Origin of the sequence: Paracerasibacillus soli, from assembly GCF_042432965.1 — a bacterium.
GTDB lineage: Bacteria > Bacillota > Bacilli > Bacillales > Amphibacillaceae > Paracerasibacillus > Paracerasibacillus soli.
Genome location: NZ_JBHLWL010000010.1, coordinates 57,672 through 115,342, shown reverse-complemented (window position 1 = coordinate 115,342; position 57,671 = coordinate 57,672). Strand labels below are relative to the sequence as shown.

Sequence of the window (57,671 nt, the reverse complement as noted above, 5' to 3'; positions counted from 1 at the left end):
TTAATTCGCTCAAAAAGTAAATTACAGAGTCTAATGTAAGCTGTGAATCCGTTTGCGCAACTGTTTCAAGATGTGACTCTTGTAATGATTCGTTCGTCATCACTTGTGAAGCTGTTGGCGCTGGCAACGTGTATGTTTGTTGATGCTTTATTGTTGGTTTATTTGCCTGCATGGCACGTTTCTTTTCTTTTCGTTGTCTTTTTGCCAGTTCAATAGCATCTACATATTTTTTGCGTATTTCGGCATTCCACCGAAATCCACAAGCTGCTGATGTGCGGTTTAAATGATCACCAACTTCTTCAAAAGCATTTAATTGCGTACTACCTTCTCTAATATGTCGTAGGACAGTTTCAGCTAATAGCAGGTCGTCCTCATGTGACCAAGCATCTTGTCTAACTTTGGCCATGTTACTTCATCTCCTTTTTCAATGCAGTTCCATAATATGTGTTCACTAGATTCAATCGTAAAAAGATGATTAAAAATGAGTAGATACAGTATGGTTTGTATTCTACTTGTTATTTGCGTAATTCATGGAATTTATGTTTATTATTCCTCCGATAGACTAAGAAATTCCAAGCGTTACTTTTTTATCAAGTTTTAATCGTTTAAATCTAGTTTTACCGTTTGAAAAAGGAAATATACGTTAGTCGTGCATTTTTCTGCTACGATTCATATTTTCGTATACTTGTTTCATAGCCTGCTCGAATTTACCTGTTGTTTTTGGTATATAATATTTGCGATCCTTCAATGTGTCAGGTAAATATTGTTGTTGTACCCAACCATTTTTGTATTCGTGTGGATATTTGTAATCGACACCGTGCCCTAAAGATGATGCCCCTTTATAATGTGCATCTTTTAAATGCGGTGGAATTTCACCACTCCGTCCTTGACGAATATCTAATAATGCCTCATCTAATGCTTTATAAGCACTATTTGATTTCGGTGATAGACATAATTCAATAATGGCCACAGCAAGTGGTATTCTTGCTTCAGGAAATCCTAACCGTTCCGCAGCTTGAACAGCATTAAGTACACGTGGACCTGCCTGCGGATTAGCTAATCCGATATCTTCATATGCAGTAACAATCATTCTACGTGCAATACTATCTAAATCTCCAGCTTCAATAAGTCTACCTAAATAATGTAATGCAGCATTTACATCACTACCACGTATGGACTTTTGAAACGCTGAAAGCACATTGTAATGGGCATCACCGCCATTATCATGGGAAAAGCTTTTCTTTTGCATACACTCTTCAGCTGCAAGTAAATCAATGACTACATTATTTTCTTCGTCCGGTGCAGTCGAAAATACGGCTAGTTCCAAGCCATTTAATGCAGAACGTAAATCACCATTTGCGGCTTTCGCAAAGTGATTGATAGCATCTTCATCAATCCGAATTTGATACGTACCTAATCCAAATTCCTCATCTTTAATCGCTCGATGTAATACAATCTTTATATCTTCTGTTGTTACAGGGAATAATTCAAAAAGGTGACATCTACTGCGAATGGCAGGGTTTATAGCGTGATATGGATTACTAGTTGTACATCCAATTAATGTAACTAAGTTACTCTCGAGATGTGGTAATAAAAAATCTTGTTTTGCTTTATCTAACCGATGAACTTCATCTAAAATTAATACGACATGTCCAGTAAATTTTGCTTCTTCTACAACAATTTCCATATCTTTTTTACGATCAACTACAGCATTTAACATTTTTACAGGTAATTGTAAGCTTTTTGCTAAAGCTAATGCAAGCGAAGTTTTTCCAGTACCGGGAGGACCAAATAATATCATGGAGGCTAAACGTTTCGCTTCAACCATTCGATATAAGATTTTCCCCTTTGATACAAGGTGTTGCTGACCGACAATATCATGAATATGTGATGGTCTCATTCGAAAAGCCAGTGGTTTTTGGTTCATTATTTTCTTCCTTTATAATATAATAATAGTTTTACAGGGTTTCATTCATTTATTAAAATGGAGTACTATACTGTTCATGATATAATAAGATGGAATATCTTTTCAAATAATCAACAATGAAATAATTGTTATGATAAAAATGATATAGAAATAATATCGGCCATTTAGAGGGAGGTACCAAATGAAAATTACAACAAAAGGACGGTATGGCCTAACGATTATGATTGCATTGGCGAAAAAGTTCGGTCAAGGTCCAACACCTTTGAAGTCAATTGCAAAAGAACATCAATTATCGGAATTGTATTTAGAGCAACTTGCAACTCCTTTACGCAACTCTGGCTTAATCAAAAGTGTACGTGGTGCTTACGGTGGATACATGTTAGCAAAAGAGCCAAAACTAATTACTGCTGGTGATGTGATACGTGTTTTGGAAGGTCCTATTACACTAGTTGAAGGAATTGAAGATGAAGAACCTGCCCAACAAGCGCTGTGGTTGAGAATTCGTGATGCAATAAAAGATGTGCTTGATCAAACAACCTTAAAAGATCTTGTTGAGCATGAACTAGATCAACCAAAGGATGCTTATATGTTCTTTATTTAAGATTGTTTTTAAAAGATTGTGTTCAATACAATAAAACCAAACTGTCTCGTAACGTGCTAGGTTGTTTTCCGCTACGGACCGTTGCTTTCCGCGGGCAGCGCTTCAACTTCCGACGTACAGGAAGTACTAGTGCAGGTGTTGCAACAGGACGTTGCGAAATTAACCTGCCTTGCCCCAACACTGGGGTATGCCGACGTTGACCGCAAAGGCCGTATTTAGTCGGCCCTCCTTAAATTTTTTCCTGTGGGATTTTCAGCTGTTGCTTTTCCCGCAGGACAAGGAAATCTACGATAGCAAAACATCGCACGATAAAATGCGGTCTTTGCATTTTTGAGGAGTCAACGGTCCTCCACTCCAAACAACCGCCATGATTATGCTAGTTAATCTTTGTAAGTCTTTTAAGAAACATACTTCAAAGGGAAAATACTTGTGCACAATTGTTTTGCATGCATTGGTAGGGAATTTACCCTTTATTAAATAATGTCACTTAGCGAAGTATTCTGCCGAAGCGGGGAATCAGCACTATCTTCAGTAAATATAAGTAAATTAACAGGCACGTTGCATGACGTTTGGTTATAGAACATCTCTAATCCGTAGCGATGCAGCGAGCTAATTAAGTTAAAGGCAAGTTTTCACTATTGAACAGTTTGGGTCAAATATAAAGTTTATAATGCGATAAACAATGTGAAAAAATATTTTAAAAGCATTTAACGCTTAGAGTAATTCTTATAATGGAAGGAAGAGTTTACATGGAACCGATCTATTTAGATCATGCAGCTACAACACCTGTACATCGTGATGTGGTCGCAGCTATGTATCCAATGTATGAAAATCTTTATGGGAATCCATCAAGCATTCATTCATTTGGACGGAAAGCAAGACAACTAATCGATGAAGCCAGACATGTGATGGCAAAAAGTATTCAAGCAGATGAAAAGGAAATTATATTCACGAGCAGTGGTACAGAAGCAGATAATATGGCGTTCATCGGAACCGCGCTAGCAAATAAAGAAAAAGGAAATCATATTATTACTTCTGTTCAAGAACATCATGCTGTTCTGCATGCTGCTGAATATTTAGAGGAAAATGGTTTTAATGTCACTTACTTACCTGTCGATCATACAGGGCGAATTTCTTTAGAAGCATTACAAGCGGCGTTAACAGATGATACAATATTAGTGTCAATTATGTTTGCTAATAATGAAACAGGCGTTATCCAGCCGATTAAAGAAATAGGTAACATATTGAATAGTCATCAAGCAATCTTTCATACAGATGCAGTGCAAGCCTATGGGTTACTCCCAATAGATGTAACGTCATTGGGGATTGACTTACTAAGCGTATCTGCGCATAAAATTAATGGGCCAAAAGGGATTGGTTTCTTATATGTAAATAAACGAGTTCATGTGCAACCTCTAGCATTTGGTGGCGAGCAAGAGCGAAAACGTCGCCCAGGAACAGAAAATGTTGTAAGTATGATAGGCTTTCAAAAAGCGGTAGAAATAATGTTAGACCAGAGAGAGAAAAGAAACCAAACATATGCACATTATAAAGAATTGTTTATTAATCGGTTACGTGCATTAGAAGTACCATTTAAAATAAATGGAGCTGAATCGCAAACCTTAAATTCGATTGTAAATATTAGTTTTCCTGGTACAAATGTAGAAGCGTTATTAACAAATTTTGATTTGAACGGCATAGCAGCATCTAGTGGAAGTGCGTGTACGGCCGGTTCTGTAGAGCCGTCACATGTTTTAGCGGCAATGTTTGGTCAAGATGAAGCATGTACCAATTCAGTTCGTTTTAGCTTTGGATTAAATAATACGGAAGAAAATATTGTTGATGCTGCCAATCGGGTGGCAAAAATTGTAAATAGGATAGTAAAATAGAGAGGATGGTGATAACGGATGACAAAAGATAATCGTAATGTTCGTGTAGTTGTTGGTATGAGTGGTGGAGTTGATTCATCCGTTGCCGCTTTATTATTAAAAGAACAAGGATATGATGTTGTCGGTATCTTTATGAAAAACTGGGATGATACGGATGAGTTTGGCGTGTGTACTGCAACAGAAGACTTTGAGGATGTTGTACGTGTATGTAATCAATTGGACATCCCTTATTATGCAGTGAATTTTGAAAAACAATATTGGGATAAAGTGTTTACGTATTTCCTAGATGAATACAAAGCAGGAAGAACACCAAATCCTGATGTAATGTGTAATAAAGAAATAAAATTTAAAGCTTTTTTGAACCATGCACTATCCCTTGGTGCGGACTATTTAGCAACTGGTCACTATGCACAGGTGCGCAACAATGATGGACAGTATGAAATGCTTCGTGGTGTGGATGAGAATAAAGATCAAACATATTTTTTGAATCAATTAACACCAGATATTTTAGAAAAAGTCATGTTTCCTTTGGGGCATTTACAGAAATCTGAAGTAAGAGAAATAGCCCAAAAAAATAACTTAGCAACAGCTAGTAAAAAAGACAGTACTGGTATTTGTTTTATTGGCGAAAGAAACTTTAAAACATTTTTGGGTCAATATCTTCCAGCGCAGCCAGGAGAAATGCAAACATTCGAGGGAGAAGTAGTCGGTAAGCATGATGGGTTGATGTATTACACGTTAGGTCAAAGGCAAGGATTAGGGATAGGTGGTCCTGGAGAGCCTTGGTTTGTGGTTGGTAAAAATTTAAAAGAAAATATTTTGTATGTTGCACAAGGTTATCATCATGAACTATTGTACTCGGATTCCCTCGTAGCAACAGATGTAAACTGGTTTATCCCATTCAAAGGAAAAGAGCCGCTTACATGTACGGCTAAATTCCGTTATCGTCAAAAAGATAGCCAAGTAACGGTATCTCTATTAGATGGAAATCGTGTAAAAGTTGATTTTGGCGAGAAACAACGTGCAATAACACCTGGACAAGCAGTCGTGTTTTATGATGGGGAGGTTTGTATTGGTGGTGGTACGATAGATCAAGTCCTTAAAGATGGACAAGTCTTAACGTATGTTGGTTAAAAATAATAAGTGTTTTTGTTTTTAGTTATTGCATAATTGCTGCGTAAGCTTCACTGTCCATGGTTCTTTGCTTATATTTATAGTTGGACAAAAGTAAAAAAACATAAGGTAATCTTAATTAGTGGAGGTGGAATACTTTGGATTTCCATGAAAAGGATGTATATGATAGACCTTCAGTAGTAGTCTGCTTTGTGCTAAGGTCTTGTAACTATGGAAAGTAAAGTATTCTACTGAAACAGATTTATTGTTAGATATGGAGTGTATACGAAGAAAAATCAGACTGCACAATTGGATTCCACTGTGCAAAATATTATTCATTAATGAAAGTAAAGCAGGGGAGATTCGATGAATCATTCAATAGAGAAATATGAAGAGGCATTTAAAAAACTCGAAGAAATAATAGAAGAAAATCCGGCAGACCCAATTGGTTATGTAAATATGGCAAATTTATTAACTCAAATGCGTGAATATGATAAAGCAATGCATTTTTTCGATAGGGCATTAGTATTAGACAATCAAGTAGCGACTGCTTATTATGGATTAGGAAATTTATTCTATGAGCAAACCATGTATGAACAGGCGCAAAAATATTTTTTGAAAGCAATTCAACTCGGTTTAGAGGAATCAGATGCTTATTTTATGCTTGGCATGTCTTTTCAAAACCAGGGACATCATAAATTTGCATTACCATATTTTTTACGCGCTACAGAATTAAATAGTTCAGATGAGCAACTGCTATTTCAATACGGGTTGTCTCTCGCTCAAGTGGGAAACTTGGACATGGCCAAGTCGACTTTGCAAGAAGTATTAAACATGAGCAAAGAACATAGTGATGCACGTTATAATTTAGGAGTCATTGCACTTTTTGAAGACAATCTACAAGAGGCTTTACACTTTTTTGAAACAGCATTGGAATATCAATCTGATCATGTATTAGCTGCAAATGGCATAAAGCGAGTACAAGATAAACTGCAACAGAATCAGGGTTAAGTCTATATATGGTGTGTGTTCAAAAGAATGCTGGCTTATGAATTGGTGCAATTTGATGTGAAGATAATATGATATTTGAACAACCTTTAAAGGGGTATTGAAAATGGAGCATGTAGAAGCGGTAGAACAATTATATATGAAAGGTGAACCTTTATACACAATTTTTTTTAATGAAACGGAACATTTTTCAATTGTGAAAATCCGAATCACCGAAACAAATACGGATTTTAAAGAAAAGGAAATTGTTGTAAAAGGTTATTTTTCAAAGTTACAGGAAGGAACTGCTTACGTTTTTTATGGTCAGTTTGAAAATCATACAAAATTTGGTAGGCAATTTCATGTACATGCATATAAAACGTTTATTCCGGATACAAAGGAAGGTCTTACCGCTTATCTATCCAGTGATTTATTTTACGGTATTGGAAAAAAGACGGCTAGTAAAATTGTGCAAGAATTAGGTGAAAGTGCAATTACACAAATCCTCCAAAATCCAGCTGTTTTAGATAAAATTCAAGGATTAAGTAAAGATACTGCACAACGTTTAGCACAAAAGTTAAAGGAAAATCAAGGTTTTGAACAAGTAGTTGTCTATTTATCTCAGTACAATATCGGTATGAAGCTCGCACAAAAAATCTATCAACAATACAAAGAGTTAACAATAAAAAAACTTCAAGAAGATCCATATCAACTTGTATTTGATATCGAAGGATTTGGTTTTGTTACAGCTGACCGCATCGCAACACAAAATGGCATAGATATGGCGCACCCAAGCCGAATTGGGGCTGGCTGTGTCTATGTACTACAAAATAGTGTGCAAGATGGACATGTTTATTTACCTGTTGAAGATTGTGTTAGGCTCGTACTAGAACTACTCTATCACCCGCAACATCCTTTAACAGCGGACGATATTCAGATTCAAATCAACGAATTGAACAAGAAAAAGAATCTTATTTTAATAGAGAATAAAGTCTATTTACCGTCACTATATTATGCAGAAGATGGCATAGCCTCTCATATGAAGCGGATCTTATCCCATCCAGTAGAAAATGAAGTGAATATGGCTGATTTAATGAAGATTATTGGTGAAATTGAAGAAGAAGAGACATTAAGCTATGGTAAGGAACAATTTGAAGCGATTAATCAAGCGCTTCATGCAAAAATGATGATTTTAACAGGTGGACCTGGTACAGGTAAAACAACTGTAATCAAAGGGATAGTTAAAGCGTATGCTGCAATTTATCAAGTATCGACTGATCCATCCACATATGAGAAAAAAACAGATTTCCCGTTTGTACTCACAGCTCCAACCGGTAGAGCGGCAAAAAGAATGAAAGAATCAACAGGTTTACCCGCTATTACAATTCACCGTTTGCTTGGTTGGGACGGCAATGAAGGTTTTGACAAGAATGAAAATGAACCATTACAAGGTAAACTCTTAATAGTAGATGAATTTTCTATGGTCGACACGTGGCTCGCCAATCATCTTTTTAAAGCAATACCGAATGATATGCAAGTTTTATTAGTAGGTGATGAAGATCAATTGCCTTCCGTTGGACCAGGACAAGTACTAACTGATTTCCTCCATAGCGAGATTATTCCGTATGTTGCCTTGCAAGATGTGTATCGACAAAAAGAAGGGTCGCATATTATTCAATTGGCACACATGATTAAGAATCATGATATAACAGTCGGAGCGTTGAATAACGATGCGGATTTTAGTTTTATACCTTGCCCAGAGGATCAGGTGATTAGAGCTATTACACAAATAGTAGATAAGGCACAAATGAAAGGTATTGACATGAAAGATGTACAAGTTCTAGCTCCAATGTATCGATCACATGCAGGTATTACGGCAATAAATCAGGCGTTACAACAACTCTTAAATCCGCGGGATCGACAAAAACGGGAAGTAAAAGCGTATGATGTAGCATATCGTGTTGGAGATAAAGTGATTCAACTTGTTAACCAGCCCGAAGACGGAGTGTTTAACGGAGATATTGGGGAAGTAGTTGCTATTTTTAAGGAAAATGAAAATACAGAGCAAGTGGAACAGCTCGTCGTTGCATTTGATGAAAGGGAAGTAGTATATGAGCGTAGTGATTACGTTAATATTATGCATGCGTATGCTATTTCCATCCATAAGGCACAGGGAAGTGAGTTTCCAATTGTCATTTTGCCAGTTGTGTCTTCCTACCACCGCATGTTGCGAAAGAATCTAATTTATACTGCAATTACGAGAGCGAAACAATCATTAATTTTAATTGGAGAAAAACGTGCCTTTTTAAAAGGGGTAGAAACGTTAGATACAAACAAAAGATATACTTCTTTGCAAAAGCAATTATTAGATCGAATAAAAATAGAGTCAAAGGTTGAAGAAACTTTAGAAGATGATGATCTATCCCCCTATGATTTTATGTAAATAGCAAGGTATTTTGAATCAATTTCATAATAGCTCTCTTCAAAAAACTTATGCATAAGTTTTTTCTGTGAACCCGCAGCTGGCATACACATCGCCTTCTGCGGTGGCGATGAGCCTTTTCCAAACCGCTGCCTTCCAAAATCCCACCTAGGGCTTTCCTTCCTCGGAACGCTCACAGAAAAATTCATTCATTCGTATAAAATAAAATAAAAAGGGCAAAGCTAAATTATATCCTAAGAAAAAAGTAGGGGAGATTTTATGTGGATGCAATGCCCAAATTGTCAAAGTAAAGATATAGGTAAAATTGGTTCCACGCAATTTTATTGTTGGAATTGTTTTATCGAAATAACGATGATGAATGAGATACTTAATGTTCATCAAATAGAAGCTGATGGATCATTAAGTTCTTTAGACGATTTATTTACAGAAGAGGAAAGAAAAATAAATTGAAGGTCATACAACAGTACATACATATGCAACGGAGCTGGGCCCTTCATGATACATAAAAATAAAGCTTTAAACTTTTTATATTGGATATTAACCGGTATCTTTGTCTTTTTATTTATTTTTTTACTTGTGAAACTCTTTCCTTTTTATAAATCGTTTTTTTCATTTTTGTGGCAACTATTTGCTCCTTTTTTAATCTCCTGTTTGCTTGCATATTTACTTTATCCGATTGTGCTTAAAATTCATCAACATCGTATACCGAAAAGCATTGCAATTTTGTTCATATACATATTCTTTTTTGGTGGTATTGGTTTCTCTATATATTGGTTTTATCCACTATTTATTGAACAGTTACGAGATTTTAATGAGCATTTACCACAGTTGCTGCAATTGTACGAATCGGTTATCTATCAAATTTATGAATCAACCTCTTTTTTACCAGAGGCAGTCCATGACAAGTTGGACCAAGTTATTACAAAAATAGAAACAGATATTGAAAGCTTCATCGGGAAAATAATCGGCGGTATCACTAAAATATTTGACACAATCGTTTTATTAACAGTCATACCTGTACTAGTTTTCTACTTTCTAAATGATTATGAGAAGATTAAAAGTTATGTTAAAAGCTTATTACCAGAAAGATATCAAGCGCAATGTAGTGATATGATACATGCGATTGACAAAAGTTTAGGTGGCTATATTAGAGGGCAGTTCATCATTTGCTTTTTTGTAGGCTTCACTACTTATATTGCATTTCAGTTTTTGGGGATAAAGTATCCCTTGTTATTAGCTATTATCATGGGCTTAACGAATATTATTCCGTATTTCGGTCCAATTATCGGAGCAATTCCAGTACTAGCGATTACAATTACGATATCAACAAAACTTGTCATTTACGCGTTAATTGCAATTTTTATCATTCAATTAATAGAAGGAAATTTATTGTCACCATATATTGTTGGGAAAAGCACAGCAATTCATCCAATCATTATTATATTTGTGCTGCTTTTAGGTGGTCAAATAAGTGGGGTTTTAGGAATGATTTTTGCCGTACCAATCTTAACAATTATAAAAGTAATGACAAACCACGTTATGACGATAAGTCGAAAAAATTGACAGATTTCCTAATCTTTTTTATGATAGTTCATAACTAGTGAACATGAATAATACTAATACGTTGAAGGTAAGGAGTACATGACAGTCTCACCACAGAGAGGGATTTTCTTGGCTGAAAAAAATCCTGGATGTAGAATCATGGAAAGCTATACTGGAGTGCGATTCATACTCGCCGGTGCACACCGTTAACATGTGTAGAGTGATGAACAATGTTTGTTCATAATGAGGGTGGTACCGCGAATAATCTCGTCCCTGCTAAAGTGAAGCAGTGAGGGGATTTTTTTTATTCAGTTTAAAATGATGGAGGAAGAGAAAATGAAACAATTAACATCAGCACAAGTAAGAAAAATGTTTCTAGATTTTTTTACAGAAAAGGGACATCAAATAGAACCAAGTGCATCACTTGTTCCGGTCGATGATCCATCTTTGTTATGGATAAATAGTGGAGTTGCAACATTAAAGAAATACTTTGATGGACGTGTGATTCCAGAAAATCCGCGAATTGTAAATGCACAAAAATCGATTCGAACAAATGATATTGAAAATGTTGGTTATACAGCACGACATCATACATTTTTTGAAATGTTGGGGAACTTTTCTATTGGTGATTACTTTAAAAAAGAAGCAATTACGTGGGCATGGGAGTTTTTAACAAGTCCAAAATGGATTGGATTTGATCCGCAATTGTTGTCTGTAACAGTACATCCAGAAGATGATGAAGCTTACGATATATGGTTAAATGATATTAAAATACCGAAAGAGCGTATTATTCGTCTAGAAGAAAACTTTTGGGATATTGGGGAAGGCCCGAGTGGACCAAACACAGAAATATTTTATGACCGTGGAGAATCATTTGGTAATGATTTAAATGATCCAGAGTTATATCCTGGTGGTGAAAATGATCGTTATTTGGAAATATGGAATCTCGTATTTTCGCAATTTAACCATAATCCAGATGATACGTATACACCATTACCTAAGAAAAACATTGATACCGGTATGGGATTAGAAAGAATGGTTTCTGTATTACAACAAGTACCTAATAATTTCGAAACAGATTTATTTATGCCGATTATAAAACAAGTAGAAAATATGACTAACGTAAAATATGGTGTAAGTGAAGAATATGATACAGCATTCAAAGTTATCGCAGACCATATTCGAACAGTAGCTTTTGCGATTGGTGACGGTGCGCTACCTTCAAACGAAGGTCGTGGCTATGTTTTAAGAAGGTTACTAAGAAGAGCTGTACGTTTTGCTAAAGTAATTGGAATTAACGAACCATTCATGTACCAATTAGTTGAAGTTGTTGGCAACATTATGAATGACTACTATCCTGAAGTGAAAGAACAACAAAATTTAATCGAAAATGTAATTAAAAATGAAGAAGAGCGGTTTCACGAAACTTTACATGATGGTCTAGAAATTCTTGAAAATATAATTGAGAAAGAAAAGAAAAAGGGAAGTAGCGTATTTCCCGGTACTGAAGTGTTTAAACTTTATGATACGTATGGTTTCCCAAAAGAGCTAACCGTAGAATATGTGGCTGAACACGGTTTTACAATTGATGAAGAAGCATTTCAAGCAGAGATGCAAAAACAGCGGGAACGGGCAAGAAAAGCAAGACAAAAAGTAGACTCAATGCATGTACAAGATGATTTGCTATCGCTATTTGATGTTGAAAGTGCATTTGTTGGTTATGAAAATGTACAAACCGTGTCTAAAGTAGAAGTAATCATTCATCATAAAGAAACAGTAAACAAAGCTCAAGAAGGGGAAGAAGCTTTAGTTGTCTTAAATGAAACACCATTTTATGCTGAAAGTGGTGGACAAGTAGCGGATAAAGGATTCTTGTTAGGTGATGGAGTAAAAGTTCTTGTAAAGGATGTAAAAAAATCACCAAAAGGGCAACATATTCACCATGTAGAGATTCAAAGCGGTACGTTAGAAGTAGGAAAAGAAGTAAAAGCGATCATTATTGAGGATGATCGTAATGACATTATGAAGAATCATACAGCGACACACCTATTGCATCGCGCATTAAAAGATGTGCTAGGTTCACATGTTAATCAAGCTGGTTCTCTCGTTGATAAGGAGCGTTTACGTTTTGACTTTTCTCACTTTGGTCCAGTTACCCCGGATGAATTGGAAAAAATTGAACATATTGTAAACGAAAAAATCTGGGCTTCCATTCCTGTTAAAATTGAACAGAAAGCGATAGAAGAAGCAAAATCAATGGGTGCAATGGCGTTGTTTGGTGAAAAATACGGTGATATTGTTCGTGTCGTGGAAATTGGTGATTATAGTCTTGAATTATGTGGCGGTTGTCATGTTAGAAATTCAGCTGAAATAGGTTTATTTAAGATTATATCAGAATCTGGTATAGGTGCTGGAACGAGAAGAATTGAAGCAGTTACAAGTAAACGAGCATATGAATATTTAAATGGACAAATGATATTATTAAACGAAGCGGCAGGATTACTGAAATCAAAAGTAGATCAAGTTCCGAACCGTATCCAATCCCTGTTTGCAGATATGAAAGCACTGGAAAAGGAAAATGACTCATTACTTGCAAAGGTAGCGAATATGGAAGCATCTGAAATTTTGGCGAAAGTAGAAAAAGTAGCTGAGGTTCCGCTACTAGCCGAAAAGGTTAACGTAAAAGACATGAATCAATTACGAACAATGATTGACGATTTAAAACAAAAACTTGGTACATGTGTCATTGTATTAGCAGCTGAAAATAATGGAAAAGTACAGTTAGGTGTTGGAATCTCTAAGGACTTAAATGCCCGTGGTTTGCATGCGGGTCATTTGATTAAAGAAGTTGCTCGTATTTGTGGTGGCGGCGGAGGTGGTCGACCAGACATGGCCCAAGCCGGTGGAAGTCAACCTGAAAAGATAGCAGAAGCATTATCTTATACTAAAAAATATATAGAAGATAATATAAAGTAGTAGTTTCAAAACGTCAAAAATGATACTATAAGTTAATAAGAGCAAAAATGGAATGGGGTGTCAATATGAGTTCAATAGATAAAACAATGAAATTTAATTTTTCTGATGAACCATTTGATAAAGACATGAAGGAAATTCTTTTGACTGTCCATGAAGCACTTAAGGAGAAGGGATATAATCCTATTAATCAAATTGTTGGTTATTTGTTATCAGGTGACCCTGCGTATATACCAAGGTACAATGATGCGCGTAACCTCATTAGGAAAGTAGAAAGAGACGAAGTAATTGAAGTACTCGTCAAATATTATATCGAACAACAAGAAAAGGATTAATATGAAAATTATCGGATTAGATGTTGGCTCAAAAACGATTGGCGTGGCCGTAAGTGATGAATTAGGTTGGACTGCTCAAGGATTAACGATTATTAGATGGAATGAAAATGACATCCATTCAGCGGATCAGGAATTAAAAGAAATCATAAAAGAGCATGACATTGGGAAAGCTGTAATTGGACTACCCAAAAACATGAATGGAACAATTGGTGAACGTGGAGAAGCGTCTAAACGATATGCTGAACATGTGGAAAAAACCCATAATATCTCGACAGTGTTGTGGGACGAGCGATTAACTACGGTAGCTGCTGAACGTGTTTTATTAGAAGCGGATATGAGTAGGAAAAAACGTAAAAAAGTAATCGATAAGGTAGCTGCAATGATGATCTTACAAGGTTATCTTGATCAAAAATAGGAGTGACGATATGGCACTAGAAGAAAAAGAACGAATTATTATCCCAGATGAAAATGGTGAAGAACATTTATTTGAAGTGCTATTTACATTCGACGTAGATGAAACAAAACAATCATATATCGCTGTTGTTCCTATTGAACAACAGGATGACGAAGAAGTTGAAGTGTATGCATTTCGATATGAAGAAAAATCTGGAGATGATAATGATTTAGCACTTTTCCAAATTGAATCTGATGAAGAATGGGAAATTGTAGAAGAAATGCTTCATACACTAGCTGATGAAGAAGAAAACAAATAAGGCTGTAATAAAACTAAAAAACAAAGATATGATCTTACACATTTTATAGTTTACTAAAAAGCAGGTGTCTAAAAAGGCATCGGCTTTTTCTTTAAACTGTGGACATTTTGGTTACTAACAAATAATAAAATATATCCTATATGTACGGTTTATTTATATCACGCAGTGAAATCCTTCTCTAGGTATAGCATAACCTAAAATTTTTTAGTATAATATACCGGACGAGAGGAGCAAGAAGATGTCAAAAAGAAAAAGTAAATCAACGTATCGGAACAATTTGAAGGCAAGAAGTGAAGAAGCGAGAACCGTACGTAAAATTGTCTTGATTATTATCTTATCAATTTTATTAATATTTATTATCGGTGGTTATTCAGGATATACATATATTAAGCAAGCACTACAGCCTGTTGATCCGGATAGTAACGAAGAAGTAAAAGTAGAAATTCCATTAGGGTCATCCTCTTCATCTATTGGTTCCATACTTGAGAAAAAAGGTATCATAAAGGATGGAAGAATATTCCGGTTTTATACCAAATTTAAAAATCAATCTGGATTTCAAGCTGGAAAATATAATTTCACAAAATCAATGACATTAGATGAAATTATTGCCTCATTAAAAACTGGCAAAATTGTAAAAGATGCATTATTTAAAGTAACGATCCCCGAGGGAAAGAGTATTGATGAAATAGCAGAGATATTCGCGGATAAAACGAAAATTAAAAAAGCTGAATTTTTGAAGGTAGTTAATGATAAGGCTTTTATCGATAAACTTATGGAAAAGTATCCAGCTATATTAACAAAAGATATTAAAAATAAGGAAATACGCACACCTCTGGAAGGTTATCTGTTTGCAGCAACATATAATTTTTATGATGAAAAATATACAGTAAAATCGATTGTTGAAATGATGTTGGAAAAAACAAGTGAAGTAGTCGGTCCTTATTTAGACCAACTAAAAGAAAAGGACATTTCAATACATGAAGCAATTACATTAGCATCATTAGTTGAAAAAGAAGCAAAGACTGAAGATCAAAGAAGAAAAATCGCAGGGATATTTTATAACCGACTTGATGAAGGTATGAAACTGCAAACGGATCCAACAGTCCTTTATGCATTAGGGAAACATAAAGATAAAGTATTATTGTCAGATTTAAAGATTAAATCACCATATAATACGTATGAGATTGAAGGATTGCCAGTAGGCCCAATTGCTAACTTTTCAGAGAGTTCTTTGGAGGCAATTATTAAACCAGAACAATCGGATTATCTCTATTTCCTACATGATGCAGAAGGAAATATTCATTATGCAAAAACTCATGAGGAGCATTTAAAGTTAAAACAACAATATATAAAATAATGGTTAGTGTCCTCATATCCTGGCGATAATCAATTTATGAATATCTTTAATTTGAAATGTGAGAAGCTATGCTCACATTTCTCATTTTAATGAAATGTAGTCAGATAGTATAAAATAAAAGGAAGTTTAAGATGGACGAAATAATAACTCAATATTTATCCACTTTATTACCAGAAGAGGAGCAGTGGGTAAAAGAATTACAAGCAGCAGCAAAAAAAGATAATGTACCAATTATGGATGCGATTAGCATGCGCTTTCTTATGCAATTGATGCGGTTAAATAAACCTGCTCGAATATTGGAGATAGGTACAGCAATCGGTTATTCATCGTTACGAATACTAGAAGCAAATCCAACAGCGCACATTGTTACAATAGAAAGAGACGAACCTCGATACGAACAAGCTGTCCAAAATATTCAACGGTTAGGTAAACAAGATCATATTACGTTATTATTTGGGGATGCATTACAATGTATGGATGAGCTGATAGCTAAAGAGCATACTTTTGACTGTGTTTTTATTGACGCAGCGAAAGGAAGTTATAAGCAATTTTTTGAAAAAGCACAACTGCTTATTGCAGAAAATGGATTTATTGTTTCGGATAATGTATTATTTAGAGGTTACGTTGCAGATATATCTTTGTCTCCTAAAAGGTATGTGAAAATGGTGGAAAAAATTAGAGATTATAATCAATGGCTTTCATCACATCCAGCGTTTACGACCACCATTGTCCCTATAGGAGATGGTGTAGCTTTAAGTATTAAGAAATAACCTGACAAGCATAACAACGAGAAGGTTTAGAGAAAGGAACGAATAAACATGCATCAAAAGCCAGTTGTTATTGGTGTTGCAGGTGGTAGTGGAAGTGGAAAGACGTCTGTTACAAGGTCAATATGTAACCGATTTTCGGACAAAACCATTTTAGTTATCGAACAAGATTATTATTATAAAGATCAAAGTCATTTACCTTTTGAGGAAAGACTTCAAACTAATTACGATCATCCACTAGCATTTGACAATGATTTACTAATCAAACACTTAAACGATTTAATGCAAGGTAAGACGATTGATAAACCAGTATATGATTATAAAATTCATACTCGTTCAGATAAAACGATACCTGTTGAATACAAGGAAGTAATCATCGTAGAGGGAATTCTAATTTTGGAAGATCCGCGTTTAGTTGATTTAATGGATATTAAAGTATTTGTGGATACAGATGCTGATTTAAGAATTATTAGAAGGTTGCTTCGCGATATTAATGAAAGAGGAAGATCATTAGAATCTGTTATTGACCAATATATAAATAGTGTACGTCCCATGCATTTGCAATTTGTGGAACCTACAAAGCGGTATGCGGACATTATTATACCTGAAGGCGGAGAAAATCATGTAGCTATTGATATTATGGCTACGAAAATTGAAACAATTTTAACTAGAAATGCTAAAAATAAATAGGTGAAAAGTATTGCAATTTTCCGTAAAGTCTGCGATAGTATTGATTAGTATCTTGTATGAGATTCTTTAGTAAAAATGCTCGTTATTTTATTGTGGACTATAAACCACAGTTTAAGTAATCATGGTATTGAAGTATGATAAGCGGGAAATTAACGGCCCATAAAAGCCCGATTCGTTTAACTGACAATCAGTAGCGGAAGAGTAAATACCCTGCTGATTGAAGTTTTACTTTAAAGATGATGGCCGACGACAAACGACCCGTGAAGTTAATAATTGGTGAGATTCAAACAAAACTTCCATTAACCTTAGTGAATAGATATGACTACGATAGAGCTTCGTGATAGTTGACTATTCATATGAATATGAAAGCTACTTGTGAAGTATACATCTTATTAATGATTTTTTGAAAACGTATAAAGAAATAGATAAGGAGTGTTATTCATGTCAGAAAAAAAATATTACATGACACATGAGGGGAAAGAAAAATTAGACCAGGAATTACTTTTTTTGAAAACAGAAAAGAGACAAGAGGTAGTAGAGCGTATTAAGATTGCTCGTGACTTTGGGGACCTTTCGGAAAACTCAGAGTATGATTCAGCGAAGGAAGAACAAGCTTTTGTAGAATCACGCATTGCACAAATCGAGAAGATGATTCGTAATGCGGTTATTATAGAAAATGATGAAAATGAGTCAAATGTTGTTACACTAGGTAAATCTGTTACATTCCAAGAATTACCTGATGGTGATGAAGAAACATATCAAATTGTGGGAAGTGCTGAAGCAGATCCATTTGAAGGTAAAATCTCAAATGATTCACCAATCGCAAAAAGTATACTTGGTCATGAAGTAGGTGCAGAAGTAACCGTAACTACACCTGGTGGGGAATTCCAAGTGAAGATTTTGAAAGTAGAATAGGAATAATAGCGCATTCAATTTAGGAAATTGAAATTATGACTAACATAGATGTAATCAGCATGGAAAAAGATAGTATAAAATAAATGAACCGCAAAAGATCGATATTTTATTACTCGACTTTTTGCGGTTTTATTTTTAGATATACTTTGGTTAAAGTATTTTTTAGTTATTCAGTGAATTTAAAAACTCTTTCTGATCGTTCAGTTATAGCAAAATGTTGCTTTTCATACTTATGTAGTTTCCACTCTTTTTTATCTTCATCATACATAATAGTTAGTTCGCGAGATCTTGTATAATTATCGCCGTCCCGTTTATGATAGTCGAATAAATCTTCCAATTGGACGTTTGGTTCATGGAATGTATAATGTGCGCGCAATTTAACGGTAAACGCATTAATTGAATCATCGTACTCTGGTAGTGAAATGTTATGAACATCATAAACTGCTTCTAGAAACTCACCTTTATACTTTGGTTTCTTCTTTTTAACCTGATCCATTTTTGCATTGTGGTCATTTTTCATATTTTCAGTAATACCTTCTTTAAATAAATCAGGATCTTTCTTTGATAGGGAAACATGGTAGCTTTCCACGATATCGTTAATTCTTTCCATTAAGGCTACTTCTTCCTCATAATCAAAAACAATAAGGTGTTCGAATGTAATCTGATTTCCAGTAATACTTAATGGATCACTTTGAACAATTCCCCATGGATATTCTCTAGCAATATACGTTTCAATAGAACCATCTGTTGGGAATACACCAATAGATTGATTACCCTCCATTATTTTTTTATCTGTTTTTTCACCATTTATGTATAAATCCACCTCGTTAAAAGCAGAACTTACTTCCACTTCTGCTAGTGGTAATTCAAAATAGTGATTTTCTGCCTCTAAAACAGAGTCATAAAGCTCTATTTGTTCTACCTCTTCAATATCGGTGTACTCATTTTCAAATGCAGCTTTAACTTCATATAGACCTGGTGTATATGGGCCAAATCTTTGTTGGAATTCAGCTTTATCAGAAGTTGCCACTTTTTCGTCGTTAATGAATAAATCTATATCCTTTTCATTTGTTGTAAGTTCGATGTATGCAGGTGTCACTTCCAAATAGTAATCAGTGAAAAAGAGCCACTTTTTACCACCTTGTTTTAAGTTAAGTGTTCCATTTACACTATCTTCAGTTGGATCAAATAAATTCTTTTGCTGTAATGCTTTTACCTGCATATTTAATTTGGTTACTACATCATCGTATGCATCCTTGTCAGTTTGATATAAATCAATTAAACGTGCTGCATCTTTTTTGTTCATTTTAAATGAGTCATCATTTGGTTTTAGTAATTTCAATAGTGCGTTATCTTTTTTGTCTTGGACTGCACTTTCAAAAGATGCAACAACTTTTTCAGGATCGAATTTTGATTTTCCAATAAAGAAAAAGATAGTAAAAGCTGAAATGACGAGAAAGAGAATGGAAAACGTAGTAATGAGTATTTTTCTATTTCCCTTACCTTTTTCTATTAGTTCCGTTTCTTGGAGATTTGTACCACATTCTGGACAAAATTGCGTATCTTTTTCTTCGATTTGCTCTTTACAATTAGGACAAACCATATTTTATCATTCCCCCTTATAATAATTAAAGATAGTACCTATTTATCGTAACATATTTAACAGAAAAAATTATGCGTCTTTTATACTGTTTTTTGCATTCACTATAATATACTGTCAATTCTAATGTTACAACAATGTTACCGCAACTTTACAATTGTGTTACGAGGATTAAATTGTAAAAAATAGTAGGTACAAGGATGTAAGACAAAAATACGACTATAAATGTACTGCAAAATATAATTCCCAAAAAATGGGTAAATATAGAGAGGTAAACTGATAATAAACAAATATAATAGGGAAAATATGAATTATATTAATTTATGAGCGGAAATATTTATGTTTTTTAGTCTTCTAAACAAGAATAGAAGCACAAAGTATCTTATTTTTTAAAAAATAGGTACTAATAACCATTTTTGACAAAAGCTCTTTATTTTTTCCGAAAACTTAGTGATAATGATGTAAACAAGTTCGTTTGCTTATAAGAGGGGGAGAATTTATGAGCAAAGTAAAAATAATCCTATTTACAATGGATAAAACATATGCACAGTTCTTTTCGAATTTTATGATTAATCCAGAGAATAGTCAACGATATTCTATCCAGATTTATACTGAACTCGGTGTATTTAAAGAGAACACACGTAATAAAAAGTCACACATCTTGCTAACGGATGTAGAATTGAGCAATGAGGATCGTTTGCCTTTTGAAAAGGTTATTACACTATCAGAAGTTAATGATTCAGAAGATAATGTGGATTCGGTTTTTAAATATCAGCCTTTAAAAGATTTACTTACACATGTTTTAGCGAAGTTTTACGAAAATAGCGGTAAGGTAATTCCGAATAGGACCGGAAAAAATAAAGAATCTATTATATCCTTTTACAGTGGATCTGCTGGTGCAGGTAAGACGTTATTTGCACTATGCTTTGCAAGATATTTGTCGATGCAAGGAAAGAGAGTATTTTACTTAAATTTAGAGGGACTACATACAACTAGTTTATATTTTACTGAGGAGAAGCAATCCTCAGCAGAAGTTCTTTATTATTTAAAAAACAACAAAGAACGACTAATTTCTAAAATTGAGTCATTAAAGTCACGTGATTCTTTGACAAACATCGAGTATTTTTCATTGCCGCCAAATCCTGAGGAAATGGAAATCTTAAGTAGAGAGGAAATTTTAGGCCTCGTTCATGCACTGAAACAAACACAACATTATGATTATATCATCATCGATTTGGATAGTTCCTTGCATGAAAGAAATAAAGCCGCATTAGAAGTCTCAACGGAAGTTTTTTGGTTGCTAACAGCTGATCAAACAAGTTTTGAGCGTTCAAAACAAATTATCAATGAAGATTATTTAGAAACAGAATTAGATCAAGCAAAGATTCATTTTGTATTAAATAAAATTGGAGAAACTGACTTTGACGGGCTCAATGAATATAATTACAGCATAGAAAAGCGTGTTCCATTCAAGACAGCCTGGTTGGAAATGAGCGAAGAGCAAAAGTTTCAGAGTGACACAAAGATTGGGGAATCACTATTTCAATTGCTAAAAACCCATATGGTGAAAGCGGGGGTGTAAATATAGTGGTATCTAAAATAGCAATTAATGATGGAGAGAATCTATCGAAACAAACTAGAGCAATAGATAAAGAAGATGAAATAACAAAACAGCTCATTGAAAAGTTACGAGAAACATTAGACTTCATGCACTCTACTACAAATCAGGAACTTCTATTGATGATAGAAGAGACAGTTATTGAGTATGCACGGGAGAATCACCTATCATCTTCAATGATTAAGCGTATCGTAGATAGAATGTATCATGCATTTCGAGGATTAGGGGTTATTCAACCTTTGTTAGATGATCCTACTGTAACCGAAATTATGATAAACAATTATGACGAAATTTATATTGAAAAAGACGGTAATGTATCAGAAACAGATATAAAATTTGAAAATAAGCAAAAGTTGGAGGATATTATTCAGACAATTGTCTCTAGAGTGAACCGTGTTGTAAACGAATCAAGCCCAATAGTGGATGCAAGATTAGAAGATGGATCACGTGTCAATGTCGTTCTTCCGCCGGTTGCACTGAAAGGGCCTGCAATGACAATAAGGAAGTTCCCCGAAAAGCCATTGACTATAGAAGACTTAATAACCTTTGGGGCGATTAATGAAGAAGTTAGTTATTTCCTAAAACACTTGGTTGAAGCAAAATATAATGTTTTTATTGGTGGGGGAACAGGTTCGGGAAAAACAACATTTCTAAATGTATTGTCAAATTTCGTTCCTAAAAATGAGCGAATCATTACCATTGAAGATTCTGCTGAATTACAAATTAGACAAGTGCCTAACCTCGTTCAACTCGAAACTAGAAATGCAAATACGGAAGGTAAAGGTGAAATTACAATTCGCGACTTAATCCGTGCATCACTTCGAATGAGACCAAATAGAGTAATAGTTGGGGAAGTTCGGGGTGCAGAAGCGTTAGATATGCTTCAAGCAATGAATACGGGACATGATGGGTCCTTATCAACTGGCCATGCCAACTCTATTTATGACATGTTAAGTCGATTGGAAACGATGGTCTTAAGTGCTGCAGAATTACCAATTGGAGTCATACGTCAACAAATTAGTTCGGCAATTGATATTATGGTTCACCTTTCCAGATTCCGTGATCATTCACGTAAGGTTGTGGAAGTTGCGGAAGTACTAGGAGTAGAAAATGGTGAAATACAGTTAAACCCTTTGTTTATTTTCCAAGAGACAGGCGAAGATTCACGTGGAAAAATAGTTGGAGAATTGGTGAAAACAGAAAATAGATTAAAAGAAACAAATAAACTAAGGCTCGCAGGAAAGTATGATTTTCTCGAGGAGATAAAATTGGATAAAAAATAGTGTACTTAAAAGTCTTCCGTGTATAAAAGACTTAGAAAGTTGGTGAAAAGATGCCATTAGATAAAATCATAGGGACTATCGTTATTATTATTTTATTGGGTATTATTTTTACACGAAGAATTCTCATTTCAAGAAACAAGAAGAAACAATTGAAAGAACATGAATTAAAAGAAAAACAGCTACGAGAAAGAAGCATTGCTGCGATAAGGGATCGCACAATTGGTGGAGAGAAATTAATAGATTATGCGACTTACAAGATATCATTTCAAGAGTTTATAAAGTATTCATGTATTGCAGGAGCTGCCATTTTCGGTACTGCCTACTTATTTTACGGCAATGTGATAATCGCAGGGGTCGCTGCTTGTTTCGGTACATTTTATCCTAAATTTCAACGCAAAAATCTGATTGAAAAACGTAAAGATCAATTATCCTTACAATTTAAAGAGGCGATATCTTCTTTAGCGTCATCTTTAGCTGCGGGTCAGTCAATAGAAAATGCATTTCGGGACGCTCTAAAAGATTTGCGACTGCTATATACGGATGATCGCACATACATTATCCGTGAATTTAATCTCATTAATCGTCGAGTTGAAAACGGCGAAATGATAGAAAGAGCAATAGAAGACTTTGCTAATCGTTCTGATGTTGACGATATCCGTAACTTTGCAGACGTATTCATTACGTGTAAGCGAACAGGTGGCGATTTGGTAGAGGTAATTAAACGAACGTCAGACATTATTACAGATAAAATTGAAATTCAACAGGATATTAAAGTGTTAGTATCACAGAAAAAGTTTGAATCGAAAATTATGGCAATAGCTCCATTAGGAATTATATTGTTTTTAAAAATGTCTTCACCAGACTTTGTTGCACCGTTATATAAGTTCGGCACATTAGGTCCTATCGTCATGACGATCGCACTTATTTGCATTATTATCAGTCTATTGATTAGCCAAAAGATAATGGACATTAAAGTGTAGAAAGGAAAAACAACAAATGGTAATCAAACTAATTTTATTTGGCTTGTTAATCCTTATTATGATAGCAACAATAAAGAACAAACAAGTCTACGCTGGATTTATTAAATTATATCATGATGATATTTCATTACCGTTTATTGCACCTTATGCATTTGCGTTAATCGACAAGCTGAATTTTTCTCGACGCTTTCCACATCTCGTAAATACGATTCATCAAAAGATGATTATTTTGAGGGGAAGTAAATTATCGAGAGATTATACGAAAATATATTTAGCAAAGATTATTACAACGGTTACAATTCTTATCTTTTTTTCACTTGCGGCGGTAGTTGCGGACGATATGAATTATTCAAATATGGTATATGGCCTTTTATTAACTGCCATCATTAGTTTTTACTTAGTGAAGGATTTAGAGAAAAAAGTGAAACAAAGAAAAGAATCAATTATTATCGAACTTCCTGAATTTGTAAATAAAATTATATTATTAGTTAACGCAGGGGATACAGTTCAAGGCGCAATCCAAAAATGTGTATTACAAAATCAAAAAAGAATTTACGATTCACCGTTATATTTTGAACTGAATGAAGCTGTTAATAAGATGACCGCAAATGCACCGTTCCAGGAAGTGCTTAAAGATTTAAATTATCGCTGTGGGATTCAGGAAGTATCCATATTTACTACAACAGTCATGATGAACTATCGGAAAGGAGGGTCGTTGTTAGTCAATTCATTGAAAGAATTATCTGTCTCACTTTGGGATAAGCGAAAAACGGTAACAAGAATTAAAGGGGAAGAGGCATCATCTAAATTAGTATTTCCGATAATCTTTATTTTTGCATCAGTATTGTTAATCGTTGTTTATCCCGCAATTGCAATGTTTTAAAAAAATAATACTTAGGAGTGTAAAAAAATGACAACATTTATGAAGGACTTTTGGAAAGATGAAGAAGGATTAGAAACAATTGAGATTTTATTAATTTTGTCTGTATTAATTGTAATAGCTGTAATGTTTAAAGAGAAGATTACAACATGGGCAACAGATCTATTAGATAAAGTTGAGGACCAACTTGGCATATAAGATGTAATGAAGGAGGATATAATGAAATCTTTCATGAAAGAAGAACGGGGTAGCTTTACTATTGAAGCTACTCTCGTCTTTCCAGCTCTTCTGTTATTTACGCTAGTTTGTGTATTTTTTTGTATCATTATTTTTCAGTTAGGAACAGCAAATTATATTGCTCAAAAAGCAGCAGCACAAACCGCGTTTACGTGGAACAATTCACAAAAAGACCAGATAACTGGTGAATTCGATAAAAGTACTTATCCCGGTTTGTCCAATAGTACTGATGGATTATATTGGCGAGTTACAGATGATGGGATTATGGGTATCTTCGGATTAGATAATATATTTGAAAGTCAAGGTGGTCCCAAACAAACAAAGATTAGTAGAGCCGAAAATGCCTATCCTTATAATGTTAAAGTGGAATACCGTAACATTATTATCTATAGCGAAGTGAACACTACAGTTGAATCTACCCTCTTCATTCCATCTTTTGTCGAATCTTTATTAGGTGGTTCAACACTTACAGCAAAAGCATCACGTGTTGTAACAGACTCACCAGAGCTTATTCGAAACTTTAACTTTGCAAAGTATGTGTGGAAGGAAACGGGTCTTGGTGGCGCACTTACTAAGCTCATTTCATCTGTTGGGAAATTCTTTGGGAATGAATGATGTATGAGTACATATTGTTAAGAACCTATTAGCAATATCGAAAATACACCTTACGAGAAATGGGGTGATATATATTGAAGAAAAGGCTAAAGCGTTTAATAGTTGGAAATAAAGGTTCCGTTTCCATTTATGCGATCATCATTATTCTCCCAATATTTTTATTAAATGCTTTGTTTATCGATACTTTACGAATTATTTCAGCGGAACGTCAAATTGAAAATGCGATGGATACTGCATTACGTTCAACGATGGCATTATTTAATGAAAAACTATCTGGTGTCGGTTTGTTTAGTTATGCCGGTGATGCAGGAACTGCGAAAAGCGACTTTGATGGATTCGTTAAAGACCAGTTTCTTGAATCAGGTGAACTATCGGGAGTACATAATCTTGCAAACCCTGAAATTTCTAATACAAGTGTAAGCTTTGAAAATAGTCGAAATTTAGTCGACTTAGATGTTTTCAGACATCAAGTATTAGAAAGTATGAAATATCAAGCTCCAATGCAAATTGGTGATCAACTATTTGAGTTAATTTCTTCGGGGATTAAAGATAAAATCTCAGAAGACGAAATTGATCGGATAGAAAAATTACAAGAAACATACGAGGATATTATTACATTAGCAAAAGAACGTAACCGTAGGATAGACAAGGCTGTAAAGGAAATTGAAAAGTATAAGGAATTGGCACAAACAAAAATCAATAAGATGATAGGTAATAAGAGCGATTACAATTATGCTGGAAAGACGATACCAAATTATATTGGAGATATGGAAGGTGTCATCTATTACAGTGAAAGATATTTAAATTTAAAGAAAAAGGAAAAGAAAGATTTAACCAGTGAAAATAAAGATGAGATTAAAAATTTTGAGAATGAAGTTAAACGACTAAAAAAAGAGCATGTCAACTTGTTTAAACAAGAAAGAGGCTCCTTACAAGAAATTATAAAACAGTTTGTTGGTACTGGAAAGACAGCAAGTAATCCAAATAAAACTTCTGCCATGGGTATCAATGAACAATTGCGCGAGAAAATAAATGAACTTGATTTAGACAATATGCAAGTAGAAGATGAAGAGGTAAGAAGAGAATTAGAAATGCTGAAAAATCTTGCATTAGAGGATGAGTTCTTTTCCGAAATTATAACGGGAATAGAAGAAATGGAAGATGATTTTAAATCAACTGTTGGTAAAAGAACAGATGGAGAATATGTTAATTATACCATTTATCAGTTGGTTGAAGCTTTTTATGATAAAGCAACGTTTAAAGAGGATGAGGAAGCTAGAGACAATGCGAAAGACGATTTAGAAAACAGAATATTATATTGGATTAATAAGAAAAAACCTAAACATCAAGATTTTATAAAAGATACTTTGAATGGTCATTTAGAGACATATGAAAGTTCAAAGAAACTATTGAAAGATGTAAATTTTAAAGATGAAGAGGAAAAATCTGATGGCAGTTTTGGTGACTTGTGGGAGTTATTATTTTCGTTTGAAAATCTAGCCAACGATCAGGCTGAGTATGATAAGTTAGCGGAAATCATGGCACATTATGATGTAGCATCTGGGAATGCAGACTTAAATCAACCGAGTAAGTCAGGTTTTATAAAAGATGCATACAACCAAATGCGAGAATTCCTCAAGTTTCTATCTGACTTTCCAACATCTGTACGAAATGAGCTCTACATCAATGAATATATTTTAGCAAACTACGGATCAAATGAGCCGTATGAGCTAATAGGAAAAAGTGGTGATGCCTATTTATATGAAAATAAAAAGGCGGAGTTCATAACGTATGGTTACACAACAGCAGGTGTTAATTACTTTATGTTTATAAAGGATGTTGCACTATTGTTGTTTATTGTAAACTTGTTGGAAAATGTTCTGATGCGTGGGGGATTTTTAGGGCCTATAGGATTGTTGAGGGCAGTGGGGTTAGCTTTTGTCGAAACTGCAAATCAAATAGGTGATTTAACATCAGAAAGGGAAGAGTATACTCTTGAATGGAGTCCATTTAATATAAGATATAAAGTGAGTATGACTCCAAAATTATTTTTAAGAATTTTTATGTTATTGAAATCAAATGGCGAGACAAAAAATAATGAAAAGATAAGAAGATTACAAGCAGTAGTTACAAAAGAAACAGACATTAAATTAGATGAACATCCATCTTATATAGAAGGAGAAGTAGAGGGGAAAATCAAATTATGGTTTATCCCTGCTTTAACAAGGGTGTTGCCAAATAGCTCGGGAAATGTAAGTGGTAATGAATATGTTATTAAAAAGAAAAAAGTTTATTCATATTAATGGAGGTATACAACATGATAAAAAGAATGAGTGTTGCTATTTTATTAATAATGGGCCTGTTTTTAACGGCATGCTCAGGTAATGATGATGGGGATAAAAAAGAGGAACCAAATAATGAACAAGGAGCCTCAACATCTAATAAAGAAAAATCCAATGACAAAAATGAGTCGAAGGAGGGGAACATTTATCAGATTGGAGAAACTGCCAAAACGGAAACGAGTTCATTAGGCTATCCATATGAAGTTACGGTAAATAGTTATGAAGTTACTACAGATGATATAGAAGGTAAGTCATTAGAAAACTATAATTTAGATCCGGAAAATAGAGACAGATTTGTTGTGGTTAATGTAACGCTTAAAAATATTGGTGAAAAATCATTTATACCTAATGAGCAGCTTGCAGCAGATTTAGTATTTACTAATGGTGGATATGAGCATGACTTGGATTTTGACTTTTTCCTTGAAAGAAATAATGAACTATCTCCTGGTAATGATATTACTGGCAATTTAGTTTATACCAGTACTATCACAAAGTTACAAGATCAAACAAGTCTTCATTTAGTGTTTGAACATTATGCGGACGAAGAAATTCGATTCGAATTACCAGTTCCAAAAGAATAATTACTTAACTAGGGTAGACTTCCTACCCTTGGGATGGGATATATAATCTATATTTTCATCCCAAGAGTAGGAAGAAAGATTTATAGACAATGATAGGAAAATAGAAGTAGAAGTATATTCATATTAACGGGAGGTATAACAACATGATGAAAAAAATGAGTATTGCTATTTTATTAATATTGGGCCTATTTTTAACGGCATGTTCCAGTAATGGTGATGGGGATAAAAAGGAAGAACCAAATAATGAGCAGGGAGCACCAACATCTGACACAGAAACATCCACAGATAGTAGTGATTCAAAAGAAGGGAATATTTATCAGATTGGAGAAACTGCCCAAACGGAAACGAGTTCATTAGGCTATCCATATGAAGTAACAGTGAATAGTTTTGAAATTACAGAAGAAGATGTGGAAGGTCATTCGCTAGAAAGTTATAATTTAACGGCTGAGGAAGGGTCTAGGTTTGCAGTTGTGAATGTCACAATAAAAAATACAGGGGAAAAGTCATTTGTACCAAACAGACAATTATCAGGTGAATTAGTATATGCAAGTTCAAATGCAGCTGAACTAGATTATGATTTTGACTTTTTTCTAGAAAGAGATGAAGAATTAGCACCTGGAGATGAAATTACTGGTAACTTGGTATATACAAGCAGATCTTTTTTTGAAGAAGACACACTTTATTTAGTATACGAATATTTGGCGAAAGAAGAAATTCGAATTGAACTGCCGGTACCAAAAGAATAAAACTCTAATAAGGGTAGACTTCCTACCCTTTGGATGAAATATATAATCTATGTTTTTATCCAAAGAGTAGGAAGGGAGTTTCATAGAAAATAACTTCAATAAAGTACTTTAAAAGCGATTTAGGGTTTCTAAGTTAAATGGAGGATCCAAAAAGATAAGACGTGAGGGTAAATAAGTTTTGGTTTATTCCTTCTTTGACAAACGTGTTGCCGCGTAGTTCAAGAAATGCATGTAGTAATGAATACGTTATTAAATAAAAAATTATTCATATTAACGGGAGGCATACAACATGATGAAAAGAATGAGTATCATTATTTTATTAATATTGGGCCTGTTTTTAACGGCATGTTCCAGTAACGATGATGGGGATAAAAAGGAAGAACCAAATAATGAACAGGGAGCACCAACAACAGATAAAGAAAAATCTGATGGTAGTAGTGATTCAAAAGAGGGTAATATTTATCAGATTGGAGAGACTGCCAAAACAGAGACTAGTTCATTAGGTTATCCTTACGAAATAACTTTGAACAGTTTTGAAATTACTACAGAAGATCCAAAAGGTGTTTCAATAGATGATTATAACTATGAATCGGAGGATGGGGGAAGATTCGCTATTTTAAATGTTACTTTAAAAAATGTAGGAGACAAGTCGTTTGTTCCCAATGAGCAAATTTCCGCGAATATAGTTTATAGCAGTGGTGGTTATGAACATGACCGAGATGAAGAGTTTTTCCTGGAAAGAAATGAAGAGTTAAATCCCGGTGAGGAAATTACAGGTGAGTTGGTTTATACAAGTATGAAGTTTTTAAATGAAGAGAAACTTCATTTAATCTATGAATATCTTGCTAATGAAGAAATTCGATTTGAATTACCAGTTCCAAAAGAATAAAGTTATTGCTTTTAAGGATGTTCGAGTTATCAGTGTTAAATAGTGGAGAAAATAATGTCAAATTAAGATGGTTATTAGCAGTATGAATGGAGGCATACAACATGATGAAAAAAATGAGTATTTTATTAATAATGGGCCTGTTTTTAACGGCATGTTCAGGTAGCGATGATGGGGATAAAAAGGATGAACCAAATAATGAACAAGGAGCCTCAACATCTGATAAAGAAAGCTCCGATGATAAAAATGATTCAAAAGAGGGTAATATTTATCAGATTGGGGATACAGCTCAAACAGAAACCAGTTCGTTAGGTTATCCCTATGAAGTAACGGTAAATAGTTTTGATTTAACTACTGACGATATAGAAGGACATTCATTGGAAGAATATAATTACAATCCAGAAGAGGGGGGAAGATTTGCTGTTATAAATGTAACTATCAAAAATACTGGAAGTGAATCTTTTATTCCGAACCAACAAATGTCAGCAGATTTATTATTTGCTAGTACTGATGGTGGGGATACTGATAATAATGAGGACTTTTTCTTGGAAAGAGAGCAAGAACTTAAACCAGGAGATGAAATAACAGGGAATTTAGTTTTTGCCGATAGTAATTATTTATCGGAGGAAATTTTATATTTTGTATATGAACGTATGTCAAATGAAGAAATTCGATTTGAATTACCAGTCCCAAAAGAATAATTATTTAACTAGGGTAGACTTCCTACCCTTGGGATGGGATATATAATCTATATTTTCATCCCAAGAGTAGGAAGAAAAATTTATAGACAATCATAGGAAAACTGAAGAAGAAGTTTATTCATATTTACGGAGGTATACAACATGATGAAAAGAATCAGTATCACTATTTTATTAATAATGGGCCTGTTTTTAACAGCATGTTCCAGTAACAACGATGGGGAACAAAAGGAAGATGCAAATAATGAACAAGGAGCAGCCACAACAGAAAAAGAAAAATCTGATGATAGTAGTGATTCAAATGAAGGGAATGTGTATCAAATTGGAGAAACTGCCCAAACGAAAACGAGTTCATTAGACTATCCATATGAAGTAACAGTTAACAGTTTTGAAATTACAGATGAAGATGTAGAAGGTCGTTCACTAGAAAGTTATAATCTTAATCCAGAAGAGGGACCTAGATTTGCAGTGGTAAATGTGACGATAAAAAATACAGGTGATAAACCATTTACACCTAACCAGCAGATGGCTGCAGATTTAGTGTATGGAGAAAGTAATGGAGGGGAACAAGATCGAGATAATGATTTTTTTCTAGAAAGGAATGACGAGTTATTACCGGGAAATGAAATAACTGGTAACTTAGTGTTTACTAGTAGATATTTTTTAGATGAAAATACTTTATATTTAGTTTATGAACGAATGGCCAATGAAGAAATCAAGTTCGAACTTCCTGTGCCAAAGGAATAGTTACTATTAATTAATACATCTTTAAAATGCTAATCTGCGTGAATGAAAGGAGGAAAAAATGTGATATCTCTTCTTCGGCGGGAAAATGGGAGTATTACGATTGAGGCTGCTTTACTAATTCCTATCATACTTACATTTATATTGTTTTTAACATCTTTAGTTAAAATTTCTATTGCAGAGATGGCTTTACAAGATGCAGTCAGTGACACAGCTCAAACAGTTGCTCATTATACATTTTTGTCATTAGTAGCAGAGAAAAAAATTCAAGAAACAACGGATGGTTTTATTGATGATTTAAAAGATAAAGCTGGTGATAGTCTAGGAAATCATGACATCGCGAATAATCTACTTGAAAAACTTGCACAAATGGGTAAAGACTTAGTCCCGACATCAGGGCAAGTCATTGACAAGTACGGTGCAAAACCTTTATATGAAAAAGCAGTAAAAGATAAATATCGAGAAATTGTAAAAGGAGGAGATTTCTTTAATCCAGATGGAATTAAAATTTTTAAACATGAATATCCAAATACACGTAATGATGCAAAAGCGATAGTTGGAGCAGAAGTTGAATTAAAGATTGTTGTACCTTTTTTTGAAAAGAAAGTAAAGGTTAAAAAGTTAGCCACTGAAAGAGCTTGGGCGGGTAAATAAAGGGAGGTGTTTATCGTGTATGGACAGTTTATCATTTTAGCTTTATTTTTGGCATTTGTTTGCTATTTTGATATTAGATATCATCGTATACCAAATTGGCTAAACGTATCAGGCTTTTTTATTGGAATAATATATCATGTCATTGTTAATCAACTAAATGGATTTTTAGATGCTATGTTAGGCAGTTTAGCGGGTGGTGGGATTTTACTTCTATTATATGTATTTAAAGCAATTGGAGCTGGAGATGTGAAATTATTCGCTGCAATTGGTGCAATTTGTGGAGTTTTATTTACGCTGTATGGAATTATGTATTCGATTATTTTTGCAGGAATAATAGGCATAGTCATCTTATTATTAACGAAAACTTTTCTTGTCAACATGACGTTAGTTTTTATACATATGAAGGAATCATTACAAAAGAAATCACTCACTCCGCTCGATGATTTTAAAAATAATATATCCAATCGATTTCCATTTATTTATGCAGTCATACCAGGTATTGTGACATCATTTTATTACATGTATCTTGCATAGGGGGGAAGATAATGTCTAATCAAATCAAACAATTTCATATAGAAACAGTCCAATCAAATGGTGCATATCTAAAGTTACAACAATCACATTCAAATGGGTTTCCTGGTGAAGCATTTCAAGAGCTACAAATGAAAATGATCCAATCGAATGTTATTCCGAGACTAGTACCAATTAGCTTTGAAGATGTAAATGGTAAAAAATCAGTTTATTATCGTATTGAAGGTTTACGTATGCTCCGAGCGATTGCGAAAGAACGCCCATTAACAATGCAGGATTATTATACGTTATTTTTAAATATTATTCAGGCATTACAAGATTCGAGTAATCATATGTTGACAGAAGAAAACTATGTGCTTCATGAGGATTATATTTATATTGGGGATAATTACCATCAAGTTTATTTAATGTATTTGCCATTCAAGGAAATAGAAGAAACAAATTCAATGTACGATCAGTTGAAGAAATTGTTACTCCATATAGCAGGTGATGTTCAGGGCATACATGGTGGGCAATTTAAAATGATTTTAAACTATGTGAAAGATCCGGGTTTTAGTTTACAAGGATTAAAACACTTGCTTCAAGATCTCCAAGGTTATGAACCGAATGAAGTAAAAGATAATAATGTAAGGGTTGAGTCAAAAACTGAAGTCCAAATTGAAGAAGAAACTATTATAAAACAGGTGAAGAAATTACCTCCGCTATCAGGAAAAGAGAGGCTTTATAGTATTCTATTTGGTATATTGTTAATTGCAGTTAGCTGGAAATTAGCTGAAGGCGGATCCAAATTGATGTTCCTTATAGCAAGTATTTCCTCTCTCGTTGCCATAACTGGAGTTATAGTTTACTGGTTCGTTTGGCGACCAGGAGTTGAACCAATAATTACGGAAAAGGAAGTAAAGATAAATCGGCCTAAAAAGAAACAAAAAGTGGTAAATGAAAATAGTCATCGTTCTACACATCAACATGCTATTTCCTATAGCCAAAACCAAAATGGAATAAACCAAGATTTCGGTCAAAGTGAAGATGAAAAGGAAATTCATGCAATAATAAATCAAATGAAACAAGAGCAATTTAATAAACATGCATCAGAGAATCCTCAGCAAGGTTCAAATCAGCATGCCATTAACGATGATGATGTGTTAAATGATGTTCAACAGCATATAAATTCTGAAAACAAATATGAAGACAACCAAAACTTATCTTCAGAGGAAAGTCATATGGATTATTTTAGAGAGAATCATATAAATGACATCCGACAACCTATGTCAAATGCTTATCCCGATGAAACAGTTTTATTAGAGACGGAATTATTGGGTGAACCAACACCAACAGTTAAAAACATTCTCATTACAGAAAGAAATGGTAAAGAGGAAGAAATTAGTCTTGAAGGAGAAACAGTTATTATAGGACGCGCAGAAAAGGGAACGAATATAATTAATAAAGACCGCAGTATCTCCCGATTGCACATAGAACTTACAAGATTATCTGATACGTATGGATTGAAGGACTTAGGTTCTAAAAATGGAACCTTTATTAATAATCAACGCGTTAATCCACATGAGATTTATGAATTAAAAGATGGTGATCAGATACAAATTGGTAAGACTTATTATACGTATAAAGTATATAAGGCAAAAGTAGAAGTACTGTAATGTTAGACAAAACTTTAGCATAAAATAATATAAACGGACATACAAAGGGACAGAAATGACAAACATCAATCATTTCTGTCCCTTTTAATTAGCAGTAGCATTTAAAAAGACTGATGTTACTACAAAATGAAACGAAAGGAATGAATAAATTGAAATCTTCAACTGTATTAAAATGGATATCAGGTGGATTAGAGGCATTTTGGGGCTTTCCAATTATTGGAGGAACGTTTGTAATCGGATTGGCATATACGCCATTAATGTTGATGTTTATACTCCACATTATTACACTCATTTTTTCACTTATCCAGGATAAAAAAAGTGCATGGAAGTATACTTGGAATCATTACATCCGTAATTGCTTGGATTCCAATATTAGGTATGCTTATGCATATTTTGACTGCGGTGTTTCTAATGATTGATGCCTATCAAACCCAGAAGCGCGACACAATGATTATTGATTGATGAAGACAACATAAACCAAGTCGTGATTTTACTATGTCGTGTTGTGAAACTATTGGATAGAGAAAGACAATCCTTAATGCGAAAAGAATATTTATTTAAAATTTAACTGACTCTCCTCGTCATGTTTTTGTAATTAGCAAATATATTATATAGTATGGTACTATAATAGTTATGATAGGAACGAATGAGGGAGGTATGGCAGATGAGTGACCATCATCAGTTGAGTCGTGTAAATAAATATGAAAAACGTAGAAAAACTACGAAATCTATTTCTATACTAGTATTGATTGCAAGTATCCTCATTCTTACGTTAATTGGAAAATGGATATTTGGAGGAAGTAATGATGCAGATACGACTACAAAGGATGACCAAAACATTTCACAAGGTCAATTCGATAATGAAGAAAATAATAATGGAAATGATGTCGAGTCATCAGAGGCAAATGCTACAATAGATGAAGATGACAAGGATTCTGATGTTGAAGAGGAAGACGAAGAAAATCAAACAGAAATTGAAAAAGAAATGATAGAGACTTCAGATGCGAATGTCATGGAAGCATATACAGCGAATTGGCAGCCAATTGGCACCGAACAATCAGGACCTCATACGACACAATTTAAAAAGGATACACAAGACTGGCTTGAAATGGAGCGAGCTATTCAAGTTGCTACTGGTTTAAGTGAAGATAATATGGTTACCCATTTTATTGGGAATGGGGGAGAGCCAAATAAGGTTGTTGGCACGGTCACGTCGAATGATAAAACAGAAATCTATCGTGTATATTTAACATGGGTAGATGAACAAGGTTGGCAACCAACGAAAGTTGAGCAACTAAGGGAAATTCGGTAGGAAATCAATATTTGGAGGAAACAACATGACTATAGGTATAATTGGCGCAATGGATGAAGAAATTGCACTATTGCAATCAGAGATGATAGATAATAAGGAAGAGACTGTTGCAAATTGTCTATTTATTTGTGGTAAATTGAAAGGGAAAGATATTGTTTTATTAAAATCAGGTATAGGTAAAGTGAATGCTGCGATGGCAACGACAATTATGCATGAACGTTATGCACCGCAACAAGTGATTAATACAGGTTCGGCAGGCGGATTTTCGACTGAATTAAATATAGGTGATATTGTCATTTCAACAACAATTGTTCATCATGATGTAGATGCAACAGCTTTTGACTATGCCTACGGTCAAGTGCCTAATATGCCTGCTGTGTATGAAGCGGATGCAAAACTAATGAAACAGGCAGGAGAAGCTGCAGCAAAGTTATCAGTTAAAGTAGTGAATGGTATGATTGCTACTGGGGACTCTTTTATGGATAATCCAGAACGTGTTGCATTTGCAAGAAATAAGTTTCCTGAGATGAAAGCTGCTGAAATGGAAGCTGCAGCAATCGCACAAGTATGTTATCAATATAACACACCATTTGTTATTATTCGTTCTTTATCTGACATTGCAGGTAAACAATCGTCTACTTCATTCGATGAATTTTTAGAAATAGCAGCTACAAATGCTGCTACACTCATTATCAATATGATAGAAAACTATTAATTTACCATGAGTTACCTATAAAAAATGATTATCAATCATGATATGATTCCTTTAGGCGTAAAAAGGGGAATCAATCATGCATGATAGAAGGAAGCAGCTTGTTCAAAAGATAAGTGATTATAAACATTTTATCGTTGTTCTACTTATCGTGAGTAGTTATTTATATGTTGGGGCGTATCATGATTTGTATATGGATCCGAGGGAAGATGGCGAAACTCTAATATTATTATCTTTGTTACTTGTTATTACTAGCGGTCTATTTTTCATACGCATGTTACGACTCAAAAAAAGAATAAAAAAAAATGAGCTATAAGAAGCTCATTTTTTTATTTTGCAAATCTACAGTTCAGACAAGATGGACGCTTCTTTCATATTTCAGCAAATCTATATGTTACGAAACATTGTATGTGGATGTCTGAAAGGGAATCTAACTTGCTCACATTTAAGTTTATTGATTTCTCTTCCTGCGTTCTTTCCGATAGTATTCATGAAAAACCTTCATTAATGCGCGCTTTTCGATACGTGATACATAACTACGAGATATTTTTAACTTTTTAGCAATTTCTCTTTGTGTTAGCTCTTTGTTATTATTTAAGCCATAACGGTAAATGATAACTTGTTTTTCACGTTGGTCAAGAACAGAGAAATAATCCTTCATCTTCGCTATTTCCATATTCAACTGGATATGCTCAATAATATTTTCATTTTCAGCCTCCAGGATATCCATTAAACTAATTTCATTACCTTCCTGGTCCTGACCAATAGGATCATGAAGTGAAACATCCTTTTTCACTTTCTTTAAACTTCTTAAATACATAAGTATTTCGTTTTCTATGCATCTCGCAGCATATGTCGCCAGTTTTGTCCCCTTGCCAGTTGAGAAACTTTCAACTCCTTTGATAAGACCAATCGTTCCGATGGATATAAGATCTTCTGTGTCCTCACCAGTGTTCTCAAACTTTTTAACAATGTGGGCAACTAAACGTAAATTATGTTCAATTAACTTGTTTCTTGCTTCGTGTACACCATTTTGCATTTGTTCGATATATTTCTTTTCTTCTTCAGGGGAGAGTGGCTGGGGAAACGCCTGATTTTTGACGTACGATACAAAGAAAATGGCTTCTTTAATGAGCATTGCTAGGGCACTTAAAATACCTGACAAACACATACACCTCCAAAAAGTTAGGCTTTAGCCTATACAACATCTTTATGAAGGAATATATTGTTTTGTGTCTGTCCTATTCAAAAAAATTAAAGATATTAAAGTTATTATGGAGTCATTAGTTTTCCTGGGGTTTTATTTATTGTTAAAACTAATTATCTAAGGGAACAGCTTAAAATAGACGAAAATAAAGTGACGTCATGTCACTTTATTTTTCAACATAAAATTGTTTTTCTGCTTTCGCTAATTCATCTTGTTGATTATTGATAACAGGTTTCACTCCAGTTTTATGTGCTGCTCGAGAAATCATATGGCCAGATACAGGCGCAGTTAGTAAAATAAATATGATGGATAAAATGAGTTTGCCGCTAATAATATTATTTTCAATATATAAAAATAGGAACGCTCCAATGAGAATGGCTGCAAGTCCTAGAGTAGAAGCCTTTGTAGCAGCATGTAACCTTGTATAAATATCAGGGAATCTGATAATTCCAATGGAACTTGATACAATAAAAAATGTCCCAATTAACAAACTTAAAATGATGATAATGTTTAAAATGATGTTAATCCATGTCTCGGTCAATGATAACACCCTTTTCTAAGTATTTAGCAATCGCTACTGTACCTAAAAACGATAATACTCCGATTAATAAGATAACATCGTTTAGTTTTGAAGTGGTCAACGTAATTGCCATTAATGCTGCAACTGCCATTAAATTAATACCAATTGTATCTAGTGCAACAGCGCGATCAGCATTTGTAGGTCCAATAATGATACGATAAACTAACAAAAGTAAGGAAATAGCAATCCCAAAAGCACTTATTATAACAGTGTAATTTAGCAAGGTTTCTGTAAACTCTAGAAACGTTGTCATCTCGTCACCTCCATAATTGCCTTTTCAAAGGTGTTTTTAATTGAGTGAATGGAGTCTTCTATATTGTCGATATCCATTGCATGGATATATAAATACGTTTGATCGTCAGATACAGCAACTGTTAGTGTACCTGGTGTTAATGTTATTAAATTTGCTAATAGTGTGATTTCCCATTCACTCTTTACTTGCAACGGTAGTGCAAAAATACCTGGTTCGGTCTTTAATTTTGGTGTATAAACAAGTTTAACAATATCGATATTTGAAAGAATAAGTTCCTTGATAAACAATACGATTAACTGCATAATTTTAAATAAACGATCCAAATAAAATCGGCCAGGTACATATCGATTTAGTAATAGAAGGAGCAGGATACCTAAAATATAGCCCGTGACAAAGCTTTGAATCGTGTAAGCTTCATTCAGAAACATCCACATAACTGCAATAATCATATTCACTATTATTTGAAAAGACATTGTTCACTACTCCTTCAATACAGAATTAATATAATGTTCTGGTTCTAATAAATCAGTTGAAATGGAATCAATTGTCGGATAGATAAACTCTGCTCCAACTCCCAATACAATAGAGAATAGGAGTAGAAATATGATAGGTCCGATAAATCCTTTTGTAGATTTTTTTTCTCTTAATTCCACTTTTTCGCCCCAAAATCCATGAATAAATATCTTCATAATCGAATATAAAATGAGTAGGCTTGTACCTAATGCAATAATTGCGATGATAATTTCTTCGTTAGTAAATGCTCCTCTTAGTAACAGAACCTTTCCAATAAATCCACTAAATGGTGGTATACCTGCCAAAACAAATGCTGAAATAAACAGCAACCAACCTAATACTGGATAGTGATGGATAAGTCCATTCATTTTCCGCAAATCCGATGTGCCGGCTACATAAGCGATTGCACCTACAAGTAGAAATAGGGCTGTTTTTATAATCATATCGTGCATTAAATAATAAACGGAACCTGATAATCCATCGGCGTTATGAAAACCAATACCCATCATAATAAATCCGATGGCAGGAATAATATTATAGGCAATAATTAATTTAATATTTGAAGTGGAGAGGGCCCCGATAACACCGAATATCATCGATAACCCTGCAAACCAAATGAACATTTCATGAGTCAAACTAATGTTATGGACAAAAATGAGCGAGAATACCCGTAATATTGAATAGACACCAACTTTTGTTAGTAGTGCACCAAATAATGCTGAAACGACTGGATTTGGTACAACGTATGATTTTGGCATCCAATAGTAAAGCGGGAATAATGCAGCTTTTGTACCAAAAACGAAAAACAATAAAATTGCAATTGTTGTTAACACACCTTTTTGATCGACTTCTTGTACGCGTTCAGCAATTTGAGCCATATTTACAGTTCCAACAACCCCATATAAAAAGGCAACGACAGTTACAAAAAGTACAGAAGAAAATACGTTTATTAGCACATATTTAAGCGATTCACGTAATTGAACTCTATCTCCACCTAGTACAATTAATGCATATGAAGCAATAAGTAATACTTCAAAGAAAACAAAAAGGTTAAATAAATCACCTGTTAGAAATGCACCGGACACACCAGTTAGTAAGAAAAAGTAAAACGTATAAAAATAATGTTTTTCTTTACTCTCAGGTAAAGAACGTGGTGCATAAAATACACAAGCAGTCGCAATAATGTTTGTTGTTAAAATGAGCAGTGCTGAAAGTAAATCGGCAACTAGCACAATGCCATAGGGTGCAACCCATTCTCCAGTTTCTAAAACGATTGTACCATGTTGTATGACATGGTACATCACATATACTGCAACACCTAAGTTAAGTATAGTAAATAGTTTTGCTAAATTTCTTGAAAGAGAGACACGTTTATTGACAAAGGTTACGATTATCCCAGCAAATAACGGAATAATGATTGGTAAGACTGCTAGATTACTCATTTGAACTACCCCTTAATTGTTCCATGTTATCTGTTTTATTTTCCTTTGTCGTTCGATACGCTAAGACGAGAAGCAAACTCGTAATACCGAAACTAATGACAATGGAAGTTAAAATTAATGCCTGTGGTAATGGATCAGTATATTGTGTTATGCCTTCTATTAAAATAGGAGGCTGACCTCGCTTTAATTTTCCCATTGTTAAAATAAGTAAGTGTGCTGCATGTGATATTAATACTGTTCCAATGATGATTCTTAATAGCTGTTTTTGGAGTAAATTGTAAACAGCGGTCGCAAACAAAATACCAGCTAAAATAGAAATGATAATTTCCATATTTATTTTGCCTCCTTATCTTTGCGTAGTTTAATGAGGCTATAAATAGCTAATGCAGCAATACCTAATACAGTTATTTCAAAAAGTGTATCTAGTCCACGCATGTCTACTAAGATGACGTTGACAATGTTTGTCCCTCCGCCAATCGTATCAGCAGTTTCTATGAAGTAATCTGATATCGATTTAAACCAATTACTACTATGGGCAGAGATTCCGACAATCGTCATTAGCGTTCCAAAACTGATTGCAATAATTGCATTGACGAGCTTGGTTTTTGGTTTTTCATCACGTTTTTGCATTTTTGGTAAGTGATAAAAGCAAAGCAAAAACAAAACGACTGAAACTGTTTCAATGACGAGTTGTGTTAATGCAAGGTCAGGGGCGCGGTAGATAACGAATAGGATTGCGACACCGTATCCAACAATACCAGTCACTAAAATTACAGCTAGTTTGTGATTCGTAAATATAGTTGCTAAAGCTGCAATGATGATGGCAATAACAACAGTTATTTCAAGTACAGATATGGAAGCCAAATTGTCATATTTTATGTTGAAGCCATCGGTATTTATCATAATAAATGTCGTGACTGCAACAATCGTTCCAATAATGATGAGCATATAAGTTCTTAGTGAGCCAGTCATATAAAAATTTGTAATGCGCTTTGAAAATACATCTACATTTTTAATAATAGAATCATATACTTTGTTCAAACTAAATTTACCAGGTAGCAGACGATAAATGGGTTGCCACGTTTTTCTTGTGATAGTTAAAATGATTCCGATACCAACCACTATAAGAGACATGATAAATGGTACGTTTAAGCCGTGCCAAAATTTAATATCCATTGTATTGACTGTTTGGCTAATTGAGCTTGCTGCATGTGTAAGAAGTGACTGATTAAATAAAGATGGAAATAATCCAATCAAGATAACACCACTTACAAGTATAAATGGAGAAAGCAGCATACCAATTGGTGCCTCGTGCGGTTTCTTAGGAAGTTGGTCTAATTTCTTTTGCCCACCAAAGACCCCAAATAAAAAGTACATCGAGTACACGAATGTAAAGACACTACCTAAAATTGCTAAGTATGGAACAGCATTTGAAAGAAATGCAGCAAATGAGTTCGTCTCATTTGATAAAAGTACTGCAGACTCAAAAAACATTTCCTTACTATAAAATCCATTTAAAAATGGTAAAGGTATACCAGCCATTGAAAATGTGCCAAATAGAGCTAGTGTTGCACTAATGGGCATAAAGGTTAATAAACCACCAAGTTTTCGAATATCCCGTGTACCGGTTTCGTGATCAACAATTCCGGCGATCATAAATAAACCACCTTTAAATGTTGCATGGTTTAATATGTGGAATACAGCTGCAAAAATAGCAACTTCTGTGCCAAACCCTAGCATGGCCATAATCATACCTAGCTGACTAATTGTTGAATAAGCTAAAATGGCTTTTAAATCTGTTTGTCTCACAGCCATGTATGATCCCCAACATAATGTAATGATTCCAACAAGACTAACAACAATAAAGAACCATTCATATGTAGCAAAAATAGGTGAAAAGCGAGCAATTAAATATAGCCCTGCTTTAACCATTGTTGCTGAATGCAAGTATGCACTAACAGGTGTTGGTGCTTCCATTGCATCGGGTAGCCATATATGGAATGGAAATTGGGCTGACTTCGTGAAGGCACCGAGTAAAATAAAAGCTAATATTAATGGTAGAAACTGACTATTTAAAATTGGCTCGGGGTTTGCAATCATTTCACGAATACTCGTTGTTCCTGTAAGAATGGTTAGGAAAATGAGACCCCCAAACATACTTAATCCACCAAATACAGTAATAAGCATTGATTTTAAAGCACCGTATCTGGAGCGTTCTTTAAAATGCCAATAACCAATTAGCAAGAAGGAAGAAATAGAAGTTAATTCCCAAAATGTATAAAGAACAAATACATTATCTGAAGTTACGACACCAAGCATGGCTGTCATAAAGATAAGTAAGTAGATATAAAAATGATTCAGACGTTCGTATGTATGTAAATAAAAGATCGAATATAATACTACTAGAGAACCAATACCACTAATTAACAAAACAAATAATAAACTTAATCCGTCTAAATGAAAAGTTAGATTAATATGTAAAGATGGAATCCATTTATATGTTTCCGTAATAGCGGTAAATTTGCTCCCTATGTATTGGATGTAGTATATAAATATTCCTAAAGGTACAAAAAGCACAAAATACCCTGGATGCACTTTTGGTATGCACCGACTGATTAATGGTAGAATAAGTGCAAATAAAAGTGGAATAAAGATGGTGAAAATCATATCATGTATGTCCTCCTTTATAAAAATAGAATAATCATAAAATAAAGTAATCTCCCGCGTGCGTAATTTGACAATACTATCTTAACATGTCTTAGAATTGTTTAATAGAAAAATAATGGGTGCAGACAAATAAAAAACTCTTATCACGTTAATTTGATAAGAGTAGTACCATTATATGCATTTGTTTCGTTTTATTCAATAAGAAGCCAGTCGTTAGCTAGAATACTTAATTTTATGATTTAATTGTCGCTTATTTATCTCTTCTTTAATAAGTAGAATGAAATCAGGGCTTAATTTTAATTCATTTGCTTTATGATATGATTCTATTAGTAAATCATCTGATAAATGTTCCATACAAGCAGCCCTCCCAAAATATTTGTACCGATAAGGTTTGGATTAGTTGAACTAATTATAATTTATCATGTAACCTCATGTGGGACAAGGTGTTACTTATCTACAAAAGGCTGTTGATAACCTGTGCACATAAAGCGGAAAAATAGGTTAAAACTATAAGAAATCTATGTGGATGATGTGAACAAAGTTATCCACACTCGAAAAACAGAATAATTTGTCGAACGATTTATGCAAAATTTAAGCCGAAATAACATAATTCAACACGTTTTTTCATACACATACGGTTTATTTCCTTCCTCATAATATGATTCGTATATTTTGTAGAAACATATTACTTCACAATCTGTTTATTTTACTTTATTATACAAGAGCTTTGATATAGGATTAGTATAATGTTATTACATATATCTTATCCATTATGGATCATTGTTAAACTATCTAACAATCGCATATTTTTATTGAAAAAGATGATGGGGTGTACTTCTATTGTTAAAAATATTTATGCCAAATGAACATGTTAAGTCTATTTTTGAAATTACGCCTGAATACCTATTAGAAAAGGGAATAAAGGGGATTATCACGGATCTTGATAACACATTAGTACCATGGAATGTTGCGGATGCGACACCAAAAGTGAAACAATGGTTTAACGCAATGACAGAACATGATATTAAAATTACAGTTATGTCTAATAATAATGAGGACCGTGTTAAAGTTTTTTCTGAACCATTAAAGATTCCATACGTATATAAAGCGAATAAACCTTTGGGTAAAGGATTTAAAAAAGCTGTTTCTATTATGGGAATAGAAAAGAAACAAGTAGTAGTCCTTGGTGATCAACTACTTACGGATATTTTAGGTGGAAATTTAGCTGGCTTATACACGGTTTTAGTCGCGCCGATTGTCGAAACAGACGCGAAAATCACTAAGTTTAATCGTAAAATTGAGCGTCGGATACTTCGCTCTTTACGTAAAAAAGGTATGATTAATTGGGAGGAATAACGTTGGAGGAAATTTATTGTCAAGGGTGTGGTGTTGCCATTCAAACATTAGACCCGAATAAAATGGGATTTACACCAGCTTCTTCATTGAAAAATGAAGATGTGTTATGTAAGAGATGTTTTCGCCTAAAGCATTATAATGAAATACAAGATGTATCGATTTCAGATGATCAATTTTTTGATATGGTTGCATCGATACAAAATAAAGCCGGACTTGTCGTACATTTAATTGATATATTTGATGTGAACGGTAGCTTCATTCAAAGTTTGCCTCGAATAGTCGGTAATAATCCAATCATTTTAGTAGGGAATAAAGTTGACCTATTACCAAAATCAACAAATTTACAGAAGTTAAATCAATGGTTACGTTCTGTAGCAAAAGAAGCAGGTTTAAAATTATTGGATGTATTTCTCATCTCTTCTATTAAAGGACATGGTATGGAAGAGTTAACAGAAGCAATTGAGCAGTATCGAGCCGAACAGAACGTATATGTTGTAGGAACAACTAACGTAGGAAAGTCTACATTTATTAACCAGATGATTAAGCAGTCTGTTGGAGTACAAGATGCGATTACGACATCTTATTTTCCTGGGACTACTTTAGGGTTTATCAAAATACCATTAGATCATGATACTTATATGATTGATACACCGGGAATTGTGAACAGACGTCAATTCGCCCATTTTGTATCACCACGTGATTTAAAGATGATCAATCCGAAAAAGGAAATAAAACCACGGGTGTATCAGCTCAATGAAAAACAGACGCTTTTCTTTGGGGGACTTGCACGTATAGACTTTTTAAAAGGTGATAAAGATTCATTTATATGTTATTTTTCAAATGAACTTCCTATCCATCGGACGAAACTCGAAAAAGCAGATGAATTATATGCTAATCATGTTGGAGAAATGCTAAGTCCACCTGATAAAGATACAATTGCGCAACTGCCAGACCTTGAAAAGCAAACATTTAAATTAAAGAGTGGTAAAACAGATGTCGTCTTTTCTGGATTGGGTTGGGTGAGTGTTTCGGGAGATAATATGACAGTAAATGTGTACAGCCCTAAAGGAATTCCTGTTACGATACGGAAGGCGCTCATTTAATCGGAGGAATATTCATGTTTTATAAACTAGGATTAATCGGCTATCCGATTGAACACTCATTATCCCCATGGATACATATGAAGTTATTAGAAGAAACTAATTTAACTGGTTCTTATATGTTATATGAATTTCCAAGTGACTCTTTTCAAAACAGACTAGAAAGTTTGAAAATGGAAAACCTTGTTGGCTTTAACGTGACGGTTCCATATAAACAGAAGATCATTCATTATCTAGACTCGTTAGATGAAACAGCAAAATTAGTTGGTGCGGTGAATACAGTTTACAATAAAAATGGAAGTTGGGTTGGGTATAATACGGATGGCATTGGATATACAAGAGCTCTTTACAATACGTATCCGAACTTTTATAAAAATAAAGAGAATCGTATTCTTATAATAGGTGCGGGCGGTGCGGCGAGAGGGATATTTTTCGCTTTAGCGCAAGCAGGATTTAAAAATATTGATATCACAAATCGCACACTTTCACATGCTGAAAATGTGGCGAAAATTAGCGCAGACATCAATACAAATCTATATAGTTTGAAGGATGTAACGAAATATTTAGCTCATTATGATCTCATTATACAGACAACATCAGTAGGTATGAAACCCAACGTGATAGAAACGGCTATTTCATTGGATGACATTCGACCATCTACTATTGTAAGTGATATTGTCTATCAACCATATACAACACAATTATTACATGATGCACAAAATATGGGAGCTCAATTATTACATGGTCATCTTATGCTCTTATATCAAGCGCAATATGCATTTGAGATTTGGACGAAACAAAGTGTATCGGTTGAGAAACTGATGGAGCAATTAAAACAAAAGTTGGAAGGAAGATAATATGTTAACAGGGAAACAAAAACGATTTTTACGTAGTAAAGCGCATCATCTAAATGCTATTTTTCAAGTAGGAAAAATAGGTGTAAATGATAATATGATTTTGCAAATCAATGATGCATTGGAAAAACGAGAATTAATTAAAGTGAATGTTTTACAAAATTGCATAGAAGATAAAGAAATTGTTGCACAACAATTAACAGAAGGTACAGAAGCGGAACTAGTACAAATAATAGGTAATCAAATTGTACTTTATAAAGAATCTGTGGAAAATAAACAAATAAAACTTCCATAGGCAAAAGAACTGTTTAAGGAGTAATGTAATGAGGCGAATTGGTATACTAGGTGGTGCGTTTGATCCACCACATATAGGTCATCTAATTATTGCAAATGAAGTTCGTATATCTCTGAAATTGGATGAGGTGTGGTTTATACCTTCAAATGTACCGCCTCATAAGCACCCTACAAAATTTGGTGCCACTGATCGTGTAAAAATGGTTGAACTGGCTATAGAAAATGAGCCTACTTTTCGAGTGAATACGATTGAAATGGAAAGAAAAGGAAAATCATTTACAATTGATACTATGCAAACATTAAGAAAAAATTACCCCCATGATGAATTTTACTTTATTATTGGGGCAGACATGGTTGAATATTTACCTAAATGGTATCAAATTGATGAGCTAACTAAACTTGTTACCTTTGTAGGTGTGGAAAGGCCAGGGTTTACGTTACATAAAAGTCCATATCATTTTATTCATGTGGAAGTTCCTTTTATGGATATATCGTCCACATTAATTCGTAATCGACTTGAAAAGAGGGAGCCTATAACGTATTTTGTTCCTGACGCAGTTGCCGCGTACATAAAGGAGAGGACATAATATGAATTTAGTTGATGCTATAAACGTAGTAAAACCACATTTAACAAAAGAGCGCTTTGAACATACTCTAAGAGTAGCTGAAACAGCACGGGATTTGGCAAATCGTTTTCATGAATCTGAAGATAAAGCACAGATAAGTGCCATTTTTCATGATTATGCAAAATACCGTTCATTAGATGAAATGAAACGTATCATAAAGGAAACATATTTACCGAAAGATTTATTATATTATCACCATGAATTATGGCATGGTCCTGTTGCTTCTATTCTTATTGAACGTGAGTATGGTATTACGGATATGGCTATCCAACAGGCAATTTATTGTCACACAACGGGTAAGGCGCATATGTCTAATTTAGATATGATTTTATTTACGGCAGATTATATTGAGCCAGGAAGAAGTTTTCCTGGATTAGATGAAGTAAGGGATATGGCAAATCGCGATCTTTTAAAAGCAACGTGGTTGGTTTCGAGGAATACAATCAACTACTTGATTATGAAAAATCAACGTATTTATCCTGATACATTTCATGCTTATAATGATATATTAAAGCGGATAAACGGAGGTATGATGAATGAAAAATGACCAAATTTTACAGCTTATCGCGCGTACTTGTGATGATAAACGAGCAGAAAATATTATCGCATTGGATATGGAAGGCGTGTCTTTAATCGCTGATTATTTTTTGATTTGTCACGGAAATACAGAACGACAAGTACAAGCAATTGCAAGAGCGATACAGGAAACATTGTCAGAAAATGATGTTGAAATAAAACGTATGGAAGGTTTTGAACAGGCGCATTGGGTACTTGTAGATGCTGGTGATGTCGTCTGCCACGTATTTCATAAAGATGACCGTATTTATTATAATTTGGAGCGACTTTGGGGAGATGCGAGCGAAGTTGAACTAAACTTAGAGTAGGAAGGGAAAAATTATGTCAGCATATGAAGACTTAGCATATGTATATGATACATACATGTTACATGCACCATACGATAAATGGTTCATGTTTTCAAAGCAATGCTTCGGCCTGTTCTCGAGTGGGATAGATAACATTATCGATCTAGGCTGCGGAACTGGAGAGATAGCCAACAGGCTTGCTGCTGATAATTATGCTGTAACTGGTGTAGATTATTCAGAAGAGATGTTGGCCATTGCTCAGCAAAAAGCAGCTGATAAAGCTGTAAATATTCAATGGCTACATCAAGATATGCGGGAATTAGTAGGACTCACAAATTATGATGCTGTCGTCAGTTTTTGTGATGTTCTCAATTATGTTACATCCATTGAAGATGTGCAACAAGTATTCGAGCAAGTTAATCAATCATTAAAAGTTGATGGACTTTTCATTTTTGATGTACATGCTTTAGATTATGTAGAACATCATTTAATCGACCAAACTTTTGCCGACGTAGATACAAATAATGCTTATATTTGGTTTTGTACCCCTGGTGATAACGAAGGGGAAATGTTTCATGATTTGACTTTTTTTATGGAACAAGATGGTGTTTATAAAAGATTTGATGAAACCCATCACCAACGCACTTTCTCAATTCAAACATATGAAAAATTATTAAAACAAACAAATTTCGAGCTGATTCATATTTGTGCGGATTTTTCATTAGATAAAGAAGTAGATAACGAATCAGAGCGCATTTTTTTCATTGCAAAGAAACGTTCGTAATGTTTTACGAATACGTTTCTTTTTTTATGCAGGAATTTACGAGTTCATGTCGAATACTGTTTATGAAGGGGCTTGCTTTTTTATAAAAGGTGGTAGAAAGGATGTGTGTGATTGATTGTTTTAGATTTCTTTAAAAGGTATGCCTTTTTTATTCTCCTTGGATTTTTCCTCATTATCTTCCTTTTCCTTACGAATGATAAACATATTCAAAATGAACTTACACCAGTCGTCTCTGAAGCAACAGAATCGTCTTTAGAGAAGGACGCTGATAACACGTCAGAGGAAGAACCTCAAGAAGGTATAAGCGATATCGTTGTCATTGACATTAAAGGCTATGTTAAAAAACCTGGTGTTTATGAAATTCAAGCAGATGCTCGTGTTCATGACGTCATTCAATTAGCAGGTGGTTTTTTAAAAGAGGCTGATCAATCGGTTATTAATTTGGCACAGAAGGTACATGATGAAATGGTGATTTTTGTGCCTAGTGAAGCAGATGAAGCCCAAAACATAACCGTGCCTGCTATAGGTAATGCAAGTCAACAATCACAAAAAGTTAGAATTAATCATGCAACAAAAGAAGAAATCGAAACGTTAAATGGAATAGGCCCCTCAAAAGCTCAAGCAATTATTGACTTCCGTGAGGAGAATGGGCTGTTTAAAAATGTGGATGATTTATTACAGGTCCCCGGAATTGGAGAGAAAACGTTAGAAAATTTGAGGGAACAAATTCAAATTCCGTAAATTGTATGTACGAATACGTTGACGAATCTTGACAGCAAACTTTAAACTGAATAAAAAGTAGGTTATTTTCTAGGATGTGTGTTCATAACAGAATCAAACTCTTGCGTATGCTGCGTTTCCATTTCTATGGAAAAACACTTCGTTTTCCGCGTGGGGATATAGCTATTACAAAGAGAATAATTTTAATACGAAATAAGGGGATACATCATTATGGATAGAATTTCTTGGGATCAATATTTTATGGCGCAAAGTCAACTACTCGCCTTGCGCAGTACGTGTAAAAGATTAATGGTAGGAGCAACGATTGTTCGTGATAAGCGTATTATTGCAGGTGGATATAATGGGAGTGTTTCAGGAAGTGTTCATTGTGTGGATGAGGGGTGCTATGTCATAGATGGTCATTGTGTGCGTACGGTCCACGCTGAGGCAAATGCCATTTTACAATGTGCGAAATTTGGTGTGGCAACAGAAAATGCCCATATATATGTTACACATTTTCCTTGTTTGCAATGTTGCAAGCAAATTATACAAGCCGGAATAAAAAAAGTGTATTATGCGGATGATTATCGCAACCACCCGTATGCCATACAATTATTTGAAGAGGCAAATGTAGAAATTAAGAAAGTGACGCTAGATTATTTAACTGTAGATACGAACTATCGTGAAAAAGAGGAGTTAGTCAAAACATTACTCGAACATATTTCGGATAATAAAACGGATGCTAGTTTAGCAGAAGCGTTAAAAGAAAAAGCTGCACAAATATTTGAGTGGTGATTATATGCAAGGAAATTGGTATATTTTTGCTTTAGCATGTTTAGCAAGTGTTGTATCTGTTATTTGGCATCTGCAAATATGTATGATTATTTTATGTGTATGGTTACTTTATTTATATAAAACAAAACGGTTAAGGAAATTACCAATTTTCCTTTCCTTAGCCGTATACTTCTTTTTCTATTTTTATATTCCTACTTTTGATCAAACCTCACTTATACAATTGGACAACTCTCCTAAGACACATCAAGGTAAAATTGTCGGAAGTATCTTGAATAGTAATAAAAAGATTGAGTTTTTGTTAGAAAACGAACAGACAAAACAAAAACAGCTTATCATTTATTTTCCAGAAAACAACTCCCCCATCAATTTTAAAACTCAATTGAAACGTGGTGCCGTCTGTAACATTTTTGGAACGGAGGAATTACCAGAGCAAGGTAGGAATCCTGGGCAATTTGATTATCGGGATTATTTAATAAAAAAAGGTGTTACATCTCAAATTATCGTTGCATCATGGAAAGACGTAAAGTGTGAAGGGTCGTCCTTCGCGTACCGATTTGACAAGTTGCGTAATGGAATCATTCGCTATGTAGAAACCTCTTTTCAAATGGAAGTATCAAGTTGGTTGTTGGCACTCGTTTTTGGCCATACGACAGAATTACCTATAGAAGTTATTGAGCTATTCCGTGAATGGAGTTTATCTCATTTACTTGCTATTTCCGGTTTGCATGTAGGATTAGTTGTTTCCTTTGCTTATTTTTTATTAATAAAACTGAATTTGTTTACAAAGGAAAAGGCACAATGGATCATGCTTATATTTTTGCCGCTGTATGCTTTTTTGGCTGGTGGAGAGCCTTCTGTCTGGCGTGCAAGTTTAATGGTTTTTATTTTTATTCTCTTTGAAAAGATAAATAGAAAAATGCCAGTTTCAGATGTGATTAGTATTGTTTTTTTAATACTTATGCTGCACAATCCGCTCATTATTTATCACGTTGGATTTCAAATGTCTTTTCTTGTATCATTTGGATTAATTTTATCTAGAAGTTGGTTCATGCAATCTTCACACTCATTATGGATCCAAATGTTAAAGATAAGTTTCATTTCGCAAATGATGATTATGCCGTTACAATTTGCTTATTTTAACTATGTACAGCCCCTTGCCATCTTATTAAATGTCCTCATTGTTCCGTATTTCTCATTTTTCGTTATTCCGCTTATGTTTCTTTTTTTGTTTTTAACTCCAATACCAATTTTAAAAGATTTATTTTCTTCCCTTTTTATCTTTATTCATCAAACGGTGCTGATGTTTTTAGATGTTATAAATCGATATGTTAGTTTTCCTTGGAAACATGGTGCTTTACCTATGTTCGCTGTTTTCATGTACATGTTGTTACTGTATTTATTAATGACAAACTTAGAGAGGAGAAAATGGAGTCAAGCATTTACGATTGGATGTAGTATTGTATGTTTGATTTGTGTTATTTTACTTAAACCATATTTTTCACCAAACGGAAAAATAACAATGCTAGATATTGGACAAGGTGATGCTTTTATAATCGAATTACCATATCGAAAAGGAATTATTATGATGGATTTAGGCGCTAGCTTTTCTTTTCCAGAAGGGGCTGTTAGTGATCGTGTATATGTTCAAGTAATAAAACCTTATCTAGATATGAGCGGAATTCACCAAATAGATGCCGTATTCTTGTCACATGAAGACGTAGACCATATCGGGAGTTTATCATTCCTCTTAGAAGATTACGATGTAGACAATCTCATTATCAGCGATTATTATAAGTCGACAAAAAAAGAGGAGCAGCAATGGCTACAATCTGTTAAGAAAATTAGCAGTGTACGAAGTGGGGATATCGTGACGATACAGGGGCAAAGTTTTCATGTTACATCACCAAAGATACAAACAGATTCTGCAAATGAAAATTCACTCGTTCTATATTCGGAGTTTGGAAATAAATCATGGCTTTTTACAGGGGATATTGGACACGATACAGAAATGCAATTATTGCAAAGGTTTGCAAATTTACAAGTAGATGTTTTAAAGGTCGGACATCATGGTAGTAAGCACTCCACTTTACCTGAGTTTGTAGATCATATCCAACCTTCCTATGCTCTAATTTCTGTTGGGAAACATAATCGATATGGCCATCCGACAAAAGAAGTGCTCGATACTTTAAACGAAAGGGGAATTACTATATTACGTACAGATGAATCTGGGGCTGTCATTTATGAATTTACAGAAGGGGAAGGAACCTTTTTTAAGTTTATACCATAGCTATATAGTAACTAAATAAGAGACTGCATTCGTAGCAGTCTCTCTTCTCTTACTCGTTTAAACTTATGTATAAGATTCGGTTACTTATGATCCAATGACACTAATAACTACACCAATAGCAAAAATGAGTACAAAGAACAGAAAAGAAAAAGTAAAACCTTTGATGGAATCCACTACGTCACTATTTTTTGATTGCGGATCCTTTTCGAAATCATTCATCGTTTCATGCATCGCTACCCCTCCTAATCACCTTTAGTATAAATTAAATATAAAAAAAAATCCACTTAATTTAAAATAACTGTTTTTGAATATACAAAAGCTGCATATACATGTCTTCTTTTGTGAAGTGCAACCATTACTAGAAAGAGTTAACAGCTATAGTTTTTTAAATAGCGGTTATTCTATAAGTACAAAGCACCGTTTGAAATGCTGATCCTAGGCCAACATTTCAAACGTTTATATAGATAGGGAGGGAGTGCCAATCCCTTTCACTCCCTCTCATGATATTTCTTGCTATTGTCATTATTTCCGATTACTATTTATTATAGTATCGGGGTGAGTTTAACATGAATTTTTTAGAAATGCAAAAGACAATAAACAAAAAAATACCTTTAGTTAGTTTATTATATGGAACAGAAGACTATTTTATCCAAAAATTAAAGGATCTAATTGTAGAAAAGTCAAAAGTTGGAGAAGAAAACATTGCTTCATACGATTTAAGGGAGGTTCCTATACAAGAGGTCATTACAGATGCTGAAACTTATCCGTTTTTTGGTGAGGAAAAAGTTATATTTGCATATAATCCAACATTCTTAACAGCAAAACAAGAGAAATTACCTTTTGAGCACAATTTACATACTTTAGAACAATATATACAATCTCCTGTAGACTTTTCCCATCTAATCTTGATAGCACCATATGAAAAATTAGATGAAAGGAAGAAATTAACCAAATTATTACGTAAAAATGCTGGGATAGTGGAATGTAATCCTATTAAGTCAAATGAATTTTCTTCATGGTTGCAAGAGATGACAAAACGACTGCAAATTTTCGTGGAACGTGATGCGGCGGAAATATTGGAGGCGGAGTTATCAACAAACTTACAGATGTTAGAATCAGAATTAACAAAAATGGCATTATATGTAGGAGATGGTGGTAATATTACGAAATCGGTTGTAGAACAGTTGCTAGCACCGACAATGCAGAGTACATCTTTGCGGCTTGTTGACGCAGTAATTGCACGTGATCTTACAAGTGCCATTCAAATATTTAAAGATCTTCAAAAAGGTAATGAAGATCCAATAGCATTGATTGGATTATTAGCATTTCAATTTAGAATGATTTTAAGAGTGAAGTTATTACGTACAAAGGGATATGGTCAAAGCCAAATTCAAAAGCAAATTGGTGCACATCCATATGTGATTAAAATAGCTTGGAATCGAGAAAAGTCATTTTCTAAAGAGAATTTACATACGATTATGAAACAGCTAGCTAAAACAGATAGCATTTTGAAGCAAGGGAAGATGGAAAAGGAAATTGCATTTGAAATGTTATTATATGATCTGATTACAATAGACCAACAAGCATAAAATAGGCATAAAAAAAACGATCTTATAGTTAAGAAGAGATCGTTTTTTTTGATGTTGATTACGCGCCTAATTGATTAACCTTTTGAGAAAGACGAGTTTTTTGACGGTTACCACTGTTTTTATGAATCAAGCCTTTTTGTACAGCTTTATCAATTTTCTTTACAGCTTTAAGTAAAGATGTTTTTGCTTCTTCAACATTATTTTCTGCCACAAACTTTTCAACTAATTTAATTTGTGAACGCATTTCAGACTTATAAGATTGATTTAACGCACGTTTTTTATCGTTAATTTTTACACGTTTAATTGCTGATTTAATATTTGCCATTTATTTCACCTCCTAAAATGCCGAAATCATTACAAATCGACATAGGATATTTTACCAAAGCTCAACAATGTTTTCAATAACTTTCTACTTTCCTTGTAATATTTGTATGTTTTACATGTGAAATGCAAACGCTAATAATATTAGTTTTATGATGAAAATGAAAGAGGTGTTGATAAGTGGAAGATCAGGACAACCATATACAAGTTCGTACTGATTTAGCAGTTGAGGCAAAAGATATGCTAGTAGGTCGTAAAAAGAAACAGGCGGATAACTCGATAGGTATTACGTCTAAAGAGCGAACAGAACACGATATTAACATAAGCTACGTTACGATAGATGAGCAAGGTGCAGAGAAAATAGGTAAAAAGCCTGGCACTTATATTACGATATATGCGGATGGAGTAAAACAACAAGATACAAAGTCTCAAGAATACGCGGCAAAAATATTAGCAAAGGAACTTGAACAGTTACTAAATAAAAATAATATAAATAAAGATGCTACAGGACTTATCGTTGGTTTAGGAAATTGGAATGTCACACCAGATGCATTAGGTCCGATGGCGGTGGAAAAAGTGCTTGTAACAAGTCACTTATTTAAGTTGGATCACGAATCTGTTGCAGAGGGTTACCGTCCTGTAGGTGCTGTTACACCAGGTGTAATGGGTGTAACTGGTATTGAAACGAGTGATATTATTTTTGGTATTGTGGAAGAATTTAAGCCAGACTTTGTGATTGCAGTCGATGCATTGGCTTCACGGTCAATTGAGAGAATTAATGAGACCATTCAATTGACGGATACTGGCATTCACCCGGGGTCCGGTGTCGGAAATAAGCGGAAAGAATTAAGTAAAGAAACGCTGGGAGTGCCAGTAATCGCTATCGGTGTACCTACTGTTGTAGATGCAGTTACAATTACGAGTGACACCATTGATTATCTATTAAAACATTTGGGACGTGAATGGAAAGATAAGGATAGACCAGGAAACGCATTAGCCCCTGGAGGTTTTTCATTCGGAAGGAAGAAATTTCACGAAGATGATTTGCCAGATAATGACAAGAGACAGGCATTTCTAGGTATGATTGGTACGTTGTCAGAAGAAGAAAAGCGAAGTTTAATATCGGAAGTTTTAACACCATTGGGACAGAATATGATTGTGACACCGAAAGAAGTAGATGCATTCATGATTGATATGGCTCATCTTGTAGCAACGGGAATTAATGCAGCATTACATGAAGTTGTAGATGTAGATAACTTTTCCTCCTATACGAGATAGTAAAAGAGCATAATATGCACATATAACGTTGATGCCCTGAATATCAGGGCTTTTTTTATTGGTTAGTTCAACATTAACGTCTCAGTGAATTCAAAGTTTTTTATGTTTGCCCCCATACTCTATTAAAAAGTAGTTCTACTTTTCTGCGTTGAATCATAGAGTAAAACATAGAGATGTTGTTAGTTGAAAAAGAGGTGTTTGGATGAAAATGAATGAAAGAAATAACCATCGAAAAATAACAGTGCAACTTATAAAGAGAAGTAGTTTATATATGGTTAGTCTTGCGATTCTATTTATATTAATAGGTTTCTTAACTACAATTTCCCCAGCATATCGTTTTTCGTCAGAAGTGGTTTCGACGTGGACAAGCAAGATTGAAACATCTACTTATGTTCACTTATTTAGTATGGAAAATAGAGCTTTTCAAGAAGCTGTACCAAAGGACCAACCAATACCGAAGATTTCCTCGACTATTTTTGAATTGGCTACAAGTATCAAGCCTCAGGACCCTAGAAGTTTATTGGGTAACGAATTGCCTGGGTTTTCTATCTTTGATAGGGAAATATTAATAGCGGGAGAAGGTACAAATTATACGAATCTACCAATCGAATCATCGCCACCGCTAGAAGAAGTGATGAAAGATCGAGAAGCAATTCTTGGGGATGAACCAGAAGATGATAAAAAACAAGAGGGTGAGAAGGATAGGCCTACAACAGGTGGTAAAAAGGTTGTGTATTTATATAATACCCATAATTATGAATCGTTTTTACCGCATTTACCTAAGGTTTCAGATCCGAATAACGCATCACATAATGAGGTTAATATTACAAAAGTAAGTGATAGATTAGCAAAATCCTTAGAAGCAGAAGGGATAGGTACTCAAATAGAAACAACAGATATTATGGAACTCTTACACAGTAAGAATTGGAAATATGGCAAGTCTTACCAAGCCTCTAGGGAAGTTGTAAAGGAAGCTATTGCTGTAAATAAGGATATTAAATATATTTTCGATATACATCGTGATTCCGAGAGAAGAAATGTGACAACTAAAAAAATAAATGGAAAAGACTATGCAAGAGTGATGATTGTGATTGGTGCAAATTATGATGCTTATAAGGACAACTTAGACTTTGCTACAAGATTACATTATAAGTTAGAAGAAAAATATCCAGGTATAAGTAGAGGAGTAATTCCGAAAAAGGGTAAAGGGACGAACGGCATCTTTAATCAAGATTTATCTGACCAAGCTATCCTATTTGAATTTGGTGGTGTGGATAATACATTAGAAGAGTTGTATCGTACAGCGGATGCGCTAGCTGAGGTTTTTGGTGAATTTTATTGGGATGCGGAAAAAGTAAGTGTAGAAGAGAGGGAGGATTAAGGTGGTTCGCTCTATTATCGTAGTACTATTACTCGTAATTTGTTTTCTTGGCGGTATGCTGTTTGGTATGGATCGTGATCAAATGACGATGGAAAAAGCTATGACAGATAAAGCTGAACATCCTGTCGAAGAAGCGGCAGAACAGAATGTTGCAGAAAAGAGAGACCAGCTAAAACAGGATAAGTCAAAGAAAGAAATGGAAGAAAAAACTTATGCAGATATAATAGACGAGGATAATCCAGTCCACTTTACGCAAAAAACTGCTTCTGTTCTAGAAGCGGGGATAAAAGGATTTTATGAAGCTATCGTTAAAATCCTGTACAGTATTGCCGAGATTTTCTTTTAATTGATTTCAGTGAGAAGCCTCCCATTCTTTGGGAATGTGGAAGGTGTAATGCGATAAGTAGCTGGTAGATGAATTTCGAAATGGATAAA

The 57,671-nt window shown here is 34.2% G+C and carries 62 protein-coding genes and 1 other annotated feature (1 of these 63 only partly in view); of the genes, 49 read left to right on the top strand and 13 right to left on the bottom strand.

The features are described 5' to 3' along the window. Both ACFFIS_RS03250 and ACFFIS_RS03245 read right to left on the bottom strand, forming a co-directional pair. Positions 1 to 406: the 5' portion of an RsfA family transcriptional regulator gene (locus ACFFIS_RS03250; protein WP_320379278.1), read on the bottom strand. 278 nt of this gene lie to the left of the window's left edge; 406 of the gene's 684 nt are visible here — the first part of the coding sequence; the start codon lies at positions 404 to 406; its stop codon lies off the left edge, out of view. Positions 407 to 643: 237 nt separating this feature from the next. Further along, positions 644 to 1,927, bottom strand: coding sequence for a replication-associated recombination protein A (locus ACFFIS_RS03245; RefSeq protein ID WP_320379277.1), 1,284 nt, complete (start codon positions 1,925 to 1,927; stop codon positions 644 to 646). Between the two features lie 181 nt (positions 1,928 to 2,108). On the opposite strand from ACFFIS_RS03245, the gene cymR reads away from it, so the two are divergent. The 15 genes from cymR to greA all read left to right on the top strand — a co-directional run bounded on the left by cymR (position 2,109) and on the right by greA (position 18,252). Beyond that, a complete protein-coding gene (gene cymR, locus ACFFIS_RS03240) occupies positions 2,109 to 2,528 on the top strand; it encodes a cysteine metabolism transcriptional regulator CymR (RefSeq protein WP_320379276.1) in 420 nt (139 codons plus the stop codon). 749 nt (positions 2,529 to 3,277) lie between these two features. Continuing rightward, entirely contained in the window at positions 3,278 to 4,417 is a 1,140-nt protein-coding gene (locus ACFFIS_RS03235) for a cysteine desulfurase family protein (protein ID WP_390186130.1), read from the top strand. A gap of 18 nt (positions 4,418 to 4,435) precedes the next feature. Next, positions 4,436 to 5,551: a tRNA 2-thiouridine(34) synthase MnmA gene (gene mnmA, locus ACFFIS_RS03230; protein ID WP_320379275.1), complete on the top strand. Its 1,116-nt coding sequence runs from the start codon at positions 4,436 to 4,438 to the stop codon at positions 5,549 to 5,551. Between the two features lie 345 nt (positions 5,552 to 5,896). Beyond that, the gene (locus ACFFIS_RS03225; RefSeq protein ID WP_320379274.1) at positions 5,897 to 6,541 is read left to right on the top strand and encodes a tetratricopeptide repeat protein; all 645 of its coding nucleotides are present in this window, start codon (positions 5,897 to 5,899) and stop codon (positions 6,539 to 6,541) included. A 103-nt stretch (positions 6,542 to 6,644) separates the two neighbouring features. After that, positions 6,645 to 8,960 carry an SF1B family DNA helicase RecD2 gene (gene recD2 / locus ACFFIS_RS03220; protein WP_390186129.1) on the top strand — a complete coding sequence of 772 codons (2,316 nt, stop codon included), beginning with the start codon at positions 6,645 to 6,647 and terminating at the stop codon, positions 8,958 to 8,960. A 264-nt stretch (positions 8,961 to 9,224) separates the two neighbouring features. After that, positions 9,225 to 9,410: a YrzR-like zinc ribbon domain gene (locus ACFFIS_RS03215; RefSeq protein ID WP_320379272.1), complete on the top strand. Its 186-nt coding sequence runs from the start codon at positions 9,225 to 9,227 to the stop codon at positions 9,408 to 9,410. A 45-nt stretch (positions 9,411 to 9,455) separates the two neighbouring features. Beyond that, positions 9,456 to 10,523 carry an AI-2E family transporter gene (locus ACFFIS_RS03210; RefSeq protein WP_390186128.1) on the top strand — a complete coding sequence of 356 codons (1,068 nt, stop codon included), beginning with the start codon at positions 9,456 to 9,458 and terminating at the stop codon, positions 10,521 to 10,523. A 52-nt stretch (positions 10,524 to 10,575) separates the two neighbouring features. Further along, positions 10,576 to 10,780 (top strand) — a binding site (T-box leader). Between the two features lie 58 nt (positions 10,781 to 10,838). Continuing rightward, positions 10,839 to 13,478 carry an alanine--tRNA ligase gene (alaS, locus tag ACFFIS_RS03205; RefSeq protein WP_390186127.1) on the top strand — a complete coding sequence of 880 codons (2,640 nt, stop codon included), beginning with the start codon at positions 10,839 to 10,841 and terminating at the stop codon, positions 13,476 to 13,478. Between the two features lie 65 nt (positions 13,479 to 13,543). Beyond that, positions 13,544 to 13,810, top strand: a complete 267-nt coding sequence (locus ACFFIS_RS03200) for an IreB family regulatory phosphoprotein (RefSeq protein WP_320379270.1) — start codon at positions 13,544 to 13,546, stop codon at positions 13,808 to 13,810. Position 13,811: 1 nt separating this feature from the next. Then, on the top strand, positions 13,812 to 14,225 hold the full coding sequence (ruvX, locus tag ACFFIS_RS03195) for a Holliday junction resolvase RuvX (protein WP_320379269.1): 414 nt from the start codon (positions 13,812 to 13,814) through the stop codon (positions 14,223 to 14,225). Positions 14,226 to 14,235: 10 nt separating this feature from the next. Further along, positions 14,236 to 14,523 (top strand): DUF1292 domain-containing protein, encoded by a 288-nt coding sequence (locus ACFFIS_RS03190; protein WP_390186125.1) that lies wholly within the window; start codon positions 14,236 to 14,238, stop codon positions 14,521 to 14,523. 238 nt (positions 14,524 to 14,761) lie between these two features. Beyond that, positions 14,762 to 15,880 (top strand): endolytic transglycosylase MltG, encoded by a 1,119-nt coding sequence (gene mltG, locus ACFFIS_RS03185; RefSeq protein WP_390186124.1) that lies wholly within the window; start codon positions 14,762 to 14,764, stop codon positions 15,878 to 15,880. A gap of 131 nt (positions 15,881 to 16,011) precedes the next feature. Further along, positions 16,012 to 16,650 carry an O-methyltransferase gene (locus ACFFIS_RS03180; protein WP_320379267.1) on the top strand — a complete coding sequence of 213 codons (639 nt, stop codon included), beginning with the start codon at positions 16,012 to 16,014 and terminating at the stop codon, positions 16,648 to 16,650. 48 nt (positions 16,651 to 16,698) lie between these two features. Further along, positions 16,699 to 17,337 (top strand): uridine kinase, encoded by a 639-nt coding sequence (udk, locus tag ACFFIS_RS03175; RefSeq protein ID WP_320379266.1) that lies wholly within the window; start codon positions 16,699 to 16,701, stop codon positions 17,335 to 17,337. 441 nt (positions 17,338 to 17,778) lie between these two features. Beyond that, positions 17,779 to 18,252 (top strand): transcription elongation factor GreA, encoded by a 474-nt coding sequence (gene greA / locus ACFFIS_RS03170; RefSeq protein WP_320379265.1) that lies wholly within the window; start codon positions 17,779 to 17,781, stop codon positions 18,250 to 18,252. Between the two features lie 166 nt (positions 18,253 to 18,418). On the opposite strand, the gene ACFFIS_RS03165 is transcribed toward greA, so the two are convergent. Continuing rightward, the gene (locus tag ACFFIS_RS03165) at positions 18,419 to 19,855 is read right to left on the bottom strand and encodes a zinc ribbon domain-containing protein (protein ID WP_390186122.1); all 1,437 of its coding nucleotides are present in this window, start codon (positions 19,853 to 19,855) and stop codon (positions 18,419 to 18,421) included. A gap of 496 nt (positions 19,856 to 20,351) precedes the next feature. Here ACFFIS_RS03165 and ACFFIS_RS03160 point away from each other — a divergent pair, with 496 nt between their 5' ends. The 19 genes from ACFFIS_RS03160 to ACFFIS_RS03070 all read left to right on the top strand — a co-directional run bounded on the left by ACFFIS_RS03160 (position 20,352) and on the right by ACFFIS_RS03070 (position 36,642). After that, positions 20,352 to 21,434, top strand: coding sequence for an AAA family ATPase (locus ACFFIS_RS03160; RefSeq protein WP_390186120.1), 1,083 nt, complete (start codon positions 20,352 to 20,354; stop codon positions 21,432 to 21,434). A 125-nt stretch (positions 21,435 to 21,559) separates the two neighbouring features. Next, positions 21,560 to 22,753 carry a TadA family conjugal transfer-associated ATPase gene (locus ACFFIS_RS03155; RefSeq protein WP_390186182.1) on the top strand — a complete coding sequence of 398 codons (1,194 nt, stop codon included), beginning with the start codon at positions 21,560 to 21,562 and terminating at the stop codon, positions 22,751 to 22,753. 50 nt (positions 22,754 to 22,803) lie between these two features. After that, positions 22,804 to 23,733: a type II secretion system F family protein gene (locus ACFFIS_RS03150; RefSeq protein WP_390186119.1), complete on the top strand. Its 930-nt coding sequence runs from the start codon at positions 22,804 to 22,806 to the stop codon at positions 23,731 to 23,733. Between the two features lie 16 nt (positions 23,734 to 23,749). After that, the gene (locus ACFFIS_RS03145) at positions 23,750 to 24,616 is read left to right on the top strand and encodes a type II secretion system F family protein (protein WP_390186117.1); all 867 of its coding nucleotides are present in this window, start codon (positions 23,750 to 23,752) and stop codon (positions 24,614 to 24,616) included. Positions 24,617 to 24,643: 27 nt separating this feature from the next. Continuing rightward, the gene (locus tag ACFFIS_RS03140) at positions 24,644 to 24,811 is read left to right on the top strand and encodes a Flp1 family type IVb pilin (RefSeq protein ID WP_320379257.1); all 168 of its coding nucleotides are present in this window, start codon (positions 24,644 to 24,646) and stop codon (positions 24,809 to 24,811) included. A gap of 21 nt (positions 24,812 to 24,832) precedes the next feature. Further along, a complete protein-coding gene (locus ACFFIS_RS03135; protein WP_390186116.1) occupies positions 24,833 to 25,465 on the top strand; it encodes a TadE family protein in 633 nt (210 codons plus the stop codon). Between the two features lie 74 nt (positions 25,466 to 25,539). Continuing rightward, positions 25,540 to 27,768 carry a hypothetical protein gene (locus ACFFIS_RS03130; protein ID WP_320379254.1) on the top strand — a complete coding sequence of 743 codons (2,229 nt, stop codon included), beginning with the start codon at positions 25,540 to 25,542 and terminating at the stop codon, positions 27,766 to 27,768. Between the two features lie 14 nt (positions 27,769 to 27,782). After that, a complete protein-coding gene (locus ACFFIS_RS03125) occupies positions 27,783 to 28,388 on the top strand; it encodes a DUF4352 domain-containing protein (protein ID WP_390186115.1) in 606 nt (201 codons plus the stop codon). A gap of 143 nt (positions 28,389 to 28,531) precedes the next feature. Continuing rightward, on the top strand, positions 28,532 to 29,134 hold the full coding sequence (locus ACFFIS_RS03120) for a DUF4352 domain-containing protein (protein ID WP_390186114.1): 603 nt from the start codon (positions 28,532 to 28,534) through the stop codon (positions 29,132 to 29,134). Between the two features lie 289 nt (positions 29,135 to 29,423). Next, entirely contained in the window at positions 29,424 to 30,023 is a 600-nt protein-coding gene (locus ACFFIS_RS03115; protein WP_390186113.1) for a DUF4352 domain-containing protein, read from the top strand. A gap of 101 nt (positions 30,024 to 30,124) precedes the next feature. Next, positions 30,125 to 30,721, top strand: coding sequence for a DUF4352 domain-containing protein (locus tag ACFFIS_RS03110; RefSeq protein WP_390186112.1), 597 nt, complete (start codon positions 30,125 to 30,127; stop codon positions 30,719 to 30,721). Between the two features lie 141 nt (positions 30,722 to 30,862). Then, a complete protein-coding gene (locus ACFFIS_RS03105) occupies positions 30,863 to 31,465 on the top strand; it encodes a DUF4352 domain-containing protein (RefSeq protein ID WP_320379249.1) in 603 nt (200 codons plus the stop codon). 60 nt (positions 31,466 to 31,525) lie between these two features. Beyond that, entirely contained in the window at positions 31,526 to 32,116 is a 591-nt protein-coding gene (locus ACFFIS_RS03100) for a TadE/TadG family type IV pilus assembly protein (protein WP_320379248.1), read from the top strand. A gap of 15 nt (positions 32,117 to 32,131) precedes the next feature. Further along, the gene (locus ACFFIS_RS03095) at positions 32,132 to 32,650 is read left to right on the top strand and encodes an A24 family peptidase (protein ID WP_320379247.1); all 519 of its coding nucleotides are present in this window, start codon (positions 32,132 to 32,134) and stop codon (positions 32,648 to 32,650) included. 11 nt (positions 32,651 to 32,661) lie between these two features. Then, positions 32,662 to 34,302: a DUF6382 domain-containing protein gene (locus ACFFIS_RS03090; protein WP_320379246.1), complete on the top strand. Its 1,641-nt coding sequence runs from the start codon at positions 32,662 to 32,664 to the stop codon at positions 34,300 to 34,302. 149 nt (positions 34,303 to 34,451) lie between these two features. Further along, complete coding sequence (locus ACFFIS_RS03085; protein ID WP_390186111.1) at positions 34,452 to 34,721, top strand: hypothetical protein; 270 nt, start codon at positions 34,452 to 34,454, stop codon at positions 34,719 to 34,721. 245 nt (positions 34,722 to 34,966) lie between these two features. Next, entirely contained in the window at positions 34,967 to 35,614 is a 648-nt protein-coding gene (locus ACFFIS_RS03080; RefSeq protein WP_390186110.1) for a YrrS family protein, read from the top strand. Between the two features lie 25 nt (positions 35,615 to 35,639). Continuing rightward, the gene (gene mtnN / locus ACFFIS_RS03075; protein WP_390186109.1) at positions 35,640 to 36,329 is read left to right on the top strand and encodes a 5'-methylthioadenosine/S-adenosylhomocysteine nucleosidase; all 690 of its coding nucleotides are present in this window, start codon (positions 35,640 to 35,642) and stop codon (positions 36,327 to 36,329) included. Between the two features lie 76 nt (positions 36,330 to 36,405). After that, positions 36,406 to 36,642 carry a YrhC family protein gene (locus ACFFIS_RS03070; protein WP_320379243.1) on the top strand — a complete coding sequence of 79 codons (237 nt, stop codon included), beginning with the start codon at positions 36,406 to 36,408 and terminating at the stop codon, positions 36,640 to 36,642. 135 nt (positions 36,643 to 36,777) lie between these two features. Here ACFFIS_RS03070 and sigK read toward each other — a convergent pair whose 3' ends face one another. From sigK to ACFFIS_RS03030, 8 genes are all read right to left on the bottom strand, one after another. Next, positions 36,778 to 37,491 (bottom strand): RNA polymerase sporulation sigma factor SigK, encoded by a 714-nt coding sequence (gene sigK / locus ACFFIS_RS03065; RefSeq protein ID WP_390186108.1) that lies wholly within the window; start codon positions 37,489 to 37,491, stop codon positions 36,778 to 36,780. A 208-nt stretch (positions 37,492 to 37,699) separates the two neighbouring features. Beyond that, entirely contained in the window at positions 37,700 to 38,074 is a 375-nt protein-coding gene (gene mnhG / locus ACFFIS_RS03060) for a monovalent cation/H(+) antiporter subunit G (RefSeq protein ID WP_390186107.1), read from the bottom strand. Further along, positions 38,055 to 38,366, bottom strand: coding sequence for a Na(+)/H(+) antiporter subunit F1 (locus ACFFIS_RS03055; protein WP_320379241.1), 312 nt, complete (start codon positions 38,364 to 38,366; stop codon positions 38,055 to 38,057). Before ACFFIS_RS03055 ends, mnhG begins: the two co-directional genes overlap by 20 nt. Beyond that, positions 38,363 to 38,839 carry a Na+/H+ antiporter subunit E gene (locus ACFFIS_RS03050; RefSeq protein ID WP_320379240.1) on the bottom strand — a complete coding sequence of 159 codons (477 nt, stop codon included), beginning with the start codon at positions 38,837 to 38,839 and terminating at the stop codon, positions 38,363 to 38,365. The genes ACFFIS_RS03055 and ACFFIS_RS03050 overlap by 4 nt, the downstream gene beginning before the upstream one ends. A 6-nt stretch (positions 38,840 to 38,845) precedes the next feature. After that, complete coding sequence (locus tag ACFFIS_RS03045; protein WP_320379239.1) at positions 38,846 to 40,321, bottom strand: Na+/H+ antiporter subunit D; 1,476 nt, start codon at positions 40,319 to 40,321, stop codon at positions 38,846 to 38,848. Further along, complete coding sequence (locus ACFFIS_RS03040; RefSeq protein ID WP_320379238.1) at positions 40,314 to 40,652, bottom strand: Na(+)/H(+) antiporter subunit C; 339 nt, start codon at positions 40,650 to 40,652, stop codon at positions 40,314 to 40,316. Before ACFFIS_RS03040 ends, ACFFIS_RS03045 begins: the two co-directional genes overlap by 8 nt. A 2-nt stretch (positions 40,653 to 40,654) precedes the next feature. Next, positions 40,655 to 42,988 carry a Na+/H+ antiporter subunit A gene (locus ACFFIS_RS03035; protein WP_390186106.1) on the bottom strand — a complete coding sequence of 778 codons (2,334 nt, stop codon included), beginning with the start codon at positions 42,986 to 42,988 and terminating at the stop codon, positions 40,655 to 40,657. A 213-nt stretch (positions 42,989 to 43,201) separates the two neighbouring features. Next, on the bottom strand, positions 43,202 to 43,342 hold the full coding sequence (locus ACFFIS_RS03030) for a sporulation histidine kinase inhibitor Sda (protein WP_320379236.1): 141 nt from the start codon (positions 43,340 to 43,342) through the stop codon (positions 43,202 to 43,204). A gap of 486 nt (positions 43,343 to 43,828) precedes the next feature. On the opposite strand from ACFFIS_RS03030, the gene ACFFIS_RS03025 reads away from it, so the two are divergent. From ACFFIS_RS03025 to ACFFIS_RS02975, 11 genes are all read left to right on the top strand, one after another. Further along, positions 43,829 to 44,344, top strand: a complete 516-nt coding sequence (locus ACFFIS_RS03025; protein WP_320379235.1) for a YqeG family HAD IIIA-type phosphatase — start codon at positions 43,829 to 43,831, stop codon at positions 44,342 to 44,344. Positions 44,345 to 44,346: 2 nt separating this feature from the next. Then, positions 44,347 to 45,447, top strand: coding sequence for a ribosome biogenesis GTPase YqeH (yqeH, locus tag ACFFIS_RS03020; RefSeq protein WP_390186105.1), 1,101 nt, complete (start codon positions 44,347 to 44,349; stop codon positions 45,445 to 45,447). A 14-nt stretch (positions 45,448 to 45,461) separates the two neighbouring features. After that, the gene (aroE, locus tag ACFFIS_RS03015) at positions 45,462 to 46,301 is read left to right on the top strand and encodes a shikimate dehydrogenase (protein ID WP_320379234.1); all 840 of its coding nucleotides are present in this window, start codon (positions 45,462 to 45,464) and stop codon (positions 46,299 to 46,301) included. A 1-nt stretch (position 46,302) separates the two neighbouring features. Further along, positions 46,303 to 46,593: a ribosome assembly RNA-binding protein YhbY gene (yhbY, locus tag ACFFIS_RS03010; RefSeq protein WP_320379233.1), complete on the top strand. Its 291-nt coding sequence runs from the start codon at positions 46,303 to 46,305 to the stop codon at positions 46,591 to 46,593. 28 nt (positions 46,594 to 46,621) lie between these two features. Continuing rightward, complete coding sequence (locus tag ACFFIS_RS03005) at positions 46,622 to 47,179, top strand: nicotinate-nucleotide adenylyltransferase (RefSeq protein ID WP_320379232.1); 558 nt, start codon at positions 46,622 to 46,624, stop codon at positions 47,177 to 47,179. A 1-nt stretch (position 47,180) separates the two neighbouring features. Next, positions 47,181 to 47,765 (top strand): bis(5'-nucleosyl)-tetraphosphatase (symmetrical) YqeK, encoded by a 585-nt coding sequence (gene yqeK / locus ACFFIS_RS03000; protein ID WP_320379231.1) that lies wholly within the window; start codon positions 47,181 to 47,183, stop codon positions 47,763 to 47,765. Next, positions 47,755 to 48,102: a ribosome silencing factor gene (rsfS, locus tag ACFFIS_RS02995; RefSeq protein ID WP_390186103.1), complete on the top strand. Its 348-nt coding sequence runs from the start codon at positions 47,755 to 47,757 to the stop codon at positions 48,100 to 48,102. Before yqeK ends, rsfS begins: the two co-directional genes overlap by 11 nt. 13 nt (positions 48,103 to 48,115) lie before the next feature. Further along, positions 48,116 to 48,865, top strand: coding sequence for a class I SAM-dependent DNA methyltransferase (locus tag ACFFIS_RS02990; protein ID WP_320379229.1), 750 nt, complete (start codon positions 48,116 to 48,118; stop codon positions 48,863 to 48,865). A 111-nt stretch (positions 48,866 to 48,976) separates the two neighbouring features. After that, positions 48,977 to 49,606: a helix-hairpin-helix domain-containing protein gene (locus tag ACFFIS_RS02985; RefSeq protein ID WP_320379228.1), complete on the top strand. Its 630-nt coding sequence runs from the start codon at positions 48,977 to 48,979 to the stop codon at positions 49,604 to 49,606. 210 nt (positions 49,607 to 49,816) lie between these two features. Further along, complete coding sequence (locus ACFFIS_RS02980) at positions 49,817 to 50,380, top strand: ComE operon protein 2 (protein ID WP_320379227.1); 564 nt, start codon at positions 49,817 to 49,819, stop codon at positions 50,378 to 50,380. A gap of 4 nt (positions 50,381 to 50,384) precedes the next feature. Further along, positions 50,385 to 52,667: a DNA internalization-related competence protein ComEC/Rec2 gene (locus ACFFIS_RS02975; RefSeq protein ID WP_390186099.1), complete on the top strand. Its 2,283-nt coding sequence runs from the start codon at positions 50,385 to 50,387 to the stop codon at positions 52,665 to 52,667. Positions 52,668 to 52,751: 84 nt separating this feature from the next. Here the strand turns inward: ACFFIS_RS02975 and ACFFIS_RS02970 are convergent, their stop codons facing one another. After that, entirely contained in the window at positions 52,752 to 52,898 is a 147-nt protein-coding gene (locus tag ACFFIS_RS02970; protein ID WP_390186097.1) for a YqzM family protein, read from the bottom strand. 335 nt (positions 52,899 to 53,233) lie between these two features. On the opposite strand from ACFFIS_RS02970, the gene holA reads away from it, so the two are divergent. After that, positions 53,234 to 54,256: a DNA polymerase III subunit delta gene (holA, locus tag ACFFIS_RS02965; protein ID WP_320379224.1), complete on the top strand. Its 1,023-nt coding sequence runs from the start codon at positions 53,234 to 53,236 to the stop codon at positions 54,254 to 54,256. Between the two features lie 58 nt (positions 54,257 to 54,314). Here the strand turns inward: holA and rpsT are convergent, their stop codons facing one another. Continuing rightward, positions 54,315 to 54,581 (bottom strand): 30S ribosomal protein S20, encoded by a 267-nt coding sequence (gene rpsT, locus ACFFIS_RS02960; protein ID WP_320379223.1) that lies wholly within the window; start codon positions 54,579 to 54,581, stop codon positions 54,315 to 54,317. A gap of 176 nt (positions 54,582 to 54,757) precedes the next feature. Between rpsT and gpr the strand changes: the two genes are divergently transcribed. From gpr to ACFFIS_RS02945, 3 genes are all read left to right on the top strand, one after another. Then, positions 54,758 to 55,855, top strand: a complete 1,098-nt coding sequence (gene gpr, locus ACFFIS_RS02955) for a GPR endopeptidase (protein WP_390186094.1) — start codon at positions 54,758 to 54,760, stop codon at positions 55,853 to 55,855. A gap of 202 nt (positions 55,856 to 56,057) precedes the next feature. After that, the gene (gene spoIIP / locus ACFFIS_RS02950) at positions 56,058 to 57,236 is read left to right on the top strand and encodes a stage II sporulation protein P (protein ID WP_390186092.1); all 1,179 of its coding nucleotides are present in this window, start codon (positions 56,058 to 56,060) and stop codon (positions 57,234 to 57,236) included. Position 57,237: 1 nt separating this feature from the next. Then, positions 57,238 to 57,582, top strand: coding sequence for a hypothetical protein (locus ACFFIS_RS02945; RefSeq protein ID WP_320379221.1), 345 nt, complete (start codon positions 57,238 to 57,240; stop codon positions 57,580 to 57,582). Positions 57,583 to 57,671 lie beyond the last annotated feature (89 nt).

Excerpts from the sequence above, each read along its gene's own strand:
- alaS (WP_390186127.1), top strand. The coding sequence starts at position 10,839 with ATGAAACAATTAACATCAGCACAAGTAAGAAAAATGTTTCTAGATTTT.
- rpsT (WP_320379223.1), bottom strand. The coding sequence starts at position 54,581 with ATGGCAAATATTAAATCAGCAATTAAACGTGTAAAAATTAACGATAAA.
- ACFFIS_RS03105 (WP_320379249.1), top strand. The coding sequence starts at position 30,863 with ATGATGAAAAGAATCAGTATCACTATTTTATTAATAATGGGCCTGTTT.
- ACFFIS_RS03155 (WP_390186182.1), top strand. The coding sequence starts at position 21,560 with ATGCACTCTACTACAAATCAGGAACTTCTATTGATGATAGAAGAGACA.
- ACFFIS_RS03050 (WP_320379240.1), bottom strand. The coding sequence starts at position 38,839 with ATGTCTTTTCAAATAATAGTGAATATGATTATTGCAGTTATGTGGATG.
- ACFFIS_RS03180 (WP_320379267.1), top strand. The coding sequence starts at position 16,012 with ATGGACGAAATAATAACTCAATATTTATCCACTTTATTACCAGAAGAG.
- ACFFIS_RS03080 (WP_390186110.1), top strand. The coding sequence starts at position 34,967 with ATGAGTGACCATCATCAGTTGAGTCGTGTAAATAAATATGAAAAACGT.
- recD2 (WP_390186129.1), top strand. The coding sequence starts at position 6,645 with ATGGAGCATGTAGAAGCGGTAGAACAATTATATATGAAAGGTGAACCT.
- ACFFIS_RS03115 (WP_390186113.1), top strand. The coding sequence starts at position 29,424 with ATGATGAAAAGAATGAGTATCATTATTTTATTAATATTGGGCCTGTTT.
- holA (WP_320379224.1), top strand. The coding sequence starts at position 53,234 with ATGAATTTTTTAGAAATGCAAAAGACAATAAACAAAAAAATACCTTTA.
- ACFFIS_RS03110 (WP_390186112.1), top strand. The coding sequence starts at position 30,125 with ATGATGAAAAAAATGAGTATTTTATTAATAATGGGCCTGTTTTTAACG.
- udk (WP_320379266.1), top strand. The coding sequence starts at position 16,699 with ATGCATCAAAAGCCAGTTGTTATTGGTGTTGCAGGTGGTAGTGGAAGT.
- spoIIP (WP_390186092.1), top strand. The coding sequence starts at position 56,058 with ATGAAAATGAATGAAAGAAATAACCATCGAAAAATAACAGTGCAACTT.
- cymR (WP_320379276.1), top strand. The coding sequence starts at position 2,109 with ATGAAAATTACAACAAAAGGACGGTATGGCCTAACGATTATGATTGCA.
- ACFFIS_RS02975 (WP_390186099.1), top strand. The coding sequence starts at position 50,385 with ATGCAAGGAAATTGGTATATTTTTGCTTTAGCATGTTTAGCAAGTGTT.
- ACFFIS_RS03160 (WP_390186120.1), top strand. The coding sequence starts at position 20,352 with ATGAGCAAAGTAAAAATAATCCTATTTACAATGGATAAAACATATGCA.
- ACFFIS_RS03165 (WP_390186122.1), bottom strand. The coding sequence starts at position 19,855 with ATGGTTTGTCCTAATTGTAAAGAGCAAATCGAAGAAAAAGATACGCAA.
- ACFFIS_RS03215 (WP_320379272.1), top strand. The coding sequence starts at position 9,225 with ATGCAATGCCCAAATTGTCAAAGTAAAGATATAGGTAAAATTGGTTCC.
- ruvX (WP_320379269.1), top strand. The coding sequence starts at position 13,812 with ATGAAAATTATCGGATTAGATGTTGGCTCAAAAACGATTGGCGTGGCC.
- ACFFIS_RS02980 (WP_320379227.1), top strand. The coding sequence starts at position 49,817 with ATGGATAGAATTTCTTGGGATCAATATTTTATGGCGCAAAGTCAACTA.
- rsfS (WP_390186103.1), top strand. The coding sequence starts at position 47,755 with ATGAAAAATGACCAAATTTTACAGCTTATCGCGCGTACTTGTGATGAT.
- ACFFIS_RS03030 (WP_320379236.1), bottom strand. The coding sequence starts at position 43,342 with ATGGAACATTTATCAGATGATTTACTAATAGAATCATATCATAAAGCA.
- ACFFIS_RS03225 (WP_320379274.1), top strand. The coding sequence starts at position 5,897 with ATGAATCATTCAATAGAGAAATATGAAGAGGCATTTAAAAAACTCGAA.
- mltG (WP_390186124.1), top strand. The coding sequence starts at position 14,762 with ATGTCAAAAAGAAAAAGTAAATCAACGTATCGGAACAATTTGAAGGCA.
- ACFFIS_RS03235 (WP_390186130.1), top strand. The coding sequence starts at position 3,278 with ATGGAACCGATCTATTTAGATCATGCAGCTACAACACCTGTACATCGT.
- ACFFIS_RS03145 (WP_390186117.1), top strand. The coding sequence starts at position 23,750 with ATGGTAATCAAACTAATTTTATTTGGCTTGTTAATCCTTATTATGATA.
- ACFFIS_RS03150 (WP_390186119.1), top strand. The coding sequence starts at position 22,804 with ATGCCATTAGATAAAATCATAGGGACTATCGTTATTATTATTTTATTG.
- yhbY (WP_320379233.1), top strand. The coding sequence starts at position 46,303 with ATGTTAACAGGGAAACAAAAACGATTTTTACGTAGTAAAGCGCATCAT.
- ACFFIS_RS02990 (WP_320379229.1), top strand. The coding sequence starts at position 48,116 with ATGTCAGCATATGAAGACTTAGCATATGTATATGATACATACATGTTA.
- ACFFIS_RS03210 (WP_390186128.1), top strand. The coding sequence starts at position 9,456 with ATGATACATAAAAATAAAGCTTTAAACTTTTTATATTGGATATTAACC.
- ACFFIS_RS02970 (WP_390186097.1), bottom strand. The coding sequence starts at position 52,898 with ATGCATGAAACGATGAATGATTTCGAAAAGGATCCGCAATCAAAAAAT.
- ACFFIS_RS03035 (WP_390186106.1), bottom strand. The coding sequence starts at position 42,988 with ATGATTTTCACCATCTTTATTCCACTTTTATTTGCACTTATTCTACCA.
- mtnN (WP_390186109.1), top strand. The coding sequence starts at position 35,640 with ATGACTATAGGTATAATTGGCGCAATGGATGAAGAAATTGCACTATTG.
- ACFFIS_RS03245 (WP_320379277.1), bottom strand. The coding sequence starts at position 1,927 with ATGAACCAAAAACCACTGGCTTTTCGAATGAGACCATCACATATTCAT.
- ACFFIS_RS03005 (WP_320379232.1), top strand. The coding sequence starts at position 46,622 with ATGAGGCGAATTGGTATACTAGGTGGTGCGTTTGATCCACCACATATA.
- mnmA (WP_320379275.1), top strand. The coding sequence starts at position 4,436 with ATGACAAAAGATAATCGTAATGTTCGTGTAGTTGTTGGTATGAGTGGT.
- ACFFIS_RS03125 (WP_390186115.1), top strand. The coding sequence starts at position 27,783 with ATGATAAAAAGAATGAGTGTTGCTATTTTATTAATAATGGGCCTGTTT.
- aroE (WP_320379234.1), top strand. The coding sequence starts at position 45,462 with ATGTTTTATAAACTAGGATTAATCGGCTATCCGATTGAACACTCATTA.
- yqeK (WP_320379231.1), top strand. The coding sequence starts at position 47,181 with ATGAATTTAGTTGATGCTATAAACGTAGTAAAACCACATTTAACAAAA.
- ACFFIS_RS03090 (WP_320379246.1), top strand. The coding sequence starts at position 32,662 with ATGTCTAATCAAATCAAACAATTTCATATAGAAACAGTCCAATCAAAT.
- ACFFIS_RS03045 (WP_320379239.1), bottom strand. The coding sequence starts at position 40,321 with ATGAGTAATCTAGCAGTCTTACCAATCATTATTCCGTTATTTGCTGGG.
- ACFFIS_RS03070 (WP_320379243.1), top strand. The coding sequence starts at position 36,406 with ATGCATGATAGAAGGAAGCAGCTTGTTCAAAAGATAAGTGATTATAAA.
- ACFFIS_RS03200 (WP_320379270.1), top strand. The coding sequence starts at position 13,544 with ATGAGTTCAATAGATAAAACAATGAAATTTAATTTTTCTGATGAACCA.
- greA (WP_320379265.1), top strand. The coding sequence starts at position 17,779 with ATGTCAGAAAAAAAATATTACATGACACATGAGGGGAAAGAAAAATTA.
- ACFFIS_RS03055 (WP_320379241.1), bottom strand. The coding sequence starts at position 38,366 with ATGACAACGTTTCTAGAGTTTACAGAAACCTTGCTAAATTACACTGTT.
- ACFFIS_RS03040 (WP_320379238.1), bottom strand. The coding sequence starts at position 40,652 with ATGGAAATTATCATTTCTATTTTAGCTGGTATTTTGTTTGCGACCGCT.
- ACFFIS_RS03135 (WP_390186116.1), top strand. The coding sequence starts at position 24,833 with ATGAAATCTTTCATGAAAGAAGAACGGGGTAGCTTTACTATTGAAGCT.
- ACFFIS_RS03120 (WP_390186114.1), top strand. The coding sequence starts at position 28,532 with ATGATGAAAAAAATGAGTATTGCTATTTTATTAATATTGGGCCTATTT.
- ACFFIS_RS03190 (WP_390186125.1), top strand. The coding sequence starts at position 14,236 with ATGGCACTAGAAGAAAAAGAACGAATTATTATCCCAGATGAAAATGGT.
- ACFFIS_RS03140 (WP_320379257.1), top strand. The coding sequence starts at position 24,644 with ATGACAACATTTATGAAGGACTTTTGGAAAGATGAAGAAGGATTAGAA.